Raw genomic sequence first — 56,826 nt, 5'->3', positions numbered from 1 at the left:
GTCCCAATGTGCGCAGCGCCAATTCGACCTTGATCGGGGCGGAGGCTTCGAACGGGGAGATCTTCACCACCGGCACGGCGATGCCGGCGACGGTGCGATGGACCGGTTCCAGCGGCATGCGATCGACCGTATCGAACAGGTCGGCGATCAGGGCGACCGGCGCGTCGGACAAGGCGGCCATGGCGACGATACCGATGCCGCGCACCTCCATCTTGCCCCGGATCGTGTCGGGCGCGGTGGCGACCAGCCGGCCGTCGATACGCTTGACCAGGGTATAATCGTCACTGACCAGGGCGGCGCCACGGTCGATCAGGCGCAGGGCAAGGTCGGACTTGCCGCTGCCGCTTGGCCCGCGCAGCATGACGACGCGGCCATCAATGGCCACGCTCGTTGCATGCAGCGTCTCTGATGAAAGTGCGCGCGCCATAACCCCTTGGCGATCCTTCTAACCTGAGTTGCAGGGGATAGCTATGCCTTTGGCGGGCGATCCTTCGTCCTATTCCGACACGATGCCCGGATCGCGCGCCACCGCCATGGGCAGGCGGACGACGAAGCGGGCGCCGTTCTGCGCATCTTCGCGGTCGCCGATTGCGATCTTGCCCTGATGCCCCTCCACGATCGACCGAGCGATGGCAAGGCCCAGGCCCGAATGTTTGCCGAACGTTTCCCCTTCCGGCCGGACGCTGTGGAAGCGGCGGAAGATATGTTCGCGCTCCGATGGCGGGACGCCGGGGCCTTCATCTTCGACACTGACCAGCACCTGATCGTCGGCGACGGTGGCGATGATCCGGACCAGCCCGCCTTCGGGCGAGAAGGAGATGGCGTTGTCGATGAGATTGTCGAGGACGCGGATCAGTCGGCCTTCTTCACCCAGCACCACCGCGACATCCTTGCGCGGGCGGGCGAAGGCGAGGCGGACGCTGCGCGGCACGCCGCGCGCCTCCCGCGCGATCACCATCTTTTCGATGAGCAGGCCAAGATCGATCGGCTCGAACCGGGTGCGGGAGAGTTCGGCATCGACGCGCGAGGCTTCGGCAATGTCGGTGACGAGGCGGTCGAGGCGGCGGACGTCGTCCTGCGCGATGGCCATCAACTGTTCGCGCAGGTCCGGGCGATCCACCCGGTCGAGCGCGTCGAGAGCGGAGCGGAGCGAGGCGATCGGGTTTTTGAGCTCATGGGATACGTCGGCGGCAAAGGCGTCGGTCGCGTCGATCCGCTGGCGCAGCGCCAGGCTCATGTCGGATAGGGCGCGGGCGAGCATGCCGATTTCGTCGCGCCGTTCGGGCAGGCGAGGCACCGTCACTTCCCGCGCGCGACCCAGACGCACGCGAACGGCGGCGCGGGCAAGGCCCTGAAGCGGGCGGACGATGGTGCGGGCGAGGAAGAGCGAGAGCAGGACCGAGGCCAGCACCGCGACGGCCAGCACCATGCCCAGCCGCAGCCGTTCGGCCCGGACGATGCGGGTGATGTCGCGGGCATTTTCGGTCGCGAGCAGGCTGGAGCCGTCGCGCACCGGCGCGGCGGCCGAGATCATGAAGGTGCGGTCGGGGGCGTAGCGGTTGAGCGCCTGCGGCCGGCCGGACTTGCGCGCCAGCAGCAGTTCGGGCCAGGCGTCGGCGCGATCGACCGTCGGCTCCTCGAAGTCGGGGGGACGGTCGGCGGACACGATCTTGTCCACCGCCTTGTCGAGGAAGCGGGCGACATGGCGCTGCCATTCCTCTTCGGACGGGGAACGAAGGCGATAGCGCGGCGCATCCATGGTGAAGCTGTCGGCGATCAGGCCGCCGCTCGGCGCATAGCGGCGCACCCGGTCGCCGGTCTGGCGCGAATAGGCCGCGATCAGCGCATTGTGCCGGTCGGCCGGGGCATTTTCCAGGCCGATGGCGAGCAGTTTCAATTCACGCGCCGACTGTTCCAGCCGATCGTCGACGATGCGGGTGCGATAGCTGTCGAGATAGAAGAAGCCGCCCGCCAGCAAGGCAAGGGCGAAGACGTTGACCGCCAGAATGCGCGGCGTGAGGCTCAGTCGCCCCGACCAGCGCACCGACAGCGGCACGCAGTCATTCTTCGGAGAATCGGTAGCCGGCGCCATAGAGGGTGTCGATTGCATTGAAGTCGGAATCCACCTCGCGGAATTTGCGCCGCAGTCGCTTGATATGGCTGTCGATCGTGCGGTCGTCGACATAGACGTCGTCCTGATAGGCGGCGTCCATCAACTGGTTGCGGTTCTTGACCACGCCGGGGCGCTGCGCAAGCGTTTCCAGGATCAGAAATTCGGTGACGGTCAGGGTCACGTCCTGCCCGTTCCATTTCACCCGATGGCGCGCGGGGTCCATTTCCAGCCGGCCACGGATGATCGGGTCGGCCACCGGCTGGTCCGGGGCGTCGGGCGTCTTGCTGACTTCGGCGCGGCGCAGGATGGCGCGGATGCGGGCGAGCAGCAGGCGTTGCGAGAAGGGTTTGGCGATATAATCGTCCGCGCCCATGGCCAGGCCCAGCGCCTCGTCCAGTTCATCCGCCTTGGACGTCAGGAAGATGACCGGCATCTGGCTCTTTTCGCGCAACCGGCGCAGCAATTCGATCCCGTCCATGCGGGGCATCTTGATATCGAAGACGGCAAGGTCGGCGGGATTGTCCAGCAATGCCTTCAGCGCGCCTTCGGGATCGGAATAGATGCGCGTCAGAAAGCCTTCGGTCTGAAGCGCGATCGACACCGATGTCAGGATATTCTTGTCGTCATCCACCAGGGCGATGGTTGCGGTCATGCAGGGTCCCGTGATCGTGAGAAAGGGGGATATGGAGCCAGCGTTAGACGAAGGTGCGCCATGTCGCAAGGAAGGGGCTGGGCGGACATGGTCGGTCGATCCTGCGGTACAAGCGTCGAAATTCGGGACATATGGGGTATTTCGGGGATTTGACGCTGTGTGCGCAAAGCCCTATGCCAATGCCTGTCAGCAGCAAGAGACGCCGCGTTTATACAAGTGGCGCTCAAGGGGCGGATCGATCGCATTCGCAAACAGCGAAGCGGTAGGGAAACCATATCAGGAGTAAAGGCGTGCAGGCCAAATCCTCAATCACCCTGGCCGACCAGGGCATCACCACCCATGCCACCGAGTTCTGGAACCTGGGCACGGCGCCGCTGGTCGAAGCGGCGGTCCGCAACGGCGAAGGTATCCTGTCCAAGGACGGTCCGCTGGTCGTGAAGACTGGCAAGCATACCGGCCGGTCGGCAAGCGACAAGTTCATCGTGCAGGATGCCGAGACGCAGGTCACGGTGTGGTGGCGCAAAACCAATGTGCCCATGACGCCGGAGCATTTCGCCGCGCTGAAGGAAGATTTTTTCAAGGCGCTGGGCGACAAGAGCACGCTGTACGTGGCCGACCTGTTCGGTGGGTCGCAGCCCGAACATCGCGTCAAGGTGCGCGTCATCAACGAGCGCGCCTGGCACAATCTGTTCATCCGCACGCTGCTGGTGCGGCCGAGCGCTGAAGAACTGACGGACTTCGCGCCCGAATATACCATCATCGACCTGCCGACCTTCAAGGCCGACCCGGCCCGCCATGGTTGCCGCAGCGAAACGGTGATCGCGGTCAACTTCACCGAGAAGCTGATCCTGATCGGCGGCACCAGCTATGCCGGCGAAATGAAGAAGTCGGTGTTCGGCATCCTCAATTATCTGCTGCCGGTGAAGGGCGTGATGCCGATGCACTGTTCGGCCAATATCGGCGCGAACGGCGACACGGCGGTCTTCTTCGGCCTGTCGGGCACGGGCAAGACGACGCTGTCGGCCGATGCCAGCCGCACGCTGATCGGCGACGACGAACATGGCTGGTCGGACACGGCGGTCTTCAATTTCGAGGGCGGCTGCTATGCCAAGATGATCAACCTGTCGGCCGAGGCCGAACCGGAGATCTTCGCCACGACCAAGCGGTTCGGCACGGTGCTGGAAAATGTCGTGATCGACGAGGAAACGCGCGAGATCGACCTGGACGACAACGCGCTGGCCGAAAATAGCCGCGGTTCCTATCCGATCGACTTCATTCCCAACACGTCGGAGAAGAATCTGGGGCCGGTCCCGAAGAATATCATCTTCCTGACGGCGGATGCTTATGGGGTTCTCCCGCCGATCGCGCGGCTGACGCCGGAACAGGCCATGTATCACTTCCTGTCCGGTTATACCGCGCGCGTCGCGGGGACCGAGATCGGCGTGACGGAGCCGACCGCGACCTTCTCCACCTGCTTTGGCGCGCCCTTCATGCCGCGCCATCCCAGCGTCTATGGCAATCTGCTGAAAGAGCGGATCAACAAGGGCGGCGTGACCTGCTGGCTGGTGAATACCGGCTGGGCCGGTGGCAAGGCGACGATGCCGGGCATCAAGCGCATGCCGATCAAGGTGACGCGCGCGCTGCTCAATGCGGCGCTGGACGGCAGCCTGAACGAGGCGGAGTTCCGTACCGATCCGAACTTCGGTTTCGACGTACCGGTGGCGGTCAATGGCGTGGAGCCGACCATCCTCGACCCGCGCGCCATGTGGGCCGACAAGGACGCTTATGATGCGACCGCCGCCACGCTGGTAAAGGCGTTCGTGGACAATTTCGCGCAGTTCGTGGACCATGTCGACGATGGCGTGCGTGGGGCTGCGCTGGTCGCCGCCTGATCCATCGCGACAAGGCAAGCAGGGGGCCGGGGGCGTGATCCCACGGCCCTTTTGCTTTGGATCGAGGGCGCAAGCTGCTATTATGCGGCCCGACCTTTTATGCGGGAGTTATGGGCATGTTCGACGATCTGATCGGTAAATTCGGTGGGCTGGAAGCGATCGCGGCGCAGATCGGCCTGACGCCGGAACAGATGCAGGGCCTGTTCAGCGAGATCAGCGCCAAGATCGGGTCGGGCGAGACGAGCGTGACGGCGCTGGCCGAAGTCGCGGCGGAACATGGCGTGTCGGCGGACAAGTTGCAGGAATTGCTGGGCACGTTCGGCGGGCCGGAAGCGATATTGGGCCAGCTGGGCGGATTTTTCGACAAGGATGGCGATGGCAATCCGATGAATGAGCTGGGTGGCATCGCTAAGGGCCTGTTCGGTTAAGTCATAGAGTTGGGCGCCCGGACGAAGGGCGCCCTATCGGGACCACAAGTTTTTTTGGCCTTGCCTTAATGGTGCGGGCGGGCCATTCGCGGATTTCGACTTTATTGCGAACGATCCGCAAAAGGCGTCGCCGGTGCGATGCCACATAGACTGCAAGGATGGACTGTTGACCGACGAGACGATCGAAAAGCCGGTTCTGGAACCCACCGGCGCGCTTTCCGTGGAAACCGTGCTGTCGGTGAAGCATTGGAACGAGCATCTTTTCAGCTTCCGCATCACGCGGCCCGCCAGTTTCCGCTTCCGGTCGGGCGAGTTCATCATGATCGGCCTGAAGGGCGATAATGGCAAGCCGCTGCTGCGCGCTTACTCGATCGCCAGCCCTGCCTGGGACGAGGAAATCGAATTCCTGTCGATCAAGGTGCAGGATGGTCCGCTGACCAGCAAGCTCCAGAAGATCGAGCCGGGCGACCAGATCTACCTCGGCCGCAAGCCGACTGGTACGCTGGTGACCGACGCGCTGTTGCCGGGCAAGCGGCTGTTCATGCTGTCGACCGGTACCGGTCTGGCGCCGTTCCTGAGCCTGCCGCGCGATCCGGACGTGTATGAGTTTTACGAGCAGGTCGTCGTGGTGCATTCGGTGCGCCGGGTCAGCGACCTCGCCTTCCGCGACGAGATGGAAGGCAAATGGTCTGAAGACCCGCTGGTGTCGGAACAGGCGCCGACCCAGTTCCATTATGTGCCGACCGTGACCCGCGAGCCGTTCGATGGCCACACTGCGCGCATCGACAAGCTGGTCGAGAGCGGCGCGCTGTTCGAGGGGATTCCGGGCGCGGCGAAGTTCGATCCCGAAACCGACCGGATCATGATGTGCGGCAGCATGGAGATGATCAAGCAGTTCGGCGCCTATTTCGAGGAGCAGGGCTTCACCGAAGGGTCGAATGCGGCGCCGGGGCAGTTCGTGATCGAGCGGGCTTTTGTTGGCTGAGGGCCGACGGTCTTGAGAATAGGGAAGGCCGGGGGAGTGATCCTCCGGCCTTTTTTTGTTTGGAACGACCTGTTCCCCGGCGCAGGCCGGGGTCCAGTTCAATGCTCTCAACTGGACCCCGGCCTGCGCCGGGGAACAGGATGTTACGCCCCCTTCCGGTCCGCGACATAGGCGTCGACATTTTTCGCCAGCACGGTCATCGGCACGCCGCCGCCCTTGACCACGGCGTCGTTGAACAGGCGGAAGTCGAATTTTTCGCCCAGCGCCTTTTGCGCCATGCCGCGCAGGCGGACGATTTCGCCGTGGCCGACCTTGTAGCCGCAGGCTTGCCCCGGCCAGGCGCAGTAGCGGTCCACTTCGCCCTGCACATCCTCGACGCTGGAGCCGTTGGTGGTGGCGAACCAGTGGATCGCCTTCTCGCGGGTCCAGCGCTTGGCGTGGAGGCCGGTGTCGACCACCAGACGGCAGCAGCGATAGGCGATGGATTGCAGATAGCCCAGCCGCCCGGCGATGTCGCCGTCATAGGCGCCCAGTTCGTCGCCCAGCTGCTCGGCATAGAGCGCCCAGCCCTCGCTATAGGCGTTGAAGGCGAGGAGCGAGCGGATGAGGGGCAGCTTGTAGGTATATTCGCCCTGCCAGATATGGCCCGGAATCCCCTCATGATAGCAGAGCGTGGGCAGCGAGTAGCGGGGCCAGATGCTGGTGTCGCGCAGGTTTATATAATAGTTGCCGGGCACGCTGCCGTCGATCGAGCCGGCGCCGGCATAGGCACCGGGCGCGCCGGCTTCGATCTCCACCGGCACGCGCTTCACGATGAGGTTGGCGGGGACCAAGGTGGCGAAGGCGCGGGGCAGGCGCGTGCGGATGTCGGCGAGGCGGCCGTCGATGAAGCTGAGGATCTGCTGACGGCCATTGTCGTCGTTGGGGAAGAGATAGCGCGGATCCTTGCCCATGGCGGTCATGCGTTCGCCGACCGTGCCTTTCGTCATGCCCAGTTGTTTGAGCAGGCCGTCCATTTCGGATTGCAGCGCGGCGAGTTGGGCAAGGCCGAGCTTGTGGACTTCGTCGGGCGACATGGTCGTGGTGGTGCCGGCTTTGAGCGCCCAGGCATAATAAGCGTCGCCGTCACGGAATTTCCAGACGCCCGCATCCATGGTTGCCTTGGCGCGCTGGCGCTGGAGTTCGGCGACCTGCGCGGCGAGGGCGGGGGTGACGGCGTCGCGGACGATCTGCGCGGCCTTGGCAGCATAGTCGCCGGGCATGTCCTTCGTGCGGCGGGCGATGGAGGCGACGGGGACTTGTTGGTCGATCGGTTGCGCCTGGACCGCTTTCATCTGGCCCAGCGTCTTGTCGAGCAGGAAGGCGGGGGCGATCACGCCGAGGCCGGCGTCATGCTTCAGGCGTTCGGTTTCGCCATTCAGGTTCGCGGCATAGAGTTGCAGGCGGGCCAGATAGGCGTCGGCGTCGGCGCTGCTTTTGATGCCATGGTTGCTGTCGAGGAAATCGGGGGTTTCGACGAAGCTGCCGGTATTCTGCGCCACGGCATAGGGGCTGTTGCGATAGGACCAGTTGCTGTTCATGATCGCCATGTCGCCAAAGGGGAAGGTGAAGCCTTCCGCCGCGGTTTCATGCGCGGTCAGCACCACTTCCACATCGATGCGGGTCGCGGGCGAGAGCGGGGCGAGGTCGATGGCGCGCAGCCGGGCGAGGCGATCCTGCACATGGGCGGCGATCTGCGCCTGACCCGCCGGCGTCTTGTTGCCGAGGCGGCTTTTGAGCGCGGCTCGGGCGCCGGTGTCGATGCCAAGGCCGCTCGCCGTTTCGGGGGCGTCGGCCAGCATCGCTTCGGCCATGTCCGCCAGCAAGGCCTGCGCGGCGGCATCCGCGCCGGTGGCGGCAGCGGTCGCGGCACGGGCAGGAAGGGCGCCGAGGGTGACGGCGGAGGCGCCGGCTGCGAGCAGCGCGCGGCGGGTGGTCAGCATGGGGGAAGTCTCCGGTGGATGTCGTCCCCTTAACTTCGCATATTTCCCGCAGATTTCGACATCTTATTTCATACGGACGACAGATTATGACAAGGGCGGGGTGCTGCGTGGGGCGCCTCCGCCGCCGCTGGCCTGCACCAGGATCGGGTGCAGCCGCGCCCATTGTTCGGGTGAAAAGGGGCCGCGTTCGGCAAGGTCGGCGAGCAGGCGGCGATGCGCGATCCGCTCGCGATGGAGCATGGTGGCGTGGCGGTTGCTGGCATGGGAGCGCAGTGCGGCGAAGAGCAGGCGGTGATTGGGTTCGCTGCGCGTGCCGACGACCTGGCCGCGCCGGACGATCGGCCGCTCCAGCCGTTCCTGCCCAAGGGCGACGGCGCGGGCGCGGCTTTCGTCCAGCCCCATTTCCAGCGCCCAGTCCCAGGCGGCGGCGAAACTCTCCGCGCCGGGCCGCGCCCGCAGATAATAGGCCGATCGCGGCGTACAGCCGACGCTGCGCGCCGCCTGCGCCACCACGCCATGGCGCGACAGCGCGGCGATGAAGGCGATTTGCGCATCATGCGTCCACCCGCGCGCGCGGCGGGCGAGGATGACGGGGGCGAAATGGAGGAGATCTGGCTGGGTCATGCCGGGGAGGGTGGCATGAGGGCCGGGGTGTAGGACAGGGGAATAGGAGGTGATCAGCCATCGGGATTAATTACACCCTTGCGTGAACGAAAGATGCTGACGCCGGGGCTGAACGCCGCCCACCATAGACTCCGGCTATGGAAGTAGAAAATTTTCATATTATTTTTCGATGCATGCGCTCGTTACAATGCCTTAAAAGATGAGGGGATATTGAATGGACGTATCGCGCCGTACGCTTGTGAAGATCGGACTTGCTGCAACGGCTACCGCGTCCACGCCAGCGATCGCCCTAAGCCGCGCGGGCGCGGCTTTCCCATCAGGATTCCATTGGGGCGCTGCGACTGCGGGGCATCAGATCGAAGGCAGCAACGTCAATAGCGACTTCTGGGTGTTGGAGAATACCAAGCCAACCATCTTCTCGGTGCCGTCCGGTGACGCATGCAACAGCCTGTTTTTGTGGGAGGCGGACCTTGATCTGGCGAAAGCGATCGGGCTGAACGCTTACCGGTTTTCGATCGAATGGTCCCGCATCGAACCGCAACCGGGTCAGTTTTCGATTGCGATGCTCGACCATTACAAGCGTGTGATCAACGGATGCCGCACGCGCGGGATGACGCCGATGGTCACGTTCAGCCATTGGACTGTGCCTGTGTGGTTCGCGGCGCGTGGCGGTTGGACGATGGCGGACTCGGCCGATCTGTTCGCCCGCTACTGTGATCGGGCCATGCGCCATTTGGGCGCGGAAATCGGCATCGCCTTCACACTGAACGAGCCGAACGGATTGTTGATTGCATTGCGTATGTTGCCACCGCAGGTGGTCGAAGCGCAGACTGCGATGCTTGACGCCGCCAGCAAGGATCATGGCGTGTCGCATTTTGTCGGCGGTCCCGCATTCGGGCAAATCGAGGAAATGTTGCCGAACATGCTGCACGCACACCGCTTAGGCAAAGCGGCGATCAAGGCAGTGCGATCGGACTTGCCCGTCGGCGCGACCCTTGCGGTTTCCGACGAACAAGCGGTTGGCCCGCGCAGCAAGCGCGATGCCATGCGGCAAGCTTTTTACGGCGCGTGGATCGACAATGTGAAGACCGATGATTTCGTCGGCGTGCAGAATTACAACCGTAATGTCTGGACGGAAACCGGCAAATTGCCTCCATCGCCCGGCGCGACACTGAGCAGCGAAGGCAATGAGATTGTGCCAGGCTCGCTCGCAGGAGCGGTCAGATATGTGCATGAAGCGACCAAACGACCGATACTTGTGACCGAACATGGTTATTACATCACCGACGACGCGATCCGCGCGAAGCAACTGCCGCTTGCCCTGGCCGAACTGAAGCGGGCGATGGACGAGGGAGTGCCGGTCCTGGGGTATGTTCACTGGTCCCTGATGGACAATTTCGAATGGACTTCTGGTTATGCACCCAAGCTGGGTCTGGCCTCAGTGGATCCGGTAACATTCCAGCGGACAGCCAAGCCGAGCGCCGCAATTTACGGCCGCATCGCTCGTCAAAACGCACTATGAAACGGGATGCGCTTTGGTATCGGGCTGATTGGGTTGGAAGGGTGCAAGCCTCCACTTCGCCCGCAAGGCTGCGGAGTGGCAGGGAGCAAAGGTCGGTTCTGATTTGAAGCGCATGTGCTGAGGTTCAACCTGGACGATTTTGCCAATTCCCAAGTTTGTGATTTTTGCACATCGAAGATGTCAGTTCGCGAGAGTCCGCTTTCTGAAGCGATAATTGACGCATTGGATGGCTGGAATTGGCGCATAGCTGACAGCCAACTATGTTTGCCTGCAAGGGATGCTCAGCATCATGGCGTGACAAATGTGGCTGCCTCACCCTCTGCAATGCCCAACCCGTCCCATCCACCGCCAATCCGTCTCCCTTCTGTAAGGAATAGTTGCCGCCGCCCTCCGCCCGCTTACCCTCATTGACTCCTCTTCACCGGCCCCCTCAACGGCAGGCGTATTACTGATACGCATTTGCATTAGCTGAGGGGGATATCATGGGGTCGATGCGGTTGCGCGCTGTGGGGCGGGCTTTTGGTGGGGCTGGGCTGATTGCGCTGGCGGTGATGGGGCAGGCGGCTATCGCGGCCCAGGCGCCCGATGCTGCGCCCGTGGAGGGCGACAATAGTAACGCGATCGTCGTGACGGCGGCGGGCTATGAGCAGAATATAGTCGAGGCGCCGGCCAGCATCACCGTGCTGGGGCGCGAGGAGTTGCAGGAGAAGCGCTTCGGCAGCCTGGCCGAGGCGTTGCAGGATGTGCAGGGCGTGGATGTCGGCGGCGAAGCGGGCAAGACCGGTGGCCTCAACATCTCCATTCGCGGCATGCCCAGCGACTATACGCTGGTCCTGATCGACGGCCGCCGCCAGAATGCGCCGGGCGGGGTGACGCCGAACGGCTTTGGCGAGACGTCCACCAGCTTCCTGCCGCCCTTTTCCGCCATCGACCGGATCGAGGTGGTGCGCGGGCCGATGTCCACGCTCTATGGGTCGGATGCGATGGGCGGCGTCGTCAACATCATCACGCGCAAGGTTGGGACACGCTGGGTCGGCACCGCGACCGCCGAAAGCACGATCCAGGGCGACGATCGCTTCGGCAATATCCAGTCGGTGAACGGCTTTGCGCAGGGGCCGATCATCCGCGACCTGCTGGGGCTGACGCTGCGGGGCAGTGTGTTCCATCGCGAGGGATCGAATATCGATATTCCGGGCGATCCGGCGCTGACGCTGGGGCGCAATCCGGTGCGGTCGGACGTTTATAATTATGGCGGGCGGTTGAGCCTGACGCCCCATGCCGATCATGACCTGTGGGTCGAATATGACCGCAACGAGCAGAGCTACGACAATAGCGAGGGGCAGCTGGGGACGCTGGGGTCGGGCGGCTATGCGCCGGAACAGCGGTTCAACCGGTCCAACTATGTGATCGCGCATAGCTGGCGGATGGGCTTTGGCCAGTTGGACACGACGCTGACCCGCAACGAGACGGAGACGATCGGGCGGTTGATCCCCAATGGCACGCCGGGGGCGACGCCGGGCGCGCCGCGTACGCTGGAGGCGCGCAACGACATATTGGATTCGCGCTTTGCCGGGAAGGTCGGGGCGCTGGCCTTCACCGTCGGCGGGCAATATTGGAAGGCGCGGATGGTCGAGGGCGTGGCGCCCGAACCGTTCAAATTCACCCAATGGGCAGGCTTTGCCGAAGCCACGCTGACCGTGGTGGACGGGTTCAACATCACCGGCGGTGCGCGCTACGACAATCACAGCACCTTCGGCGATAAATGGTCGCCGCGCGTCTATGGCGTGTGGAACATCAATGAGGCGCTGACGCTGAAGGGCGGGGTGAGCCGCGGGTTCAAGACGCCGCGCGTCGAGCAGATTGCCGAGGGGATCATCGGCTTTGGTAGCCAGGGGCGCGTGCCGCTGCTGGGATCGCCGGGGCTGACGCCGGAAACCAGCACCAGTTATGAAGCGGGCCTCTATTATGACGGGCAGGGTTTCTTCAGCGGCAATGTGACGCTGTTCAATAACGACTTTACCGACAAGATCGCCAGTGGGCCGGGGGTGCCCAATTGCCGCTTCTCGGCCGCGCCGAACCTGCCGGGTTGCGTTGATGTGGGCAATTTCCCCAATGTCGACGTCTTCAGCCAGTCGATCAATATCGACAAGGCGCGCACGCGCGGTGTCGAGGTCGCGACGCGCTTCGCCTTTACCCCGGCTTTGTCGCTGAGCGCCAATTACACCTATACCGAGACGGAGCAGCTGAGCGGGTCGGAGGAAGGATTGCCGTTGATCGGGATGCCCAAGCATATGCTGAACGGCAATCTGCGATGGAAACTGGGCGACAAGGCGAGTGTGTGGGCGCGGGCGGAAATCCGGTCCAGCCGCTATCGCGGGGCCAATGTGCAGCAAACCGCCGTGGGCGACTTCCGAAGCTATGAGGTGTTCCATCTGGGCGGATCATATCAGCTGACGCCGGCCTTCCGCCTGGCCGCGACGGTGTATAATGTGCTGGACACCGATTATGCGGTCTATGTGCCGTATCGGACGGCGGCGAATGCGACGGCTTATACGCCGGCCTATTCGATCAATCAGGAAGGGCGGCGGTTGTGGCTGTCGGCCACCGTGGATTTCTGACGTTCCGCTGGGCGGCGTGCATCCGTCGGCCGGTCCGATTGGGGGTTGGGGACGGGCCGTCTATTGGCTAACGGGGGGGTGAAGCCACCAGAGGCCATCCGGAGAGTATCATGTTGCTGCGCCACGCCCGTTCGCTGCTGTTCCTGCCCGCGTCCAATGCCCGCGCGATCGCCAAGGCGCGGACCTTGCCGTGCGACATGGTGATATTGGACCTGGAGGATGCGGTGCCGGCCGACGCCAAGGACAGCGCGCGCGACGGCGCGGTGGCGGCGCTGGCGGAGGGCTTTGGCGGCCGGATCGCGGCGGTGCGGATCAATATCGAAGGCACGCCCTGGCACGGGGTGGAGATGGTCGCGGCCAAGACGGCGGCGCTGGACTATATCGTGCTGCCCAAGGTGGAGCATCCCAAGCAGGTCAAGGATGTGTTCAGCGTGTGCCAGAAGCCGGTGATCGCGATGATCGAAAGCGCGCGGGGCGTGCTGGCGGCGAGCGAGATTGCGCGGTCGGAGGGCTGCGCCGCGCTGTTCATGGGGAATAACGACCTGCGCAAGGATCTGGGCATTCCGCCGTCGGCCGGGCGGGCGGGGCTGTCTTATGCGATGCAGGCGGTGGTGCTGGCGGCACGGGCGGCGGGGATTGCGGTGTTCGACGGGGTGTTCAACCGGCTGGATGATCAAGCGGGGCTGGAGGCGGAATGTGCCGAGGGCTATGCGCTGGGCTTCGATGGAAAGACGCTGATCCATCCGAGCCAGGTGACGGTGGCCAATCAGATGTTCGGTCCCGATGCGCAGGCATTGGCGGACGCGCGGCGGCTGGTCGCGGCGGCGAGCGGCGGGGCGGAGCGGTTCGAGGGCCGCATGATCGAGACGATGCATGTCGAGGAGGCCCAGGCGCTGATCGCGCGGGCGGAGGCTGTAGGGGCGTAAGGGGCGGTCGCTATTGGGGACGGGCGCGAGACTGGCCTACTGCCGTGAGGTTACCCCCCCACCCATGCGGCCTTAGCGTTTTTCATATTTCCAGTTGCGGCTTTTGCCTTGGGCGATCCATTCGACCGCCTGGGCGATGCGCTTGTCGCGGGTGGGAGCGGTCTTGGCTTCGATGATCCATTCGCAATAGTCGCGGATCTTGCCGGCTGGGAAGCTGGACCAGATCGTAGCGGCGGCCGGGTTGGCTGCGATCGCGGCGGTGAGCGCCGGGGGGACGGGGAGTGGTTCGCGTGGGCAGCGGTCGGTCTTGCGGGGCGGTTTGGCGCCGGCGTCGATCAGGGCTAGGGCTTTGGTCAGCAGGGTGCGCAGTTCGTCGTCGCAGGGGAGGTCGGCGAGGCTGGTGAGTTTGCCCAGATGGCCCATGCCTTCGCGCGGCTTTGCGGCGTCGCTATACCAGAGGTTGACCGCCGCATGGCTCTTGAAGGCGGCCATCGAGGCGAGATTCTTGGTCTTGTAGAGGAAATGGGGAAAGCCCCATTTGATCGCTTCGGTCACGTCGGGGTGCGCGGCGTGGACGAGCGCGCGGACATGGGTGAGGATCGGGCGGGCGAAGTCGGCCTGAGCGGCGATATAGGTGTCGACTCTGGCTTCGTCGGTCATGGTCCTTCCCCCCCCCTCATCCAACTTCGCCTAGCCAGCAAGCTGGCAAGGCTTCGTATCCTTCTCCCCCGAGGGGAGAAGGTTTATATTCTGTGCTTCGCCGTCAGCAGGTAATTGATCGCGGTGTTGGCGGACAGGGCGAAGCCGCGGGCGGGGTCGAAGCTGAGGCCGATGCTGTCGGTGACCTCCAACCCGGCCTGATCCAGCAGCGCGGTCAGTTCTTCGGGCGTGATGAATTTGTGCCAGTCATGCGTGCCTTTGGGGATGCCGCCGACGCTTTCGCCGATGGTGATCATGGCGAGGCGGGAGAGCGGTGTGCGGTTGGGGGTGGAGAGGATCATCAGGCCGTCGGGCGCGAGTTTGCCGGCCAGCGCGCGGACGAAGGCGGCGGGGTCGGCGACATGCTCGATCACTTCCATCGAGGTGACGAGGTCGAAGCCGGTATCGGCCATCTCCTCCACCGGGGTGGCGCGATAGTCGATGGTCAGCGCTTGCCCTGCGGCATGGCCCTGCGCCGCGGCGATATTTTCAGGGGCGGCGTCGAGGCCGATGACGGTGGCGCCGAGGCGGGCGAGCGGTTCGGTAAGCAGACCCGCGCCGCAGCCGACGTCGAGCGCGCGTTTGCCGGTGAGGGGACGGAAGGCCTGCGCGTCGCCGGGCCAATGGCGGTCGATCGCGTTGCGGATATAGCGCAGGCGCACCGGGTTCAGCTTGTGCAGCATCGCGCTGGACCCTGTGGGATCCCACCAGTCGGCGGCCATGGTGCCGAAATGGGCGGCTTCCTTCGGGTCGATGGTGGCGGTGGTCATGTCTGTCATTGTCACTGGCCTTGGCTGCTTTGGCACCTTCGCGATGACGAAGGCGGCGATATTTGCATCCTTGTTAGCAGCCGGTTCGACGCGGGCAAAGCCACCCATGCCGGTGACGCTTCTGGGATTGCTTGCCATATGCGCCTGCGCTGCTAATAGGAGCGCCGTTTAGCCCTTTTGGGATATTTTCTTTCATAATAACGGATAGGTTCGACAAGCAAATGGCGCGCATCGTGATGAAATTCGGCGGCACCTCCATGGCGGGGATGGAGCGAATTCGCAACGTGGCGGCGCGCGTCAAACATGTCGTCGAACAGGGGCATGAAGTCGCCGTCGTCGTGTCCGCCATGGCGGGCGAGACGGACCGGCTGGTCGGTTTCTGCAAGGAAGCGTCCGCCCTCTACGATCCGGCCGAATATGATGTGGTGGTTGCCGCCGGCGAGCAGATCACCAGCGGATTGCTGGCCATGACGCTGAAGGCGCTGGGCGTGGACGCGCGCAGCTGGCTGGGCTGGCAGTTGCCGATCCGCACGATCGAGGCGCATGCCAAGGCGCGGGTGAGCGACATCGACACGCTGGACCTGCTGGCGTCGATGCGGTCGGGCACCGTGGCGGTGATCCCCGGATTCCAGGGCATGATGGCCGATGGCCGGGTGTCGACGCTGGGCCGGGGCGGTTCGGACACGTCGGCGGTCGCGGTGGCCGCCGCGATCAAGGCCGATCGCTGCGACATCTATACCGACGTCGACGGCGTCTATACCACCGACCCGCGCATCGTGGCGCGCGCGCGCAAGCTGAACCTCGTCACCTATGAGGAAATGCTGGAACTGGCCTCGGTCGGTGCCAAGGTGTTGCAGACGCGCTCGGTCGGCCTCGCCATGAAGGAAGGCGTGGTCGTGCAGGTGCTTTCCTCCTTCGATGATCCCACCCAGACCGATCTGCCCGGTACGCTGATCGTCAGCGACGCGGAACTGGAAGCCAAGCTCAAGGAAGACAAGATGGAACGTCAGCTCATCACCGGCATCGCCCATGACAAGAATGAGGCGAAGATCATCGTGACGCGCGTGCCCGACAAGCCCGGTGCGGTCGCCAACATCTTCGTGCCGCTGGCCGACGCGGCGATCAACGTCGACATGATCATCCAGAATGACAGCAAGGACAATGAAGAGACGGACGTCACCTTCACCGTCCCGCGCGCCGACCTGGCCCGCAGCGTCGACATATTGGAAGCGAACAAGGACGTCATCGGCTTTTTCCGCATCATCACCGATACCGAAGTCGCCAAGATCAGCGTCGTGGGTGTGGGCATGCGCAGCCATGCCGGCGTCGCCGCCACCATGTTCAAGACGCTGGCCGAGCGCGGTATCAATATCGAGGCGATTTCGACGAGCGAAATCAAGGTTTCGGTACTGATCGACGAGGATGAGACGGAATTGGCGGTGCGTGTGTTGCACACCGCTTATGGTCTGGACGCGCCGATCGCGTAAATTTTCTATTCCCCTCCCTTCCAGGGAGGGGCTAGGGGTGGGTGCGAGCGAAGCGAGCCTGCCCTTTGGTCGATAGCTTGGGGCGCCGCTGTGCGGCGCACCCACCCCAACCCCTCCCTTGAAAGGGAGGGGCTTTTTTGGTTTTGAACGGATTATATATGACCCACGCCAAGCTCACGTCCCTCATGGCTCGCGGCACCGAATTTTTCGGTAGCCAGAGCGCGATCCTGTGTGGGGCGATGAGCTGGGTCAGTGAGCGCAATCTGGTGGCGGCGATTTCCAATGCCGGCGGGTTCGGCGTGATTGCGTGCGGCGCGATGACGCCAGAATTGCTGGATGCGGAGATCGTGGCGACCAAGGCGCTGACGGACAAGCCGTTCGGCGTGAACCTGATCACCATGCACCCGCTGCTGTTCGACCTGATCGAAGTGTGCGCGAAACATGATGTCAGCCATGTCGTGCTGGCCGGTGGTCTGCCGCCCAAGGGGAGCATCGAGGCGATCAAGCAGAAGGGGGCCAAGCTGATCTGCTTCGCGCCCGCGCTGGCGCTGGCCAAGAAGCTGGTGCGGTCGGGCGTCGACGCGCTGGTGGTGGAAGGCATGGAAGCGGGCGGCCATATCGGCCCGGTCGCGACCAGCGTGCTGGCGCAGGAAATCTTGCCGGAAATGGCTGAACAGGTGCCGGTGTTCGTCGCGGGCGGCATCGGCCGGGGCGAGGCGATCGCCGCCTATCTGGAAATGGGTGCGGCGGGCGTACAGCTGGGCACCCGCTTTGCCTGCGCGAGCGAGAGCATTGCGCACCCCAATTTCAAGAAGGCGTTTTTCCGCGCGTCGGCGCGCGATGCGATCGCCAGCGTGCAGATCGACCCGCGTTTGCCGGTCATCCCGGTGCGCGCGCTGAAGAATGCGGGCACCGAAGCCTTCACCGCCAAGCAGCGCGAAGTCGCCAACCTGCTGGACAGCGGCGCGGTGGACATGATGGAAGCGCAGTTGCAGATCGAACATTATTGGGCCGGCGCGCTGCGCAAGGCGGTGATCGACGGCGATGTCGAGGGCGGATCGTTGATGGCGGGCCAGTCGGTCGGCATGGTGACGAAGGAAGAGCCGGTCGCCGACATCATCGCCCAGCTGATGGCGCAGGCTGCCGAGGCGCTGGAACGGCGAGTCGCTTAAAGGGTTGCGGTGAGTCGCGGGTTAGGCATATTCCCCCTAACCCACGACCGGCATGGCCGGTGCCTATCGTCCTGCCGGAGAATTTGATGTTGTCTTCGCGCCTTATCGGCCGCCTTTCCCTTGTCTCGCTGGCCGTGCTGGCGGCCTGTTCGACCCCGCCGCCGCCGCCGCCACCCGCGCCGCCGCCGCCGGTGGTGCCGACCATCCGCCCGGTGCCGCCATCGAACGCGGCCGAGGGGATGAGCATTCCGGAAAAGGATGCGGACGGGAAATATCTGACCGCCAATCGCGGCGTCACGTCCAATACCGCGCTGTGGCATATCCGCATGGCGCTGAACGTCGCGGCGCTCAATTGCGACAAATATGGGCCGACTGCGCGCAACCAGTATAACCAGATATTGGCGCTGCATAAGGCGACGCTGAATAGCGCCAATGCGGCGGTCGATCGCAATTACAGCGTGGCCTATGGCAGTTCGGGCATGGCGTCGCGCGAGCGGTTGAACACGGTCGTCTATAATTTCTTCGCGCTGCCGCCGGTGATCAAGAATTTCTGCCCGGTCGCGGTGACGGTGGGGCAAAAGATCATCGCCATGCCGTCTTCGCAATTGCTGGTAGAGGCGCCTGCGCTGCTGGCCGAGCTGGAAAAGCCGTTCCAGGAATTTTACGCGGCCTATGCCGACTATCTGCGGCGGCTGGCCGAATGGCAGTCGCGGTTCGGCGCGACGGTGACGGTCGTGGTGTCGCCCACGCCGCTGCCGCCGCCGCCGGTGCCGCCGGGCGAAGCGCCGCCCAAGGGGTGGACGCCGACATATAAGAGTTCGATCGAGGCGACGGCGCCTGCATCTGCACCTGCGGCGGGGGCCGTGCCTTCGACGGGAGTAGTGCCTGCGCCGTCAGCCGCGCCATCTGCGCCGTCAGCGGTGACGCCGTCCGGGCCGCCGGCCCCGGCGCGGACGCTGCCCGACAACAGCACGCCCAAGCTGATCGTGCAGCCGGTGCCGACGGCGGGCGAGTAATAGCAAGACCCGTATATGACGTGTGCCCCGGCGCAGGTCGCGGGGTCCAGATCGGAGCGGGGAACTGGACCCCGGCCTGCGCCGGGGAACGTAGAGTCATAAGTTCATATTGGTTTAAAGTCTGATGACTTGAGACCGATACACTGAGTCATCGCGAGCGAAGCGTGGCGATCCAAGGGAGCGCTACATGGATTGCTTCGCTGCGCTCGCAATGACGAATGAGGGGCGTTCGCTTTAATCCCGCGCGTCGAAGGTGGTGCGGGCGTTTTCTACCGTTTCCAGATTGCGTTCGGCCCAGACCCAGACGCCGCAAAAGGCGGCGCTGAGGCTGTTGCCGAGCGGGGTCAGCGCATAGTCGACGCGGGGCGGCACGACGGCATGGACCGTGCGGGTCAAAAGCCCGTCGCGCTCCATCTGGCGCAACGTCTGGGTCAGCATCTTCTGGCTGATCCCTTCCACCAGCCGCCCGATTTCGGTGAAGCGCAGCGTGCCCTTCGCCTCCAGCTCCTCCAGCACCAGCAACGTCCATTTGTCGGCGATGCGGCCGATCAGGTCGTTGACGAGTCGTTCGATTCGCGGGTCGATGTCGGTCGGCGGTTCATGCGCCAGATACTGTTCGGCCTGCGCGATATCGGCGGCGGCGAAGCGGGTTTGGAGCGGATTTGCCATTTCTCACCTTCGGGTAACTACAGCACTTTGCGGTGCCTACTTTCCAAAAGAGAGCATAGGGCTAAATTGCGGGGCAAGCCAATCGAAAGGAGCTTTCCCATGCAATCCACAGGCAACACCATTCTCATCACCGGCGGCGGGTCGGGCATCGGCGCGGCGCTGGCGCATGAATTTCATGCGGCCGGCAATCAGGTCATCATAGCCGGGCGTCGGCAGGCGGCGCTGGACGCGGTCGTGGCCGATCATCCGGGCATGGCGGCGGTGACGCTGGACATGGAAGATCCTGCGGCGATTCTGGCCTTCGCCGGCAGGCTGGTCGCGGATTTCCCGGCGCTCAACGCCGTGCTGCTCAATGCCGGCATCATGGTGGCGGAGGAGAAGATCGACCTGGCGATCGCGGAGGCCACGGTGGCGACCAATCTGCTTGGTCCGATCCGGCTGGCCCATGCGCTGCTGCCGCATCTGGAGGCGCAGGCGGCGTCGACCATCCTGACCGTGTCGTCGGGCCTGGCCTTCGTCCCGTTGGTTGCGACCCCGACCTATAGCGCGACCAAGGCGGCGATCCATGGCTGGTCGCTGGCGATGCGGGAGCAGTTGAAGGCGACCAGTGTTGAAGTGGTGGAGATCGTGCCGCCCGGTGTTCAGACCGACCTGATGCCCGGCCATGCGGAGAATGACCAGATGATGCCGCTGGCGGACTTCATCGCCGAGACGATGGGCCTGCTGCGGCAGCAGCCGACGCCGGCGGAAATTCATGTCGAGCGGGTGAAGTTCCTGAGCGAGGCGACGAAGCGTGGGGAATTTGCCCAGGTGTTCGGGATGCTGAACGGGGCGCATTGAGCGAGCGCTGATCCTCCCCTGAAAGGGGAGGGGCGGTTGCGACTGAGGTTGCGCCATTACCCCTCCACCACCCCCTTCGGGCGCGGTCCCCCTCCCCTTTACAGGGGAGGATTTGGGTTGTGCATTGGGCGGCACGTCCCTATCTTTTCATAGCAAGCGAGGCCACGTCCTCCACCCAGCCATGGGTTTTCAAGTCCGGGACGGCCCGGCTCTCTTTTTTGGAAAGGAGAGCCGTCATGGCCTGGATCTATCTCTTTATCGCCGGTGTGTTGGAAATCGTCTGGGCCTTTGCGATGAAACAGTCGCATGGGTTCAGCCGGCTTGTGCCCAGCCTCATCACTTTGGGCGCGATGGTCGCGAGTTTCGGGCTGTTGTCGCTGGCGATGCGCAGCCTGCCGCTGGGCACCGCCTATATGATCTGGACCGGGATCGGGGCGCTGGGCGCGTTCGCGGTCGGGGTCGCCTTTCTGGGTGAGGGTCTGAGCGTCGCGCGGTTGATCGCGGCGGGGCTGATCCTGGCCGGACTGGTGCTGATGAAGCTGTCGGCGCAGGCTTAGGCGCCGTCGGACGGACCGTTCTTCTTTTCGCGTCATCTGATATAAGCGATGCGCATAATGGCATGCGCGTCGTTTCACCTTAGGGTTGCACGACGACGAGCGACGAAGAGGAGAGAGAATATGGCCTATATGGACGGATTCGTGATCCCGGTGCCCAAGGGCAATAAAGAACGCTATCGCGAGGTCGCGGCCTATGCCGCGCCGATCTTCATAGAACATGGCGCGCTGCGCATCGTCGAATGCTGGGGCAGCGACGTCAAGATCGGCAAGACCAACGATTTCCGCACCGCCGTGATCGCGGAGGAGGATGAGGAAGTCGTCTTTTCCTGGATCGAATGGCCCGACAAGGCGACCCGCGACGCGGGGGCCGAGAAAGTCATGAAGGATGAACGCATGCAGCCCAAGGAGGGCGAGGACATGCCGTTCAGCGGCGCGCGTTTGATTTATGGCGGGTTTGAGGTGTTGCTGGACGCGAAGGCCTAGGATTGATCGCCATTCCGCCCAGGCGGGCCTGCAAAGCGCGCTTTTCTGCGTTCCGGTGCTCACGTACTTTGAGTACGCTGCGCTCCGGTACTCGAAAATCACGCTTTTCGGCTCCACCTGAACGAAATGGCGACCAATCCTGCAATTCCAAATTTCAGGAGAAAGACGATGACCGATTTTGGCGGCAAATTCTTCTGGTATGAATTGATGACGAGCGACCCGCAGGCGGCGCTGGCTTTTTATGGCGATGTGCTGGGGTGGACGTCGCAGCCTTTCGGTGGCGAGCGGACGGACGATCCCTATCATGTGGTGTCGGGCAGCGCGGGTGCGGTCGGCGGGGTCATGGCGATCCCGGCCGAGGCCAAGGACTGCGGCATGGCGCCCTGGTGGGGCGGCTATATGGGATCGGCCGATGTCGATGCGGATGGGCAGCGGCTGAGCGCGGCGGGCGGCAAGGTGATGCGGCCGGCCGAGGACATAGCGGGCGTCGGACGCTTTGCGGTGATGGCCGATCCGGGTGGAGCGCTGTTCATGCTGCTGAAGGGATCGAGCGACGAGGGAATGGAGGCCGCTTCGCCGATGGCGCCGGGCCATGTCGGCTGGCATGAACTATATGCCGGCGATTTCGACAAGGATCTGGCCTTCTATACCGGGCAGTTCGGTTGGACGACCGGGGACGCCATGGATATGGGCGAAATGGGCAGCTACCAACTCGTGTCGCAGACCGGGGGCGGCGATTTTCAGGATATGACGGGCGGCATCATGCCATGTCCCAAGGAAATGCCGCGACCGGCGTGGCTGTTCTACTTCGTCGTCGAGGATATCGATGTGGCGGTGGAGAAGGTGAAGGCGGGCGGCGGCACGGTGCTGAACGGGCCGACGGAGGTGCCGGGCGGCGGATGGATCATCCAGGCGAGCGATCCGCAAGGCGCGATGTTTGCGGCTGTCGGCAGCAAGGGGGAGGCGTGATGGACAAGATCACCCCCTGCCTCTGGTTCGACGGTAATGGTCTGGATGCGGCGCAATTCTACGTGTCCGTCTTTGGCGGGTCGATCGATCATGTCAGCTACTATCCCGAACAAAATCCGTCGCCATCGCCGCTGGCGGGTGGGAGCGTGCTGCTGGTCGAGTTCACCCTGTTCGGGCAAAGCTATCAGGCGTTGAACGGTGGGCCGCAATATAGTTTCGACGAGGCGATATCGCTGTCCGTGGCGTGTGCGGATCAGGCGGAACTGGACCGGCATTTCGACGCGCTGACCGCCGATGGCGGCAAGGATGGGCCGTGCGGATGGGTGACGGACAAATATGGCCTGTCCTGGCAACTGGTGACGCGGCAGATCATGGACAATTACAAGACGGACGACACAGCCGGCATCGCCCGCATGATGGGGGTCATGATGTCGATGCGGAAGCTGGATACCGCCGCGATGCAGGCGGCCTTCGAAGGGAAAGCGATATGAGCAGCGCTGAGCATGAATTGTCCGTCACCTGCCATATCGCGGCGCCGAGGGAGATATGCTGGAAGGTCTGGGTGGACCTGAAGGAGGAATGGTTCTGCCCCAAGCCCTGGCGGGCCGAGGTGATCGAACAGGATCTGCGCCCCGGCGGGCGGAGCGCGGTGCAGATGTTCGGGCCAAATGGCGAAGAGACGGGGCCGATGGAGGGCGTGTTTCTGGAGGTGGTGCCGAACGAACTGGCGGTGACGACGGACGCCTATGCGTCGGGATGGATACCGCAGACGGCGTTCATCACCGGGCTATGGCGGTTCGAGGATGAGGGCGAGGGCACGCGCTTCACCGCGACCGCGCGCCATTGGGATGCAGAGGCCAAGGCACGGCATGAGGAAATGGGCTTTCATCCGGGTTGGGACCAGATGATGGAGCAATTCAAGGCGCTGTGCGAAACGTCTGCCGCCAGTGCTTGATACCAAGGCGCCATGCCAGTTCACCCAGGGAAGAGTTCCCCGGCGTAGGCCGGGGTCCAGTCCCACGGTCTGAACTGGACCCCGGCCTACGCCGGGGAACGGGGAGCCTTAAAGTGACATCGGCGATGTTTTACTTCGCCTTCGCTACTTCCACGGCGTAGATGGCGGGTTTGCCCTCTACATTGGCGCGGTAGACCAGCCATTGGCCGTCGGGGGTGAAATGCTGGTTGGGCTCGAGCGTGTAGTCCTGTTTCGACAGGTCGGCGAGGCGCTGGGTTTCCAGGTCGCCGGCTGCGATCAGTCGGTCGCCGTCCAGCGTGTCGGGCGCGCGGGGGTTGGTGTCTGCGCGGGGACGGAAGAGGCTGATATATTTGCCTTCGTCATTGCCGTCGCCCGAGAAGAGGCGGTTGTCGGGGGAGGAGCTGAAATGATAGCTGCCTTGGCCTGCGCCTAGCCGGTACCAGATGCGCTTGCCGCTCACCACGTCAAAGCTGGCGAGCCAGCGGACCCCCATCGGCTGGATCAAGTCGTACCAGATGGTGCGGCCGTCGGGCGCCCAATATTCATGGCCGGCGATTTCGCCCTGGAAGGTGCGTTGATGCACCTTCGTCTTCTGGCCGCCGTCGGTGCGGATGGTCCAGATGCGGTCGACCTTCTGCCACGGCCCCTCATGGCAATACATGAGCAGCGTCGGATCGGAGGGCGAGAAGAGGACGTGGTTCAGCCAGTCGCTGGACTGGGTCACCGTCTTTCGTTCGCCGGTGCGGATGTCGATGGTGAAGATTTCCATCGGCACGCCGGCGGCGAGGCGCCGGGCCATCCATTGTTCCTTGGCGACGGCGAAGGGCAGGGGCTTTCCGTCCGGGCCGTTGGCGGCATAGGTCGGGGAGCCAGTCTTGGGATCGCGATTGCCCTGCGCGGCGATGACGGCAGGGGGCGTGGCGAGTTCGCGATGGCCGGCGAGCAGCGTGTCGTCCGCATTGATCGACGCGATGCGGCCGCCGGGCAGGTCGGCAATGCGGCGGCGCTTGCCGGTGTCGAGATCGACCGACCAGATGGTGGAGGCGGCTTCGTTGCCGATCGGGCTGGTGCTGTAATAGGCGACGGCCGCGCGGTTGCCGACGAAGAGCAGGCGGTCGATCTTTTCTTTCAGGACGAGGCGGGTGGTCCAGTTGGCCGTGTCGGCGACGCGGATGCCCTCTGGCGTCAGGTAGATCATCCGCTTTCCGTCCGGAGTGAACGGGTTATAGTTGAAATAGAGGCCGTAATTGCCGGGCCGGTCATCGACGCGGACGATGCGGTGGCCGGTGGTGGGGTCGATCCACGAGGCGGGCTTGGGTGCGGGCGCGGCGGCAACCAGCAGCGGCAGGAGTCCAAATAGAGCCAGCCTTTTTCCGCGCATTATCGTCTCCACACATCCATTTTGTGGAACGTGGTAACGCATGGTGGAAATTTAGGCAATCGAAGGGATAGGATTTTGCTTGGCGCGGACAATGGCATCGCGCGCAGACATCGACGCATATCTGGCGTTCCCCGCGCAGGCTGGGGTCCAGCCCCTTGCGTGGCACTGGACCCCGGCCTGCGCCGGGGAACATAACGTCACGGTTCAAATCATGGCGCGGTGCTGGACGATACGAGACGGCAGCGGGTCAGGGGGCCTTGTTCCAATCCGCGACCTTGGCCTTCGTGTCGGCGAGCATCGCGTCAAGGGCGGCGCGGTCGTAGCTTTTGCCGCGCATGACGACCGTGGCGATGGCGCGGGTCGCCGCGATATCCTGCAACGGATTGCGGTCGAGCAGGACGAGGTCGGCGGCCTTGCCAGCCTCCACGCTGCCATAGCGGTCCAGCTGGCCGAACCAGGCCGGGCCGGCGCGGGTGGCGGCGGAGAGCGCCTGGGCGGGGGTGAGGCCTTCTTTCACGAACAGGGACAGTTCGTCATGCAGGCCGATGCCGGGATAGTTGAAGCTGTTCAAAAAGCCCGCGTCGGTGCCGGCGATGATCGTGACGCCCGCCTTTTGCAGCAGTGGCAATATGGCGGCCATGCGTTCGAAATGATCGTGGCGCGCGGTGATGGCGGCGGCGTCTGCCGCTGCGGCGCGCTGGATGCGCCAGTCATAGGTCTTGCGCAGTTTCGGGCCGATATAGGCGAGATAGGGATCGTTCGCGTGGGTGTCGCGGTCGAGATAGGTGATGATGCGGCTGCCGTTCAGCGTCGGGGTGACGAACACGCCCTTGGCGGCGAAATGGCTATAGGCGGCCATGGCGGTGGCGCTGTCGAAGCCGGTGTCGAGCCGGTGGCTGGCCTCCGCCCGGTCGATGCGGCCGGCGGCGAAATCAGCGGCGATCGCGGCTTCTTGCCTGACGCCGGCCTTGTAGGCGTAATCCAGATGCTCGATCGAACTGATGCCGGCGTCCACCGCCTGTCCGACCGTCAGCGCCATCGGGATATGGCCCGAACTGCGCAGGCCATGCGCCTTCGCCTGCGCAACGGCGTAAAGGAACAGGTCTGGCTTCAACGTGCTGTCGGTGATCTTCACGAAGTCGACATGGTCGCGCTGTTGCAGGCGGGTGATGGCGGCGTCCACATCGGCCTGGCTGCCGACCTCGATCGTGCCTTTCCAGACAGGCGCGATCCCCTCAATCTTGGCGCCGGAGGTGAGGAGGCGCGGGCCGAACAGGCTGCCGCTGGCGATGTCGTGGCGCCATTGGAGGACATTGTCGGGCAGGTCGCCCGAACAGTCGCGGATAGTGGTGATGCCATGGGCGACATAGAGGGGGAGGAGCGCCTTATTCTCTTCGATCAGGTCCGGGCCGCCGCCGAAATGGACGTGCATGTCCCAGAGCGCGGGGATGAGGAAGCGGCCCTTGCCCTCGATCGTGCCGGCGGCTTGCCAGTTTTTGGCGATGGCCTTGTCCGGGCCGACGGCGACGATATCCGGGCCCCGCAGGACCACGGCCTGATCGGCATTGGCGCGGCCATGCTCGACGTCGATGACGGAGACGTGGCGGATGATCATGTCGCCGCGTTGCGGGGCGGGTGCGGCCAGTGCGGGCGCGGGTGAAGCGATGAGGGCGATCAGGGGCAAAGTGGTGGCCAGCAAGGTCTTCATCGTCGGTCCGCGCTCCGGAAGGGGAAAGGCGATTTTAGCCGCCTGACCACCATGCGCAAATTAGATGTTGGAATGGATAGCATGCACATCGATAATGATGGCCATGTTCGATCCCCGCCTGCTGCGCAGCCTTGTCGCCATTGCCGATAGCGGCAATTTCACCCATGCGGCCGAGCGGCTGAACATGACCCAGTCGACTATCAGCCAGGAGATCGGCCGGCTGGAGGCGATGGCGGGGCACAGGCTGGTTGACCGGTCGGCGCGACCGGTGTGCCTGACCGCGATGGGTGAGCGGCTGATCGGTCATGCGCGGCGGATACTGTTGCTGAATGAGGATGCCGCGCTGCTGCTGCGCGATCCGGCGGGGACAGCGGCGATCTCCATCGGCCTGCCGGAGGATCTGGCGACGGGGGCGATGGCGCAGGCCTTTGCCGGGTTCGCGCGGGCGCACCGGCATATCAGGCTGGACGCGACGACCGGGCTGAGCCGCGACCTGGCGCAGCGATATCGGCAGGGGGAATTCGATATCGTGGTCGTGAAGGAGGCTGTGGCCGGGGCGGATTGTCGGGCGGCCTTTGCAGAGCCTTTGGGCTGGTTCGCGGCGGCCGAGGGTGTGGGCGTGGTGGATGAAGAGGCGTTGCCACTGGTCTGCTTTCCGGCAGGGGGGCTGTATCGCGATCAGATGTTCGCGCAGCTGGAGCGGGAGGGGCGGCGCTGGTTCGTGGCCTTTTCGGGGAGCAGTTTGCAGAGCGTGGTGGCGGCGGTCGCGGCCGGGGTGGGTGTGTCGTTGCTGCCGCTGGCGGCTGTGGGCGGGGCGAAGCTGGTGCGGCGAACCGATCTGGGCGGGGTCGCGCCGATGCGGGTGTCGCTTTACGCGCGGGAGGGCGATGGGCCGCTGGCGGAACTGGGGCGGGCGATGGTGGCGGTGCTGGACGCGCGGGCTGGGTGAGGGGGCGCTGTATTCGCGTGAGGTTGCTTCCCCTCACCCAGCTCCGACTAGGCAGCAAGCTGCCAAGTCTGCGCAGCCCTCTCCCCCATGGGGGAGAGGGTTAAGGCGTTCTCGGCAGGAATTGGACTTGTTCCCCCTCCCGTTTACGGGAGGGGGTTAGGGGGTGGGCGGGACATCGCGACAGCCCACCCCGCTGCGACTAACGCGCTGCGCGCGTAAGTCTCACTGCCCCTCCCGCAGGCGGGCGGGGATTATATTCTTCGCACCTTCATCCACCGCCACCAAAAAAGGCGCCCGGTTGCCCGGACGCCTTTTCCTTCGTGACGGTGGGAGCCGTTTACGCCTTGTAGACCTTGTCCACGGCGGCGCGGAATTTGGCCATGTCGTCGGCGCTGCCGACGGTCACGCGCGAGACGGTGGGCCAGATGGGCCAGTTGCGGCCGATCTGTACCTTTTCCGGCGTGGCGAGCAGGGCGGCCTGCATTTCCTTCGCCGGCTTCTTCCAGTTGACCATGAACATGTTCGCCTGGCTGCCGGGCTGCACTTCGATGCCCTTCTTGGCCAGCCATGCGATCGTTTCGTCGCGGTTGCCGATCATTTCGTTGCGGCGCGCCTTGATGAGGGCGGCTTCCTTGTAGACCGCATTGCCGCAGTGCATGGCGGTGATCGCCAGGCCGCCGGCCGAGGGGCCGAAGAGCGAGATGCGCTTTTGCACTTCGGGATCGGCGAAGGTGAGGCCGAGGCGTACGCCGGCCATGCCGAACAGCTTCGAGAAGGTCCGCATGACAATGATGTCCTTGCGGTTGCCGATCAGCGAAGCGGCGCTGGGTGCTTCGGAGAAGTGGATATAGGCTTCGTCCACCAGCAGCATCGCGTCGGCGGGCTTGTTGTCCAGCAGCCACTTGATGTCGGCCAGCGGCGTGATGGTGCCGGTCGGGTTGTTGGGCGTGCAGATATAATAGAGGCCCGCGTTCGGATTGGCGGCCAGCATCGCCTTTACGTCATGGCCCTTGCCGATCGCCTGGGGCGCCTTGGCAATGGGCGCCTTCATATAGTCGGCGGTGCGCCATGCGGATTCGAAGGTCGGGTCGGCGGTGACCAGGCCCTTGGTCGGCGAGCAATAGGCCGCAACGATGCTGACCAGCGGGCCGCCCGAACCGGGCCAGGGCATGACCTGCGCTTCGGGAATGCCTTCGACGGTGGCGACGGTGGTGATCAGGTCGCCCTTATAGTTGTCCGGGTCGTACCAGTTGCCGAACGAAGCGGCTTCGGCCGCGGCCTGAACGCCCGAGGGGAAGGGGCCGGTCCAGCATTCGTTGGAGCCGATGCGCACCGCGCCCTTGACGCCGCGGGCGGCCTGCTGCTGCGCCATGGCGCTGCCGCCCAGAAGCGAGCTGGCGGCGACGCCGGCGCCCAAAAGCGCGGCGACTTCACCCAGTTGGCGGCGCGAATAGCCGCGCTCTATCAGATCGTCCTGGGCATCCTTGTTCAGCATCATGGTCATGTCGTCCGTCCCCTTGTCCTGCAAACAATGTGGTCATGGGGAAAGACGAAAGGGCGACGCATTTCCGCAATGCGCCGCCCTTTCTTTTCTGTAATTTTTCTGGAGTGTCGCACCGCTCTGGCGACATGAATGAAAAGTGCGGTGTCTGACGGTAAGTAGCAGGATATGTTCCCCGGCGCAGGCCGGGGTCCAGTTCGGACCGTGGAACTGGACCCCGGCCTGCGCCGGGGAACAGTCAACTATCGCCCGAATACTATCCGATTACGCCTTCCACACCTTGTCGACGGCGGCGTTGAAGGCTTCCATTTCGGCCATCGAGCCGACCGACACGCGCGAGACATTGGGCCAGATCGGCCAGTTGCGGCCAATCTGCACATTGGCGGCAAGCAGGGCGGCCTGCATGTCCTTGGCGCTCTTCTTGCCCCAGTCGACCATGAACATGTTCGCCTGGCTGCCAGGGATGACCTTGATCCCCTTGGTCTTCAGGTGGCTGACCGATTTTTCGCGGGCGGCGTTCATTTCGGCGCGGCGCGCCTTGATGAGGTCGGCCTGCGCGACCGAGACGGTGCCGCAGGCGACGGCGGTCATCGGCAGCATGCCGGTCACCTGTCCGCCGTCATAGCGCATCATCTTTTCCATGAGCGTGGGCGAGGCGAAGGTGAGGCCGAGGCGCATGCCGGCCATGCCGAACAATTTGGAGAAGGTGCGCAGGATCAGCACGTCGTCGCGCGTGGCGGCGAGCTTTGCGGCGTTGGGACCATCGACCCAGTGGATATAGGCTTCGTCCACGACCAGGATCGAATCCTTGGGCTTGTTGTTGGCCAGCCATTCGATGTCGGCGACCGGTGTGACGGTGCCGGTCGGGTTGTTGGGCGAGCAGATATAATAGACGCCCGCATTGGGGTCCGCCGCCAGCATCGCCTTTACGTCATGGGCGTAATCCTTGGTCAGCGGCACTTTCTTGACCGGGGCGCCGAGCCAGGCGGCGGTGCGCCAGATGGCTTCATAGGTCGGGTCGGCGGTGACGATGCCGCGCGTGGGCGAGGCATAGGCGATCGCGACGCGGCTCAGCGGATCGGACGATCCGGGCCAGGCGACGACGCGGTCGGCCGGAATACCTTCGACCGAGGCGACGGCGTCGAACAGCTTTTGATGTTCATTGTCCGGTTCGTAGCGATTGCCTTCCTGCACCAGCTTGAAGGCGGCTTCGGCCGCGACGGGGAAGGGACCGGTCCAGCATTCGTTGGCGCCGATGCGCACGGCGCCAGCGACCGCCTTGGCCGCCTGCTGCGCGCCCGCGCCCGTGATGCGGATGGCGGCCGCGCCGGCGCCCAGCAGCGCCGCGACCTTTGCCATCTGACGGCGCGAATAGCCGCGTCCGATCAGTTCCTGTTCCATTGCCGGTTCGAGTTGCGTCGCCATGATCCCTCTTCTCCCTCCATGCCCGCGCGCGGGCTTTCAGCCTGCTGGACGAATGTACAGATTGTTCCCGCCATGCAAATCAGCTCTGCTTAACAATATTGCGGGTCCGATCATAGGAAACGCCTTGGAAAGCGGTGCGTCAATCTGATAGCGCAATGAAATGCCCAGCACCCCCGCCGCCGCCGCTCGCCAGATCCTCATCCGATTGCAGGAGGTCATGGCCGCGCGCAACAGCGCCCAGGCCAAGCTGAACAAGGTGGTTGAGATTATCGGCGAGTCGCTGTCGAGCGAGGTCTGTTCCATCTATCTGGTGCGTGAGGGCGTGCTGGAACTGTTCGCGACCCGCGGGCTGAAGCAGGAGGCGGTGCATGTCACCCGCATGGCGATGGGGGAGGGGCTGGTCGGCCTGATCGCCACCAATGTCGAGACGCTGAACCTGGACGAAGCGGCGTCGCACCCCGATTTTTCCTATCGCCCGGAAACCGGCGAGGAATTGTTCCACAGCTTTGCCGGCGTGCCGATCGTGCGGCGCGAGCGGGCCATCGGCGTGCTGTGCGTGCAGCATGCCGACCCGCGCAAATATGAAGAGGTCGAGATCGAGGCGCTCCAGACCGTCGCCATGGTGATGTCGGAGCTGATCGCGAACGCCGAACTGGCCGATGACGGCCCGGCCGACGCGCGGATTGCCGATACCGGCACCAGCATGTTGCACGGCCTGCAACTCGTCATGGGCATGGCACGGGGCCATATCGTGTTCCACCAGCCGCGCGTGCATATCGAACATACCGTCGCGGAGGATGTGGAGGCGGAGCGGCAGCGCGTCTTTTCTGCCTTTGCCAAGATGCGCGAGCAGATCGACCGGATGACCGGTGCGGCCGAATTCGGCATGGAGGGCGAGCATCAGGAGGTTTTGGAAACCTACAAGATGTTCGCTTATGACGAAGGGTGGACGCGGCGGATCAACGAGGCGATCGACAGCGGCCTGACCGCCGAAGCCGCGATCGAGCGGGTGCAGCAGCGCACGCGCATGCGGATGCGGCAGATCGACGATCCGTTGCTGTCCGACCGGATGCACGATCTGGAGGATCTGGCCAACCGGCTGCTGCGCATCGTGTCGGGACAGCTGGGCACGGCGGCGCAGATGGGGTTGCGGCAGGATGCGATCCTGATCGCGCGTAACCTGGGCCCGGCCGAACTGCTGGAATATGACCGGCGCCGGTTGAAGGGCGTCATATTGGAGGAGGGGTCGCTGACCGCCCATGTCACCATCGTCGCGCGCGCCATGGGCGTGCCGGTGCTGGGGCGCGTGCGCGACATCCGCCATCTGGTGACGGAGGGCGATCTGGTGCTGATGGATGTGGGCGCGAACGCGCTGCTGATCCGCCCGACCGCCGACATGGAAGAGGCGTTCGAGAACAAGTTGCATGTCACGCAGAAGCGCCGGGCCGAATTTACGGCGATGCGCGACCTGCCGTCGGTGACCGCCGATGGGCAGCGGGTCGAGTTGATGGTCAATGCCGGGCTGCGCGAGGATGCGCAGGCGCTGGACCTGGTGGGGGCGGACGGCATCGGCCTGTTCCGCACGGAATTCCAGTTTCTGGTGTCGGCCACCCTGCCGCAACGGGAAAAGCAGCAGCGGCTCTACAAGGATGTGCTGGACGCGGCAGGCGACCGGCCGGTCATTTTCCGCACCGTCGATATCGGCGGGGACAAGGCGTTGCCCTATATGCAGCGCGACGATGACGAGCATGAGGATAATCCGGCGATGGGCTGGCGCGCGCTGCGGCTGGCGCTGGACCGCGACGGGTTGATGAAGGCGCAGGCACGCGCGCTGCTGGAGGCGGCGGCGGGCAAGATGCTGCACATCATGTTCCCGATGGTGTCGGAACCGTGGGAATATGAGCAGGCCCGTGCGCTGGTGGAGCATCAGCGCGAATGGCTGGTGTCGCAGAAGAAGAAGCTGCCGATCGCGGTGAAATATGGGGCGATGCTGGAAGTGCCGGCGCTGGCCGAAGTGCTGGACCTGTTGCTACCCAAGCTGGATTTCCTGTCGATCGGGACCAACGACCTGACCCAGTTCCTGTTTGCCGCCGATCGGGCGCATCCGCGGCTTGCCGAGCGGTACGACTGGTTGAGCATCGCCATCCTGCGCTTTCTGGACCGGGTGGTGCGCACCTGTCAGGACCATAAGGTGCCGGTCGGCGTATGCGGCGAGATGGGCGGGCGCACGCTGGAGGCGATGGCGCTGATCGGCCTGGGCATCCGGCGCCTGTCGATCACGCCCGCGTCGGTGGGACCGGTCAAGGCGATGATCCGGGCGGTGGATGCCGAATCATTGCGCGCGCTGATGCGCGAGATGCTGGATGGCGGCGCGGTCGACATTCGCGCGCGGCTGACGCAATGGGCGGTCCAACGGAATATCGAACTCAGTTGATTAGGCGGGATGCGGCGTTGACAACGCCCGTCCCGCAATGAGACAAGGCCGGCCATTACAGGTCGCGGAGCAGCATGGCAGACGAAGCAGAAACCCAAGCCGGCGCCATCGGCGCGCCGGACGCGCAGCTTTCCACCCCGGGCGCGAAGTTGCGTGCCGCACGGGAGGCGCAGGGCCTTTCGATACAGGATGTTGCGACCCGCACGCGCATCGCCGTGCGCCAGCTGGAAGCGGTGGAGCGGGACGATTATGCCGCGCTGCCGGGCATCCCCTATGCCGTCGGTTTCGCACGCGCCTACGCCCGCGCCGTGGATCTGGACGAGGTGGAGATCGCTGCGGAGGTACGCCATGGCGTGCATAACAGCGACATCGGCGCCAACCGTTATGAGGCATTCGAACCGGTCGATCCGGCGCGTGTCCCGTCGCGGGCATTGGCCTGGACCGCTGCGCTGATCGTGGTCGTGCTGATCGCCGGCTTCACCATCTGGCGGACCCAGTTGCTGACGCCGCCCACGGCCGAGGAAATCGCGCAGGACAAGCAGGAAGCGATCGCCGCGCGTCCGGCCGGGGTCGCCCCGGCCGCACCTGTCGTGCAGACCGTGGTGTTCACCGCGGTGGACGATGTGTGGTTGCGCATCGTGGACGAAGCGGGCGAGCGGCTGAAGGACGGGACGCTCAAGAAGGGTGAGAGCTTCACCCTGCCGGCCGAGGCCAAGGGGCCGACCATATTGACCGGTCGCCCGCAGGCGCTGACCGTGACGGTGGGTGGCAAGACGATCCCGCCGCTGGGCGCGCCCGATCGCACCATTTCCGACGTGCCGGTGAGCGCGGCGGCGCTGTTGGCGCGGGCGGCGGAGACGCCGGCCGTGCCGGGCGCTGCGCCGGCCGCTACCGCGCCCGCGCGTACACCGGCTCCGCGTCCTGCCCAGCGTCCGACGGCGGCGGCCCCGTCCGCAGCCAATGGCCAGATTGCCGGACAGCCAGGCGGGTTGAGCGTGCCGTTGCCGGCAGCGCCTGCGCCGGCGGCGGGTGGCGCGGCCGGCACCCAGCCCTGAGGCATGTCGCGCTTTACCGCGCGGAATAACGGCTTATGGTCAAGCCAACAGATTTAGTCGGGGATCATCATGCGTAACGCCCTCTTTGCGACATCGGCCGTGCTGCTGGCGATGGCCGCGCCCGCCATCGTTCAGCCCGCCGCCGCGCAAAATGCGCCGGTGGAAATTCGGGTCGACCGGCTGGAAAAGGAAATGCGCGCGGTGCAGCGCAAGGTTTTCCAGGCCGGCACGCCTATCGAGGCGGAGATTACCCGTCCCACCACGCCCACGGTCGCGCCCGGATCGCCGGCATCGACCCCTATCGCAGACCTGACTGCGCGGGTGGGGGCGCTGGAATCGCAGCTGGCCTCCATCACCGGACAGGTGGAGGAAAATAGCTATAAGCTGCGCCAGCTGGAGGCGGCCTTCACCAAATATAAGGCGGAGAATGACGCGCGGCTGGCGGAGCCGGCGCCGGTGGCTCCCGCCGTATCGGTTCCGGTCACGCCGACGCCGACTGCTGCGGCGCCCAAGCCTTCCGCGCCCAAGCCCGCAGCGGCGGCGCCGGTCGCCAGCGAAGCGCGCAAGGCCGCCGTGGCGGCGGTGGAGCGGCCCGATACCGGCGATGCGGCGGGTGACGCCTATAATTATGGCTTCCGCCTGTGGGACGCGAAATTCTATCCCGAAGCGCAGGGGCAGTTGAAGGCGACGGTGGAAAAATATGGTTCCAGCCCGGTCGCGAGCAAGGCGCAGAATCTGCTGGGCCGCGCCTATCTGGACGATGGCAAGCCGGCACTGGCGTCGGTCGCCTTCTACGAAAATTACCAGAAGCGTCCGCGTGGCGACCGCGCGGCCGACAGCCTGACCTATCTGGGCGAAGCGCTGATCCAGCTGAAGAAGCCGGCCGATGCCTGCAAAGTCTATCAGGAACTGGAGCAGGTCTATGGCGAGAGCCTGTCCAACAGCCTGCGCGGGATGATGACGGCCGGGCGCGCCAAGGCGAAGTGCAGCTAAAGACGCAGACTGCGGCGTTGGAGGCGCGGCTGATCTCAGCGATGCGGGCGCTGGTCGGGGACGATCCGGCGGCGCGGTTCTGCGTGGCGGTATCGGGCGGGCCGGACAGCATGGCGCTGCTGTTTCTGGCCGCGCGCGCCTTTCCGGGGCGGATTGCGGCGGTCACGGTCGATCATCAATTGCGGGCGGCGTCGGCGGACGAGGCGGCGATGGTCGCGCGCTGGTGCGCCGAACGCGCCATTCCCCACGCCATATTGACGCCCGATGCGCCGGTACAGGGCAATGTTCAGGCGTGGGCACGGGCGACGCGATACCGGCTGATCGAACATTGGTGCGCGGGGCAGGGGATCGCGTGGATCATGACCGCCCATCATGCCGACGACCAGCTGGAAACGATGCTGATGCGGTTGAACCGGGGATCGGGTGTCGCCGGGCTGGCCGGGGTGCGGGGGCGATCCGGCCGGGTGATCCGACCGCTGCTGGGGATGCGCAAGGCCGATTTGCAGGCGTTGGCGGACGCGGAAGGGCTGCCCCATGTCCAGGATCCGTCCAATGCCGATCCGCGATTCGACCGGGCCGCGATGCGGACGGCGCTGGCGCAGGCGCCCTGGCTGGACGCGCAGGCGGCGGCCCGCAGTGCGGCGGCGCTGGGGGAGGCCGAAGCGGCGATCGCATGGAGCGTGGCGGAACTGGCGCAGGCGCATGTGCGCCGCGACGGGGTGGGGTGGCGGCTGGAACGGATCGACGTGCCGCGCGAATATCTGCGGCGGCTGGTGCTGCATATGGTGGCGCTGGCCGATGCGCCGGTGCCGCGAGGCGAGAGCCTGGATATGGCGTTGGCCGAGGCGGCGGCCGGGCGGCAGGCGAGCCTGGGCGACTGGCTGCTCAAGGGTGGCGCATCATGGACGTTGATGCCCGCGCCGCCACGGCGCTAACCTGTGGATCGATCGTTACGGAAAGGTTCCACGGGCTATCGCGCAAGCCCCACGCTTTGCCGATTAGGCGGGGCGAAATGACCTTTCCTTAACGCGCATCATGCTATCGGGCGGGCTTTCTAGCGGGGAATTTGGTGCATGGTGGAGTTTGCGGCGCTGACCTATGGCCTGTTGGCCAGTGTCATTCTTTCGGCGGCGAAGCGGAACCGGATGCTGGCGCGGCCGCATCCGCCGCTGCTGCTCTATGTCGGTTATCTGCTGTGTGGCCTGTCGGCCGGCCTGGCGCTGGCGCTGGGCTATGTTGCGCTAACGTTGCTGGGCGCCTGACCGTTGACGAGAAGGGCGTGAAATAGCGGGCGCGGTGGGTCTGAGCCTGCTTGCGCTTTTGCGGACGCGCCCTATCTTGGCCGGTGAAAGTGAGTGATGATGAACGACGAGAAAGACCCGCAGGGCAACCCCTGGATCAAGAGCGCCATGATTTGGGCGGGCGTGATCGTCGCCCTGCTGCTGTTCGTGTCGCTGTTCGACAGCCGCACGACATCGGCTGCGGGATCGGCCATCGCCTATTCGGAATTCCGTTCCAAGGTGCAGGAAGGTCAGGTCAAGGACGTCGCGATCGCGCCGGACCGGATCAGCGGCACCCTGTCGAGCGGCCAGAAATTTTCCACGGTTCCGGTCAATGATCCGGGCCTGACCGGCCTGCTCGACGACTATAATGTCAAATATTCGGGGCAGGCGCAGGACCAGCCGAGCTTCTGGCAGATATTGCTCTACCAGTCGTTGCCGTTCCTGCTGATCCTGGGCATCGCTTTCTTCGTGCTGCGCCAGATGCAGAAGGGCGGCGGCGCCGGTGGCGCGATGGGTTTTGGCAAGTCCAAGGCCAAGTTGCTGACCGAAAAGCATGGCAAGGTGACGTTCGATGACGTCGCCGGCATCGACGAAGCGCGCGAGGAATTGCAGGAAATCGTCGAATTCCTGAAAGACCCGAGCAAATTTGCGCGTCTGGGCGGCAAGATTCCCAAGGGCGCGCTGCTGGTCGGTTCGCCCGGTACCGGTAAGACGCTGCTGGCCCGCGCCATCGCGGGCGAGGCGGGCGTGCCCTTCTTCACCATTTCGGGGTCTGACTTTGTCGAAATGTTCGTGGGCGTGGGCGCAAGTCGCGTGCGCGACATGTTCGAGCAGGCCAAGAAGAACGCGCCCTGCATCGTCTTCATCGACGAAATCGACGCGGTCGGCCGTCATCGCGGCGCGGGTCTGGGCAACGGCAATGACGAGCGCGAACAGACGCTGAACCAGCTGCTGGTCGAGATGGACGGGTTCGAGGCCAATGAAGGCATCATCATCGTCGCGGCGACCAACCGCCCCGACGTGCTGGACCCCGCACTGCTGCGTCCGGGCCGTTTCGATCGTCAGGTCGTGGTGCCCCGTCCCGACATCGAGGGTCGCGAGAAGATCCTGGCCGTCCATATGAAGAAGGTGCCGCTGGCGCCCGACGTCAACCCGCGCACCATTGCGCGCGGCACGCCCGGCTTTTCCGGCGCGGACTTGGCCAATCTGGTCAACGAGGCCGCTTTGACGGCGGCGCGTCGCGGCAAGCGTCTGGTCGCCATGGACGAGTTCGAATCGGCCAAGGACAAGGTGATGATGGGCGCGGAACGCCGTTCCATGGTCATGACCGACGACGAGAAGAAGATGACCGCCTATCATGAGGCGGGCCATGCGATCGTGTCGGTGCATGAGCCGGCGTCCGACCCGATCCACAAGGCGACGATCATCCCGCGCGGCCGTGCGCTGGGCATGGTGATGCGCCTGCCGGAACGGGACAGCTACAGCTACCATCGCGACAAGATGCACGCGAACATGGCCGTCGCCATGGGTGGCCGCGTGGCCGAGGAAATCATCTTCGGTTACGACAAGGTGTCTTCGGGCGCGTCGGGCGATATCCAGTACGCCACCAAGCTGGCGCGCGACATGGTCACGCAATGGGGCATGTCGGACAAGCTGGGTCCGCTGCAATATGAAGAGCAGCAGGGCGAGACGTTCCTGGGCTATTCGCAGAGCCAGCGCGTCCACATGTCGGACGAGACGGCCAAGCTGATCGACGCGGAAATCCGCGCTCTGGTGGAGCAGGGCTATGCCCGTGCGCAGGACTTGCTCAAGGGGCATGAGGACCAGTTGCACCTGCTGGCCAACGCCATGCTGGAATATGAGACGCTGAGCGGCGAAGAGATCAAGGCGCTGCTGGAAAATGGCGAGATCACCCGCGACGACGGCACGACGATCAAGCCTTCGGTCATTCCGGCGGCAGGCTCGTCGATCCCGCGCATCCGCAAGCGCAAGGGGCCGTTCGGTGAGGCGTCGCCGGCTGGTATCTGAAGCCTGGGTTCAGGAATGTAATGAAAAAGGGCGTGGCCGATGGCTGCGCCCTTTTTCGTTGGGGGGGGGTGGCCGGACCGGCGCGGGGATAGCGCCACGTAAAAGCGTCATGCTGCCCATGTAGGTTGTCGTGAATATCAGGAAGGTGACGGCGTGAACGGGTTGGCGGATATGATGCTGGCGATGGCGATGTTTCTGGCTGGGCCGCTGGACGGAGGTGCGGAAGCTGTATCGGCGGCGTCCGTCCGGACGCTGGAGCAGGCGGCGCGTGCAGGGCAGATGGCGCTGGCGAAGGATGGACATGCCGTTCCTGTCCGGGGCATGGCAATGGCCGAATGCCTCGTCTTTTTCGAGACGGCTGCGCAGCCTGGAGTGGTCAGGGGCGTGTCGTTCGACTTTTCGACGGAGAGCGTCGTCAGGGATGTTGCGGCAGATCTGATCGAGATCAGGCAGTTGGCGGGTGGGTCGCAGCCTTTGCTGATCCGCCATGAGTCGCGTGGAACGGATCTGCGCGACGCCCTGCTGGACGTGAAAGATCATTGCCGGAACGGGACGTCGATCTTTTAGCGGTAGGCCGGCGGGCGACTGGCTCTTCGGGTTGTTCCGCCCGCGCGCGCATGAGGGGCGATGTCGCGCCGTGTCGACCGCGGGGGCCTGATGGCGTGTCGGGCGTGGCCGATGGTGGCGCCCATTTCGGATCCTGGCGCATGGGGTGCGAAGGCCCTATGCCCTTTGGGTCATGTCGGTCGGCCCGCGCGTTTTGGATCGTCGTCATTCCTGCTGCGTTCAGCAAAGGGCCGCTATCGCAGGCAGCCATTGGCCAGGAGATATAGCGTGCTCATTCGCCCTCCAGCGGACTTCAAGGATTGCGACGTCACCGATCATGGTCTGTACCTGCGCCGGCGGGAATTCATTCTCGGTTCTGCGGGTGTGGGCGCGGCATCGCTGATCGGCGGATCGGCGGCGCAGGCCGCGGCGCTTAAATATAGCCCTAACCGGATGGCGATCGACGAGGACAAGACGCCGCTGAAGGACGTCACCGGCTATAATAATTTCTACGAATTCGGGACCGACAAGGGCGACCCCGCGCTTTATGCCAAGATGATGAAGACGCGCCCCTGGACCGTGACCGTGGCGGGGCTTTGCGAGAAGACGGGGCAATATGGGATTGACGACCTGATCCGTCGTTTTCCGCTGGAAGAGCGCATCTATCGCATGCGCTGCGTCGAAGCATGGTCGATGGTGATCCCGTGGGTCGGCTTTCCTCTGGCCAAGCTGATCAAGGCGCTGGAGCCGACGTCTCAGGCGAAATATGTCGCGTTCCAGACCTTGCGCGACCCCCGGCAGATGCCCGGCCAGCGCAGCGACATATTGGATTGGCCCTATCAGGAGGCGCTGCGGCTGGACGAGGCGCTCAATCCCCTGACGTTGATGGCCGTCGGCCTGTACGGCCAGACCCTGCCCAATCAGAATGGCGCGCCGATCCGGTTGGTAACCCCATGGAAATATGGGTTCAAGGGCATCAAGTCGATCGTGCGCATCCAGTTCACCGCCAACCGCCCCAAGACGAGCTGGAATATATTGGCCCCGCGCGAATATGGATTTTACGGCAATGTGAACCCGGACGTGGATCATCCCCGCTGGTCGCAGGCCAAGGAGCGGCGGATCGGCGAATTTTTCCGGCGCAAGACTTTGCCGTTCAACGGCTATGGCGATCAGGTGGCCGGCCTGTATCGCGGCCTCGATGCCCGAACGCTTTATTGATGGCGCGCGCGACAGGGACCATGGCGCGCCGGATCGAGTCCGGCCTGATCTGGCTGTTATGCGTGATGCCGCTCCTGATCCTTGCGGGGCAGGGGCTGACGGATGGGCTGACGGCCAATCCGGTCGAATATGTGCTGCGCGCGCTGGGCGTGTGGGCGTTGCGATTTTTGTGCGTCACGCTGGCTATCGGCCTGATCGCGCGATTTGGCCTGTGGCGGCGGGCCATGGTCTATCGCCGTCGCATCGGCCTGTGGGCGTTCGCCTATGTCTGCCTGCATCTGACGACCTATATCCTCGTCGATCAGGCGCTCGACTGGCCCGGTATCGTCAAGGATATCGTCAAGCGCCCCTATATCACCATCGGCATGGCGGCCTTCATCCTGTTGATCCCGCTGGCGGTCACATCCGTCAACAAGGTGCGGCGGGCGATGCGGCCGCGTCACTGGCTTTGGCTGCACCGGTTGGTTTACCTGATCGCGGTGCTGGGCGTCGCCCATTATTATCTACTGGTAAAGGCCGACCATCGCGACCCCATCCTTTACGGGGTCGTCATCCTGGCCCTGTTGGGTGTCCGTTTGATCCCCCGGCGACGCGGCGCAATTAAATGAGTCATGGGGTCTGGCCGTTTGGCCCCGGAGTGGTTACATGGGCCGCCACAAATCCCCAGGGGTCAGCCAGCAGCCCCGCAGCAGAAAGTGGCTTTTTCCATGGACATCCGCCTCGGCCTCACCTTTGACGACGTGCTGTTGCAGCCCGCCGAATCCGATGTGCTGCCCAGCCAGGCGGATACGTCCACCTATGTCACCAAGGCGATCAAGCTGAACATCCCGATCCTGTCGTCCGCGATGGACACGGTGACGGAGGCCGACATGGCGATCGTGATGGCGCAGTTGGGCGGCATCGGCGTGCTGCACCGCAACCTGACGGTCGAGGAACAGGCCGATGCGGTGCGCGCGGTCAAGCGGTTCGAAAGCGGCATGGTGGTCAATCCCATCACCATCCTGCCCACCGCCACGCTGGCCGACGCGCAGATGCTGATGCAGCGGCACAAGATCAGCGGCATCCCGGTCGTGGAGCAGAGCGGCAAGCTGGTCGGCATTTTGACCCACCGCGACACGCGCTTTGCGGAAAACCCCGCGCAGCCGGTCAGCGAGCTGATGACGAAGGACAATCTGGCCACGGTCAAGGTCGGCGTGGGTCAGGAAGAGGCGCAGCGCCTGTTGCACCAGCGCCGGATCGAAAAGCTGCTGGTGGTGGACGATGCCTATCATTGCGTGGGCCTGATCACCGTCAAGGACATCGAAAAGGCCGTCACCTATCCTCAGGCGACCAAGGATGGCACCGGCCGCCTGCGCGTTGCCGCCGCCTCCACCGTGGGGGAAAAGGGGCTGGAGCGCAGCAAGGCGCTGATCGACGCGGAATGCGACCTGATCGTCATCGACACCGCCCACGGCCATAGCCGTCAGGTGGCGGTCGCGGTGGAAGCGGTGAAGAAGCTGTCCAACCATGTACAGGTGGTCGCCGGTAACGTCGCCACCGCCGAAGCGACCAAGGCGCTGATCGGCGCGGGCGCGGATTGCGTGAAGGTCGGCATCGGGCCGGGCTCCATCTGCACCACGCGCGTCGTCGCGGGCGTGGGCGTGCCGCAGCTGACCGCCGTGATGGATTCGGCCGAGGAAGCGCACAAGCATGGCGTGCCGGTGATCGCCGATGGTGGCCTGCGCACGTCGGGCGACGTGGCGAAGGCTCTGGCGGCGGGCGCAGGCTGCGTCATGGTCGGGTCGCTGCTGGCGGGCACGGCCGAAGCGCCGGGCGAAACCTTCCTGTATCAGGGCCGGGCGTATAAGAGCTATCGCGGCATGGGCAGCGTCGGCGCGATGGCGCGCGGCAGTGCCGACCGCTATTTCCAGGCGGATATCAAAGACCAGATGAAGCTGGTGCCCGAAGGGATCGAAGGCCAGGTGCCGTTCAAGGGTCCGGCCAAGGATGTCATCCATCAGCTGGTCGGCGGCGTGAAGGCCGCGATGGGCTATACCGGCAGCGCCACGATCAAGGATTTGCAGGAACGCGCGCGTTTCGTGCAGATTACGAACGCGGGGCTTTCGGAAAGCCATGTTCATGACGTGACGATCACGCGGGAAGCGCCCAATTATCCGACGCGCTGATCCGTCACTTATTCCCCTCCCTTCTAGGGAGGGGTTAGGGGTGGGTAGCCTCCGAAGGAGGCTCGCTTCGCTCGCACCCACCCCCGGCCCCTCCCTTGAAAGGGAGGGGGGAGGAATGGCATGACACCCTCTGCGCGCATACAGGCCGCTATCGATCTGCTCGACGCCATCATCGCGTCGGCGCGCGATGGCGGGCCGGCGGCCGATACGCTGATCGCACGCTATTTCAAGGAACGGCGCTATGCCGGGTCGCGGGATCGGCGGGCGGTGCGCGATCATGTCTATGACGCGATCCGCCGCGCAGCCGAGCGACCGGAGACGGGGCGCGAGGCGATGATCGGCGTGGCGGAGGCGCGGCCGGATGTCGCGGCCTTGTTCGACGGATCGACCCATGCGCCGCTGCCGATCGAGCCGGGCGAATTGGGCGCGCAGGCGGGCGCGGTGCCGGCCTGGTTGCAGCCTCTGCTGGCCGCGCCGGTGGAGCAGGATGCGCTGCTCGGCCGGGCGCCGGTGGATGTGCGCGTGAACCGGTTGAAGAGCGATCCCGCCGTCGTCGCGCCGATGCTGCCCGATGCCGTGGCGATCGCGGGACTGAGCGACGGGCTGCGGCTGCCCGAAGGCTATCCGATCGAGCAGCAGGCCGCCTGGGCCGACGGGTTGGTCGAGGTGCAGGACGCCGGGAGCCAGTGGATTTCGGCCGCCTGTGACGCGCAGCCGGGCATGACGGTCGTGGATATGTGCGCGGGCGCGGGTGGCAAGACGCTGGCGCTGGCCGCGGCGATGGCCGGTCAGGGCACATTGATCGCGGCGGATACGATCCGGTCGCGGCTGGCCCGGCTGGAGCCGCGCGCGGCGCGGGCGGGCGCGACCTTCATCGAAACGCTGCTGCTGGATCAGAGTCATGAGGCGCGGGGCCTTGAGAGCCTGCGCGGCAAGGCGGACGTGGTGCTGGTCGATGCGCCCTGTTCGGGCACGGGCACCTGGCGGCGCAACCCCGAAGCGCGATGGCGGTTGACTCAGGCGCGGCTGGATCGGCTGGTTGGCGAACAGGCGCGGATATTGGATTTCGCGGCACCCTTGCTGGCGCCGGGCGGGCTGCTGGTCTATGCGACCTGCGCGCTGACCGACCGGGAAGGACGGGGGCAGGTGGATGCCTTCCTGCGCCGGCATGATGGTTGGAGTGCCGAGCCGATCGACCTGCCCGTGGGGCGCGCGCATGGCGAGGGTCTGTTGCTGACGCCGGGGCATGACGGCAGCGACGGCTTCTTCTTTGCGCGGCTGCGCCGGGGGGCGTGAAACAGGCCATGGACAAGCGCCCGCAAAATAGCGACACTTGTTCCGAATTAACGCCTGAAACATGGCTGGAGATAGTAATGCGTTTTACCCCCGCCTCGATCGCGCTTGCCGTCGTTCTGACCACCGTGTCGAGCGTGGGGCTGAGCCAGAAGCCCGATAGCCAGATCAGCCCGCAGTCGGTGGAATGGCAGAAGGCGGGCGAAGCCGCGCACAAGGCCGGCAATCTGGAAGGTGCGACCGATGCGCTGGAAAGCGCGCTGGCGATCGACCCGCGCAACCGCGCCGCCTTCGTCGAACTGGCTGAGGTCGCGCGCGCGCAGGGGCTTCAGGGCAAGGCGATCCGGCTCTACAAGGAAGCGTTGCTGCTGGATCCGACCGATATCGTGGCGCTCGCCGGACAGGGCGAAGCGATGGTCGAAAAGGGCGCGATCGCCAAGGCGAAGGATGTGCTGGCGCAGGCGCAGGCCGTGTGCAAGGGCGACTGTGCGCCGGTCGGCAAGCTGGCCGCCGCGATCCAGAAGGGGCCGCCCGCTGTCGCGATGACGACGGCGAAGGACACTGATCCTGCGGCCAAGAAGGCGCCGACCGAGACGCAATAACGGCGCGCGGGCGTCGGGGGTCTTGAACGCTCTATAACTCCCGTTCGCTCTGAGCCTGTCGAAGCCTGTCCTGAGCGACTGCTGCAAGTCGTCAGTCGAAGGGGGCTGTTTTTTTTCGCTAGATCGCAAGGAAGAAGGGCGGGGCTTCGACAAGCTCAGCCCGAACGGTGTGGGTGTTTACCCCGGACATATGGGCTGCGCTTTGACTTCGCCGTCCGGGCGGGGCAAGGCCGGGGCGACCGGCGCATGATGCGGGTCGTTTTCTGGCGAGATTTTCCATGACCTTCACCGACTTCGACGTCGACCTGTTCCTGCGCGACTATTGGCAGAAGAAGCCGCTGCTGATCCGCAATCCTTGGGGCCGCTGGGTCAATCCGGTGGAGCCGGACGAACTGGCGGGGCTGGCGTGCGAAGAGGGCGTCGAATCGCGGCTGATCGGTCGGGCGGACGGGCGCTGGACGGTCGAGCATGGCCCGATGCCGGAGGATCGCTTCGGGCATATGGGCGCGGCGCCCTGGACGCTGCTGGTGCAGGCGGTGGACATGCATGTGCCCGATGTCGCGGCGCTGATCGCGCCCTTTCGCTTCGTGCCCAACTGGCGGATCGACGATGTGATGGTCAGCTATGCCACCGACGGCGGCGGCGTGGGCGCGCATTATGACCAATATGACGTGTTTCTGATCCAGGGGCTGGGGCGGCGGCGCTGGCGCGTGGGGAAGCATTGCGATGCGGATACACCCTTGTTGTTGCAGGAGGATCTGCGCCTGCTCGCCGAGTTCGAGCAGACGGACGAATGGGTGCTGGAGCCGGGCGATATCCTCTATGTGCCGCCGGGGATCGCGCATGATGGCGTGGCGGTCGGCGACGATTGCATGACCTATTCGGTCGGTTTTCGCGCGCCCGCGCGCAGCGAACTGGTCGAGCAATTTTGCGCCCATATCGTGGGCGATATGGTGGACGACGATCGCTATGCCGACCCGGACCTGATCGTGCAGGCCAATCCGGGCGAGATCGATGCGGTGGCGCTGGCGCGGTTGCAGGCGATGGTGGCGCAGGCGGTGAACGATCCGGCGGCCTTCGCCCGCTGGTTCGGGGCTTATAATAGCGAGCGCAAATATCCCGAGCTGGATTTCCGGCCGGAGGAGCCGATCGCCGCCGAAGATGTGCGCGAACTGGTGGAGGATGGCGTCGCGCTGTGCCGCAATCCGGCGAGCCGTTTCGCGTTCGTGGCGCAGGGGGAAGGCGGGCTGACCCTGTTCGTGGACGGGCAGGTCTATGATTGCGACGGGGCGGCGGCGGTGCTGGCCGGGCAATTATGCGAGGCCGACAGGCTGGTGATCGATCCTGCGCTGATCGAGGATGAGGCGGCGGTGGCGCTGATCGTGACGCTGTTCAACGAGGGGAGCGTCAGCTTCGACCCGGAGGACTGAGCGATCCGCACGCGGTTGAGCATTTGTGCGAAGAAGACGCGCTTTGCGTCGCAAGAGGCGGCGTTGGCGGTGGCGTTGCGCGCGGATGTGCCTTTGCGGCCTTATCGGTGCGACCGGTGCCGGCAATTTCATCTGACCAGCCGGACCAAGGGGAAGCGTGTGCCGCGGTTGGGTATGATGCGATGATTTCGCGTTCCCCGGCCTGCGCCGGGGAACATGAAAGGCAAGGGCAGCTAAGGGTTAGCCGACTTGCACTTCGCGCCATTGCCCCGGTTGCAGGCCGTCCAGCGTCCAGTCGCCGATGCGCCAGCGGACAAGGCGCAGAGTGGGATGGCCGACGGCGGCGGTCATGCGGCGGACCTGTCGGTTGCGGCCTTCGCGGATGGTGAGGCTGATCCAGCTGTCGGGGATGCTCTTGCGCACGCGGATCGGCGGGTTGCGGGGCCAGATGTCCGGCGTGTCGATGCGTTCGACATCGGCCGGGCGGGTGAGGCCGTCCTTGAGGTCCACGCCCCGGCGCAGGTCGGCGAGCGCTTCGTCGGTAACGTCGCCCTCGACCTGCGCCAGATAGGTTTTGGCGGTCTTGTACTTGGGATCGGCGATGCGCGATTGCAGGCGGCCGTCGTCGGTCAGCAGCAATAGGCCTTCGCTGTCGCGGTCGAGGCGCCCGGCGGGATAGACGCCGGGAATGGCGATGCAGTCGGACAGGGTCGCGCGCGCGGTGTCTGTGCCGCGATCGGTGAATTGCGAGAGCATGTCATAGGGTTTGTTGAACAGGATCAGGCGGGGCATGGGCTATCCAGACTATGCTTCGATACGAGCCTTCGACAAGCTCAGTCTCTACTCAGCAGGAACGGATTGGCTGAATAAAGGATGGTTTCCTAGCGGCTCAATATGCGGGCGACGTCGACAAATTCTTCGACGCTGACCGTTTCGGCGCGGCGTTGGGGGTCGATGCCGATCTGCTCCAGCGCGTCGAGCGCGCCGGGGAGGCCCTTGAGGCTCTGGCGCAGCATCTTGCGGCGCTGGCCGAAGGCGGCGGCGGTGAGGCGTTCGAGAAATTTGAGCTGTACGCCGTCGGGCGCTGGCTTTGGCGTGATGTGGACGACGGCCGACATGACCTTGGGCGGGGGCGTGAAGGCGCTGCGGTGGACCTTCATCGCGATCTTCGCGTCGCTGCGCCATTGGGACAGAACGGCGAGGCGGCCATAATGATCGGTGCCGGGCTTGGCGACGATGCGTTCGGCCACTTCCATCTGGAACATCAGCGTCAGGCTCTGCCACCAGGGGAGTGGGGACCATTCCGCCGAGAGCCAGCCGACCAGCAGGGGCGTGCCGACATTATAGGGCAGGTTGGCGATGATGTGCGCGCCTGCGCCCGTTTCGGTCAGGGCGTCGACCTGCATCGCGTCGCCGGAAATGACGCGCAGCTGGCCGGGGAAGGCTTCTTCCAGTTCGGCGAGCGCGGGGAGGCAGCGACGGTCGCGCTCGACCGCGACCAGCTTTGCGCCGGCGCGCAATATGGCGCGGGTCAGGCCGCCGGGGCCGGGGCCGACCTCGAACGCCGGGGCGTCCCTGAGCGGGCCGGGGATCGCGGCGATGCGGTCCAGCAACTGTTCGTCGAGCAGGAAATTCTGGCCGAGCGCCTTGCTGGCGGCAAGGCCATGGCGCGCGATCACGTCTCTGAGGGGCGGCAGGGCCGGGCGGGTGTCAGCCATAAGCGATGAGGGCGCGGGCGGCTTCGGCCGCCATCTTGAGTGCGGCGATCATCGCGCCGGGATTGGCGCTGTCGGTGCCGGCGATGCCGAAGGCGGTGCCATGGTCTGGCGAGGTGCGCACGATCGGCAGGCCCAGCGTGATGTTGACGCCATCGTCGAAATTCAGCGTCTTGATCGGGATCAGCGCCTGGTCATGATACATGCAGAGCGCCGCATCATAGGTTTCGCGGGCGCGGGCGTGGAACATGCCGTCGGCGGCGAGCGGCCCGAATATGTCCAGCCCTTCGGCACGCAGCGATTCGATCGCGGGGCGGATGACGTCGATCTCTTCCCGGCCCAGCGCGCCATTCTCACCGGCATGGGGGTTGAGGCCGGCGACGGCCAGACGCGGGCGGGCGATGCCGAAATTGCGTTGCAGCCCCTTCACCGTGGTCAGCGCACGGGCGCGGATCAGGTCGATGGTGAGGACGGAGGGCACGTCGGCCAGGGCGATATGGATGGTGATCGGCACGACCTTCAAGGACGGTCCGGCCAGCATCATCACCGCATTATGGGCCGACACGCCGCAGCGTTCCGCGACGAATTCGGTTTGGCCCGGATGGGTGAAGCCGACGCCGTACAGCTGTTCCTTGCCCACCGGGGCCGTCACGATACCGGCGGCGGACCCCTGCCGGGCCAGGCCGACCGATACTTCGAGCGCCTGGAAGGCGGTGCGGGCGCCGTCGATGCTGGGCGTGCCCGGCACGATGGCGCCCGCGTCCGCGACCTGAAGGCAGGGCAGCGCCTTGTCGAAGACCGACGCAGCCTCCACCGGGGAGCCGATCGGTGCGATCGGTCCCAGCCAGACGGCGCGCAGCGAGGCCGCGTCGCCCACCGCGAAGAAGGGCGGCAGGCCGCGCGCTTCGCGCATCACCCAGCTTTTCGCGACGATCTCCGGCCCGATCCCGGCGGGATCGCCCAGCGACACCGCGAAGGGTGCGAGAGGCAAGGCGTCAGTTATATTCGATCACCGCATCGCGACGAAGATCGCGCAGATAGATGCGGGCGCGCTTGTTGACGCGTTCCTCTTCCAACTGCGCCATGATCTGTTCGGCGTTGGGCGCATTGGCCGAGGCCGGTTCGTCACGGCCGCAAACCACCAGGACGCGGACGCCGTCGTTGATCGAGCCGAAGGGCGGCGTGGCTTCGCCGACCTGAAGGTTGACGAGAATGTCCTGCAACTGCGGCGGCAGGTCGCGCACCTTCACATTGTCGTTATCGACGACGTCGGCGCCGATCTTCTGCCCGACCTCATTCGCCTGACCGCAGCCCTTGATCTCCTTGATCGCGGCGGCGAAGCTGGCGGCCTTGGCGCTGGCCTGTTCCTTGGTCGTACCCTGCGGGAAGAGGACCGACAGCTGTTTCAGGCTGAGCAGCGAATCGCGCGGATCGGCGGTCAGCACCTTGCGCTTATCCATGACGTAGATCAGCGACACGCCGCCGGCGACCGGGACCGGCCCGGCAATCTGACCGACCTGCATTTCGGTCGCGGCCTGCGCCAGTTCTGGCGGCAGCTGCGCCGGGCGGACCCAGCCCAGATCGCCGCCGACCGCCGCCGTGGAGGCTTCGGAAAACTGGCGGGCATAGGCCTGGAAGCTGCCACCCTGCTGAATCTGCTGGATGATGTTGCGCGCGTTGGCGATGATCTGTTCCTGATTTTCCGGCGTCGCCGACAGGTAGATTTCACCGATGCGATATTCGTCGCTGCCCTTGGACGCGTTCAGGCGATCGACCACCGACTTCACTTCGTCTTCCGACACGTTGACGAAAGGCTGGATGTTGCGCCGTTGCAGGCGGCTCCAGGCCAGTTCGCCCTCGATCTGGCGCTTGATGCTGGCGGCAGAGCTGCCCTTTTCGCGCAGATAGGCGTCGAACTGGGCCGGCGACTGACGGAAATTCGCCGCGACGCGCTCATAGCTTTGCTGGATTTCGGCCGGGTCGATCTTGATATCGTTGGCGGCGGCTTCCTGAATCTGGAGCGTTTCGTCGATCAGATTGCGCAGCACCTGCACGCGCAGGCGCTCCTTTTCCTCCGCTTCCACCTTGCCGCCATTGGCGGTGATGATGAGGGCGAGGCGCTGGTCGATGTCGGTGCCGGTGATGATCCGGTTGTTGACGATCGCGGTCGCCTTGCGGACGTTCGGGTCGCTCTTGCCGAAGACGGTGACGTCCTTGGGCAGGTTCAACTGCTGGCTGGCGACATTGCCGTCATCATCGACCGTCTGGGCGACAGCCGGCTGAAGGCCGGCGCCAAGCAGCGCGGAGGACAGGAGCAAGGTGCGAAAGCCCGAGCGAACGCCATGAAACAGGCTGATGGGCGAGGAAACGACAGGCAGCATCGTCGGCAATAATCTCCAATACGAACCCGCACATGATGCGCTGGTCCGCCTTAACCGGCCCTGACGGGGATGCAGGAGCCTGTTCCTTATATACCAATATTGCGGAAAGCTAGACGTAGCTGGAAGCCATTGCCCTTTCGCGCGTCGCCATTGGTCTGGTAACTGCGGACCCAGGTGAAGCCCAAGGTCAGGCAATCATCCTCATAAGCGAAGCCCAGGCGGTGGCGGACAGGTTCGAACCCGTCGGCTTCGCTGATCGGATCTTCCCTGGTGTCGGTCAGGTCGATGACGGTCGAACCGAATACGGACCAGAAGCGCGCGAACTGGGCGCGGGCGCCGAGGCGGATTTCCTCGCGGTCCTGCAAATCCTCGAGTCCCGAAATGACGTTGCGGTTGAGCCGCAGATAGCCCGCCATGACATAGGTGTTCTTGCTGCCGATCGTCGTGTCGATCTCGTTCCGGCGGACCGACAGATTATCCTTGTCCAGCCGGTAGCGATGGGTGAGCGCAATGAAATCCTTGTAGCGCACGGTGGTGCGGCCGACGATGTCGGACGTGCGATCGGACAGGCCGGTACCGTCGGGCAGAATGCTTTCGCGGCTGTCGAGGCGATAGCTTTGACCCACGATGCTCTGAAGCGAGAAATTGGGCAGGTCGAGGCTATATTCCAGGCCATAGGTGATGCGCGAACTATCCTCGAACCGGTCGTAGCCGGCGAAGCGGTTGAGCGCGAAAAGATTGCTGTCTTCCAGATCGACGGCGCGAGCGTCTTCATTGGGGAGGGAGAGGTTGGCGATCTTGGGCGACGCGACGATCTGAACGCGCGGGGCGATACGCTGGACGCCGCCGAACGCTTCGCCCATGAAGGGCCAGCGCATGTCGATGGCCGCCGCGGCGATCCCGCGCGATTGCCAGCCCGGATCGCCGGCATAGCTGACCACGGAGGTCAGCGCATTGTCGCTGCTGTGATAGACGTCGCCGCGCAGATAGCCGGTGAAGGTCACTTCCTGACCCAGGCCGGTCAGTTTGCGCAGATTCCATTCGGCCCCGACGAAGGCGCGCTGCGTATCCTGCCCATGGGTGCGGGTGATGGCCAGTGTGTTCGCCTGTAGCTGCAGCACGCCGCCCAGCAGCGGGTCGGCGATCCGGCGACGATAATCGATGAGGGGGAGCGCAATCGGCGTCTGCCCCTGCGAATCGCCCTGCCGCAGCGTTTGGACCGCCCAGCCGCGAATCGACAGATAGCTTTTGTCGTCGATCCGCTGCGCACCGATGGTCGAGCGCAGGCGATCTTCGCGGCTGATATCGTAGCGGCGCAGGAAGGTGCGGTCGGTGGCGAGGCGGATCGAGCCGTCCAGGCTCCATTCGGGTGACAGCTGCATCTTGCCGCTGGCGTCGATATAGCCGCGAATATCCTTTTCGGCGTTGGTCGAAACCGCGTCGCTGCCGATGCCCAGGCGGCGGCCATAGGTGGCATAGCCGGTGACGGTGTAGGCGCCGCGATCATAGAGATGCCGGTAGTTGGCCTCCAGCATCGGCAGGACGCCGGTATAGACGTGCGGCGTGATGGTGACGTCCCGATTGGGCGCCAGTTTGAAATAATAGGGCAGCGCCGCTTCGAACCCATTATTGCGGTCGTAGCGCAGATTGGGGACCAAGAGGCCGCTGCCGCCGCCTTCGCCCACCGGATGCGACAGGCCGGGCAGCGGGATCAGCGGCAGGCCGAACAGTTCGATATTGGCGTTGGTATAGGTGACGCGCTCGCGGGTCGGGTCGTAGACGACCTTGATCGCGTTGATCTGCCAGGTGGGTTCCTTGGGGCAGCCGTCGCTATCCTCGACCGCGCAGCCGGTATAGGTGGCGCGATTGAGCGTGTAGACGCCGTTGACCCGTGTGCCCTTGACCGAGGCGAGGCGGCCGCCGGATTGCAGCACCAGCAGCATATTGTCGACCGCGCCGTCCTTGAGCGTGTCGGTAACGTCGAAGCGGTCGCCATAGGCGACATTGCCGTCGGCATCGATGATCGAGACGTTGCCCTGCGCCTCCACCTTGCCGCTGGTGCGGTCCCACAGAACCTTGTCCGCGCGCAGCCGATTGCCCTCCCGCAGCAATTGCACATTGCCGTTGGCGGTCACGACCTCGCTATTGCTGTCATATTGCAGCGCGTCGGCGGCAAAACCGATCTGGTCGTCATTTTCCGGCGTGGGTGCGTCGGGCGCGCTGATCGGCGCGGCAGGCTCGTTCAGCTGTTGGGCCAACAGGTCCGGCGCGGCGCCAAGCGCAGCGGTGCCCAGCAGGGCGGCACGGAAGGAAAGGGAGAACAGGGCGTTTTGCAAGCAGTGGTGCCTCAATAGACAGGCGCATCAGGCTGACCCGCCTATCGCACACAAGCCGTGTCGGCAATCGCCCGTCGTGCATTGGCCATGGGAAAATCGGTCGAACGGCTTTGCCAGACGGGGAAAGCCGCACTATCTGGCAGACAAGAGCGGTGCGCGCCGCATCAGACAAGAGGAAAAGAACCCCGATGGATATCCAGTTCAGCCCGACCCGTCCCGAAGCCGACACGCTGGCCTTCGTCGTGCCCAAGGGCGGATTCGACGCCCTGCCGCTGGCCGCTGCGCCCGTTCTGGCCGCCGGTGCCACCGCGTCGCGCTTCACCGGTGAGGTCGGCACGAGCTTCGAAAGCTTCGTCGAGGAAGGCGGCAAGACGCTGCGCGTGCTGTTGCTGGGCGTGGGCGCAGGCAGCGAGCAGGATTATGAAAAGGCCGGCGCGGCGCTGACCGCCAAGCTGAACAATAGCGGCGCGACTCATGCCGCCGTGGAATTTTTCGGCGGGGCGAGCGCCGAGCAGGCGGCGCATCTGGCGCTGGGCGTGCAGTTGCGCGGCTGGCGGATCGACACCTATCGCACGCGCCAGGCCGAGAAGGCCAAGCCCACGCTGAAGACCGTCACGCTGGTGGCGACCGGTGCGCAAGCGGCGTGGGACAAGCTGGCGGCGATCGCGTCGGGCGTGGCCTTCACCCGCGAACTGGTGTCGGAGCCGGCGAACATCCTCTATCCCGAAAGCTTCGTGGAACGCTGCCAGCATTTGAGTGAACTGGGCATCAAGATCACCGTGCTGGACAAGGCGGCGATGGAAGCGCTGGGCATGGGGTCGCTGCTGGGCGTGGCGCAGGGGTCGGTGCGCGAAGCCCGGCTGATCGCGATGGAATGGGACGGCACCGGCGGCACGTCGGACAAGCCCGTCGTCTTCGTCGGCAAGGGCGTGACGTTCGACACCGGCGGCATTTCCATCAAGCCGGCAGCCGGCATGGAAGACATGAAGTGGGACATGGGCGGCGCGGGCGCGGTCGCCGGCGCGATGAAGGCGCTGGCCGGACGCAAGGCGAAGGCGCATGTCGTGGGCATCTGCGGCCTGGTCGAGAATATGCCCGACGGCAATGCGCAGCGTCCCGGCGATATCGTGACGTCCCTGTCGGGTCAGACGATCGAGGTGCTGAACACCGACGCCGAAGGGCGGCTGGTGCTATGCGATGCGCTGACCTGGGCGCAGCGCACCTACAAGCCGGAGGTGATCGTCGATCTGGCCACGCTGACCGGCGCGATCATCGTGTCGCTGGGTACGGAATATGCGGGCATCTTCTCCAACGACGACGGTCTGGCGGGCGACCTGATCGCGGCGGGGCAGGCGGCGGGCGATCCGCTGTGGCGCTTCCCGCTGTCGCCGGCCTATGACAAGCTGATCGACAGCCCGATCGCCGACATGAAGAATATCGGCCCGCGTTTCGGCGGATCGATCACCGCTGCGCAGTTCCTGAAGCGCTTCATCGAGGATGGCGTGAAGTGGGCGCATCTCGACATTGCCGGCATGGTGTGGGCGGACAAGCCCGGCGCGACATGGGACAAGGGCGCGACCGGCTATGGCGTGCGCCTGATCGACCGGTTCGTGGCTGAGAAGTTCGAAGCGTAAACAAACCTTTCTTCCGTTCGGGCTGAGCCTGTCGAAGCCCCGTTCTTCTGAAGAAGTGCGGCCCTTCGACAAGCTCAGGGCGAACGGGTTTTGGATGGAGCCCATGCAGGTCGATTTCTACCAGTTGAGCCGCGATCCCGTGGACCAGGTGCTGCCCGCGATCGCGGCGCGTATCCTGGGCCTGGGCGCGCGGCTGCTGGTGGTGGCGCAGGAGGATGATCGGCTGGAGCGGATTTCTGCGGGGCTTTGGGCTGGGGCGCCCGAAAGCTTTCTGGCGCATGGCCGGGCGGGTGCAGGCGGCGAGGCGCATCAGCCGATCCTGCTGGGCGCGACCTGCGACGCGGGCAATGGCGCGCGGCATATCGCGCTGGCCGATGGTGTCTGGCGCGACGAGGCGCTGGGGTTCGAGCGTGCTTTCTATTTCTTCGACGCCGACACGATCGATGGCGCGCGGGCTAGCTGGCGGGTGCTGAGCAAGGCCGATGGCGTAGAGCCGCGCTTCTGGCGGCAGGATGGCCGCAAATGGGTTCAAGGGCCGTAGGCAGGCCCTCAGGCCGCCCAGCCGGGCCTGCGAAGCGCGCTATCCTGCGCTCCGGTGCTCACATACTTGAAGTACGCTGCGCTCCGGTGCTCGAACATCACGCTTCTCGGCTCCGCCCGAACGGCCTGACGACCTACCTACGCACATAAGCGAAGCCCCCTTGCGGCCCGGCGCGGGCGCGTCTAAAGGCCGCGCAACTTTATTCCCAACAATCTGGAGTTTCGAGGGCCATGGCCGTCACGCGCACCTTTTCGATCATCAAGCCCGACGCGACCCGTCGCAACCTGACCGGCGCGGTCGCCAAGATGCTGGAGGAAGCCGGTCTGCGCATCGTCGCTTCCAAGCGCATCCGCATGAGCCGCGAACAGGCCGAAGGCTTCTATGCCGTTCACAAGGAACGCCCCTTCTTCGCCGACCTGGTCGCCTTCATGATTTCCGGCCCGGTCGTCGTCCAGGTTCTGGAAGGTGAAGACGCCGTGAAGCGCAACCGCGACATCATGGGCGCCACCAACCCCGCCAACGCCGACGCCGGCACCATCCGCAAGGAACTGGCCGAATCGATCGAAGCCAATTCGGTCCATGGTTCGGACAGCGAAGAAAATGCCGCGATCGAAATCGCCTATTTCTTCAAGCCGGAAGAAATCGTCGGCTAATCACCGATCGTCCCGATGGACACAGAAAGGCCCGGCGCTCTTGTGGAGCGGCCGGGCTTTTTCTGTTTTTCTCCACATCCGTTCGGTTCGAGTAGTCTTCGAGCGTAGTCGAGAAGACGTATCGAGAATGTTAGCGCGGACTTCTCGACGGACGGTTCTCGACAGGCTCGAACCTGCTCGAAGCGAACGGTGGGTGGGATGGTTAATGTGGCTGGATTGGCGCGGGGGCTTCGATCTTGACCGGGTCGGGTGTGCGGGCCTTCACGAACAGCTGCCAGGAGGACAGGGCCAGCACACCCGCCAGCAGCGGTTGCAGCACCTTGTCCGGGGCGTGGGAGGAGAGGTAGCTGCCCACGATCACGCCGGGGATGGAGCCGATCAGCAGGTTCATCAGCAATATGCCGTTGACGTCGCCCATCAGCCAGTGGCCCGTGCCGGCGATCAGTGCCAGCGGCACGGCATGGGCGATGTCGGACCCGACGATGCGGGCGACCGGCAGGCGGGGATAAAGGATGAGCAGCACCGTCACGCCGATCGCCCCGGCACCGACGGAAGAGAGCGACACGGCCACGCCGATCAGCGCGCCCAGCGCCGTGGTGCCGTAGAGGATCGTGCCGGCCGAATGGGTGGTGCCAAGGTCGCCGCGATGGCGGAACAGCCATTTGCGGCCGATCACCGCCACCGACGTCAGCGCCAGCAGCGAGGCGAGCGAAATGAGGATGATATGTTCGGTCGACTTGCCGACATCGCCGATCCATCCCAGGACGACCAACGTGACGAGCGCGGCCGGTACGCTGCCCGCAGCCATGCGCCGGACGATCGGCCATTCGATCGTGTCGCGCTTGCCATGGACGGCGGACCCGACGATCTTGGTCAGGGCGGCGAAGAGCAGGTCAGTGCCCACGGCGGTCTTGGCACTGACGCCGAACATCAGCACCAGCAGCGGTGTCATCAGCGATCCGCCGCCGACGCCCGTGACGCCCACCAGCACGCCGACCAGCAGCCCGGCCACGGCATGGAAGAGGTCGATCGATCCCAACACGCTCATGGCGCCCGTCTTATCCTTATCATGTGCAACCCTGCGCCTTGCCTTCCAGCCGTTTCAGGGGCGTAACACAAGCGGGTTTCGGGTTTCAGGGCGTGAACTTCAGCTTTTGGTGAGGCGTGCCCAGCGCGCATCGGCGCTTGGCTGGGCGGCGTCGGCCTTGACGGTTGCGACCCGCGAAATGCCGCGCAGCGCCACGCTGTGCCCCGCGATCCAGCCGCCCTTGATGCCATAGCCGATATCGTAGAGCGCGACATTTTCATGCGCGTCGCCGCCCACCACGAACCGGGTGGTGATGACGATCGGCAGCCGTTCGTCGCCCACGCTGTCGTCGGGCAGCTTCGCCTTGGCCCGCGCTTTCTTGAGCGCGCTTTCGAACCAGCCGGCCTCGATCCGCGGGTCGCCGGTGGTGTCGACCGGCGCGATGCCGAGCGCGCGGGGGAAGATGATGGTCTGGCTCTGGATCAGCTGGTCGGGATCGGCGGTTTTGAGCGCGATCCGATCATCCTTCACCGATTCGGCGTTCAGGATCAGGATGGCGGCGCGGCTGGACGCCTTGCGGCTTTCGGCGGCGCGTTCGGCCGCCTTGTCCGCGCGCTCATCTTTCTTGTCCGCCCAATTGAGATAGAGGGTGAGGGCGGAAATGGAGACGGCCAGCACCGCCAGCACTTCGCCCAGCGTGATCCAGCGGCGGCGAATCGCGGCGGCTTCCGCTGCGCGCTCCTCCTTCGCGGCCTCCTTGGGCATTTCGGGCGTATCGCTCATGGGCGTTACACCGCCTGCGGGGGGATTTCGAACCGGTCGATCACCCAATCCTCCGCCTGGGCGCCGCCGATCCATTCCTGCATCCAGGGATGGGCGATCACGGCGCGCATATAGGCTTCGGCGAAGCGGGCGACGGGCAGCTGATAGGTGATGAGGCGGGTGACGACGGGCGCGAACATCACGTCCACGGCACCGAACGCCCCGAACAGGAAGTCGCCTTCGCCGCCGTGACGTGCGCGGGCCTGCGCCCAAAGCTGCATGAGGCGGGCAAGATCCTGCGCCACCGCGTCCGACGGGGGCGTGGCGGGGTAGATTTGCCGGATGTTCATGCTGTGCTCGCGGCGCAGGGCGGCGAAGCTGCTGTG

At 64.9% G+C, this 56,826-nt stretch carries 52 protein-coding genes (2 of these 52 running past the window's edge); 32 read left to right on the top strand and 20 right to left on the bottom strand.

Annotated elements, in window-relative coordinates; genetic code table 11:
• From F4U95_RS05450 to F4U95_RS05440, 3 genes are all read right to left on the bottom strand, one after another.
• On the bottom strand, nt 1–427 hold the 5' portion of the coding sequence (locus F4U95_RS05450) for an HPr kinase/phosphorylase (RefSeq protein WP_120249249.1). Its footprint begins 14 nt before the window's first position; the window shows 427 of its 441 coding nt (coding positions 1–427); it begins with the start codon at nt 425–427; its stop codon lies off the left edge, out of view.
• 69 nt (nt 428–496) lie between these two features.
• Nucleotides 497–2,092 (bottom strand): sensor histidine kinase, encoded by a 1,596-nt coding sequence (locus tag F4U95_RS05445; protein WP_150424885.1) that lies wholly within the window; start codon nt 2,090–2,092, stop codon nt 497–499.
• Nucleotides 2,061–2,765, bottom strand: a complete 705-nt coding sequence (locus F4U95_RS05440; protein ID WP_120249251.1) for a response regulator transcription factor — start codon at nt 2,763–2,765, stop codon at nt 2,061–2,063. Before F4U95_RS05440 ends, F4U95_RS05445 begins: the two co-directional genes overlap by 32 nt.
• A gap of 290 nt (nt 2,766–3,055) precedes the next feature.
• On the opposite strand from F4U95_RS05440, the gene F4U95_RS05435 reads away from it, so the two are divergent.
• The 3 genes from F4U95_RS05435 (at nt 3,056) to F4U95_RS05425 (ending at nt 6,070) form a co-directional block, all read left to right on the top strand.
• Entirely contained in the window at nt 3,056–4,657 is a 1,602-nt protein-coding gene (locus F4U95_RS05435) for a phosphoenolpyruvate carboxykinase (RefSeq protein WP_150424884.1), read from the top strand.
• A 110-nt stretch (nt 4,658–4,767) separates the two neighbouring features.
• Nucleotides 4,768–5,085 carry a hypothetical protein gene (locus F4U95_RS05430; protein WP_120249253.1) on the top strand — a complete coding sequence of 106 codons (318 nt, stop codon included), beginning with the start codon at nt 4,768–4,770 and terminating at the stop codon, nt 5,083–5,085.
• 166 nt (nt 5,086–5,251) lie between these two features.
• The gene (locus F4U95_RS05425; RefSeq protein ID WP_120249254.1) at nt 5,252–6,070 is read left to right on the top strand and encodes a ferredoxin--NADP reductase; all 819 of its coding nucleotides are present in this window, start codon (nt 5,252–5,254) and stop codon (nt 6,068–6,070) included.
• A 143-nt stretch (nt 6,071–6,213) separates the two neighbouring features.
• On the opposite strand, the gene F4U95_RS05420 is transcribed toward F4U95_RS05425, so the two are convergent.
• Together F4U95_RS05420 and F4U95_RS05415 are read right to left on the bottom strand one after the other, a co-directional pair.
• Nucleotides 6,214–8,052, bottom strand: coding sequence for a DUF885 domain-containing protein (locus F4U95_RS05420; RefSeq protein WP_150424883.1), 1,839 nt, complete (start codon nt 8,050–8,052; stop codon nt 6,214–6,216).
• A gap of 84 nt (nt 8,053–8,136) precedes the next feature.
• Nucleotides 8,137–8,676 carry a hypothetical protein gene (locus tag F4U95_RS05415; RefSeq protein ID WP_246171503.1) on the bottom strand — a complete coding sequence of 180 codons (540 nt, stop codon included), beginning with the start codon at nt 8,674–8,676 and terminating at the stop codon, nt 8,137–8,139.
• A gap of 214 nt (nt 8,677–8,890) precedes the next feature.
• On the opposite strand from F4U95_RS05415, the gene F4U95_RS05410 reads away from it, so the two are divergent.
• The 3 genes from F4U95_RS05410 (at nt 8,891) to F4U95_RS05400 (ending at nt 13,742) form a co-directional block, all read left to right on the top strand.
• Nucleotides 8,891–10,198 carry a family 1 glycosylhydrolase gene (locus F4U95_RS05410; RefSeq protein ID WP_150424882.1) on the top strand — a complete coding sequence of 436 codons (1,308 nt, stop codon included), beginning with the start codon at nt 8,891–8,893 and terminating at the stop codon, nt 10,196–10,198.
• Between the two features lie 551 nt (nt 10,199–10,749).
• Complete coding sequence (locus F4U95_RS05405) at nt 10,750–12,816, top strand: TonB-dependent receptor domain-containing protein (RefSeq protein WP_246171511.1); 2,067 nt, start codon at nt 10,750–10,752, stop codon at nt 12,814–12,816.
• Between the two features lie 110 nt (nt 12,817–12,926).
• Complete coding sequence (locus tag F4U95_RS05400; protein ID WP_150424880.1) at nt 12,927–13,742, top strand: HpcH/HpaI aldolase/citrate lyase family protein; 816 nt, start codon at nt 12,927–12,929, stop codon at nt 13,740–13,742.
• Nucleotides 13,743–13,814: 72 nt separating this feature from the next.
• Here F4U95_RS05400 and F4U95_RS05395 read toward each other — a convergent pair whose 3' ends face one another.
• Together F4U95_RS05395 and ubiG are read right to left on the bottom strand one after the other, a co-directional pair.
• Nucleotides 13,815–14,402, bottom strand: coding sequence for a YdeI/OmpD-associated family protein (locus F4U95_RS05395; protein WP_150424879.1), 588 nt, complete (start codon nt 14,400–14,402; stop codon nt 13,815–13,817).
• An 83-nt stretch (nt 14,403–14,485) separates the two neighbouring features.
• On the bottom strand, nt 14,486–15,220 hold the full coding sequence (gene ubiG / locus F4U95_RS05390) for a bifunctional 2-polyprenyl-6-hydroxyphenol methylase/3-demethylubiquinol 3-O-methyltransferase UbiG (protein ID WP_150425038.1): 735 nt from the start codon (nt 15,218–15,220) through the stop codon (nt 14,486–14,488).
• Nucleotides 15,221–15,432: 212 nt separating this feature from the next.
• Here ubiG and F4U95_RS05385 point away from each other — a divergent pair, with 212 nt between their 5' ends.
• The 3 genes from F4U95_RS05385 (at nt 15,433) to F4U95_RS05375 (ending at nt 18,886) form a co-directional block, all read left to right on the top strand.
• Complete coding sequence (locus F4U95_RS05385) at nt 15,433–16,698, top strand: aspartate kinase (RefSeq protein ID WP_120249262.1); 1,266 nt, start codon at nt 15,433–15,435, stop codon at nt 16,696–16,698.
• 158 nt (nt 16,699–16,856) lie between these two features.
• Nucleotides 16,857–17,870 (top strand): NAD(P)H-dependent flavin oxidoreductase, encoded by a 1,014-nt coding sequence (locus tag F4U95_RS05380; protein ID WP_150424878.1) that lies wholly within the window; start codon nt 16,857–16,859, stop codon nt 17,868–17,870.
• 86 nt (nt 17,871–17,956) lie between these two features.
• Complete coding sequence (locus F4U95_RS05375) at nt 17,957–18,886, top strand: hypothetical protein (RefSeq protein WP_150424877.1); 930 nt, start codon at nt 17,957–17,959, stop codon at nt 18,884–18,886.
• 234 nt (nt 18,887–19,120) lie between these two features.
• Here F4U95_RS05375 and F4U95_RS05370 read toward each other — a convergent pair whose 3' ends face one another.
• A complete protein-coding gene (locus F4U95_RS05370; RefSeq protein WP_150424876.1) occupies nt 19,121–19,555 on the bottom strand; it encodes a winged helix-turn-helix transcriptional regulator in 435 nt (144 codons plus the stop codon).
• A 99-nt stretch (nt 19,556–19,654) separates the two neighbouring features.
• Here F4U95_RS05370 and F4U95_RS05365 point away from each other — a divergent pair, with 99 nt between their 5' ends.
• The 6 genes from F4U95_RS05365 (at nt 19,655) to F4U95_RS05340 (ending at nt 23,359) form a co-directional block, all read left to right on the top strand.
• Complete coding sequence (locus tag F4U95_RS05365; protein WP_150424875.1) at nt 19,655–20,395, top strand: SDR family oxidoreductase; 741 nt, start codon at nt 19,655–19,657, stop codon at nt 20,393–20,395.
• A 236-nt stretch (nt 20,396–20,631) separates the two neighbouring features.
• On the top strand, nt 20,632–20,952 hold the full coding sequence (locus F4U95_RS05360) for a DMT family transporter (RefSeq protein ID WP_120249266.1): 321 nt from the start codon (nt 20,632–20,634) through the stop codon (nt 20,950–20,952).
• 120 nt (nt 20,953–21,072) lie between these two features.
• Nucleotides 21,073–21,435 (top strand): DUF1428 domain-containing protein, encoded by a 363-nt coding sequence (locus tag F4U95_RS05355; protein WP_150424874.1) that lies wholly within the window; start codon nt 21,073–21,075, stop codon nt 21,433–21,435.
• A gap of 168 nt (nt 21,436–21,603) precedes the next feature.
• The gene (locus tag F4U95_RS05350) at nt 21,604–22,404 is read left to right on the top strand and encodes a VOC family protein (protein WP_150424873.1); all 801 of its coding nucleotides are present in this window, start codon (nt 21,604–21,606) and stop codon (nt 22,402–22,404) included.
• The gene (locus F4U95_RS05345; protein WP_150424872.1) at nt 22,404–22,895 is read left to right on the top strand and encodes a VOC family protein; all 492 of its coding nucleotides are present in this window, start codon (nt 22,404–22,406) and stop codon (nt 22,893–22,895) included. Before F4U95_RS05350 ends, F4U95_RS05345 begins: the two co-directional genes overlap by 1 nt.
• Nucleotides 22,892–23,359, top strand: a complete 468-nt coding sequence (locus tag F4U95_RS05340; protein ID WP_120249269.1) for an SRPBCC domain-containing protein — start codon at nt 22,892–22,894, stop codon at nt 23,357–23,359. Before F4U95_RS05345 ends, F4U95_RS05340 begins: the two co-directional genes overlap by 4 nt.
• A gap of 130 nt (nt 23,360–23,489) precedes the next feature.
• Here the strand turns inward: F4U95_RS05340 and F4U95_RS05335 are convergent, their stop codons facing one another.
• Complete coding sequence (locus F4U95_RS05335; protein ID WP_150424871.1) at nt 23,490–24,761, bottom strand: oligogalacturonate lyase family protein; 1,272 nt, start codon at nt 24,759–24,761, stop codon at nt 23,490–23,492.
• Nucleotides 24,762–25,008: 247 nt separating this feature from the next.
• The gene (locus F4U95_RS05330) at nt 25,009–26,469 is read right to left on the bottom strand and encodes an amidohydrolase family protein (RefSeq protein WP_211363947.1); all 1,461 of its coding nucleotides are present in this window, start codon (nt 26,467–26,469) and stop codon (nt 25,009–25,011) included.
• 103 nt (nt 26,470–26,572) lie between these two features.
• On the opposite strand from F4U95_RS05330, the gene F4U95_RS05325 reads away from it, so the two are divergent.
• Nucleotides 26,573–27,418, top strand: coding sequence for a LysR family transcriptional regulator (locus F4U95_RS05325; RefSeq protein WP_150424870.1), 846 nt, complete (start codon nt 26,573–26,575; stop codon nt 27,416–27,418).
• 337 nt (nt 27,419–27,755) lie between these two features.
• Here the strand turns inward: F4U95_RS05325 and F4U95_RS05320 are convergent, their stop codons facing one another.
• Together F4U95_RS05320 and F4U95_RS05315 are read right to left on the bottom strand one after the other, a co-directional pair.
• A complete protein-coding gene (locus F4U95_RS05320; protein ID WP_120251923.1) occupies nt 27,756–28,922 on the bottom strand; it encodes a pyridoxal phosphate-dependent aminotransferase in 1,167 nt (388 codons plus the stop codon).
• Between the two features lie 261 nt (nt 28,923–29,183).
• On the bottom strand, nt 29,184–30,344 hold the full coding sequence (locus F4U95_RS05315) for a pyridoxal phosphate-dependent aminotransferase (protein WP_150424869.1): 1,161 nt from the start codon (nt 30,342–30,344) through the stop codon (nt 29,184–29,186).
• Between the two features lie 160 nt (nt 30,345–30,504).
• Between F4U95_RS05315 and ptsP the strand changes: the two genes are divergently transcribed.
• The 13 genes from ptsP (at nt 30,505) to F4U95_RS05250 (ending at nt 45,391) form a co-directional block, all read left to right on the top strand.
• On the top strand, nt 30,505–32,778 hold the full coding sequence (gene ptsP, locus F4U95_RS05310; RefSeq protein WP_150424868.1) for a phosphoenolpyruvate--protein phosphotransferase: 2,274 nt from the start codon (nt 30,505–30,507) through the stop codon (nt 32,776–32,778).
• A 74-nt stretch (nt 32,779–32,852) separates the two neighbouring features.
• The gene (locus F4U95_RS05305) at nt 32,853–33,833 is read left to right on the top strand and encodes a helix-turn-helix domain-containing protein (RefSeq protein WP_150424867.1); all 981 of its coding nucleotides are present in this window, start codon (nt 32,853–32,855) and stop codon (nt 33,831–33,833) included.
• 69 nt (nt 33,834–33,902) lie between these two features.
• Nucleotides 33,903–34,826 carry a tetratricopeptide repeat protein gene (locus tag F4U95_RS05300; protein WP_150424866.1) on the top strand — a complete coding sequence of 308 codons (924 nt, stop codon included), beginning with the start codon at nt 33,903–33,905 and terminating at the stop codon, nt 34,824–34,826.
• A gap of 41 nt (nt 34,827–34,867) precedes the next feature.
• Complete coding sequence (tilS, locus tag F4U95_RS05295) at nt 34,868–35,761, top strand: tRNA lysidine(34) synthetase TilS (protein WP_150425036.1); 894 nt, start codon at nt 34,868–34,870, stop codon at nt 35,759–35,761.
• A gap of 138 nt (nt 35,762–35,899) precedes the next feature.
• Nucleotides 35,900–36,088: a hypothetical protein gene (locus F4U95_RS05290; protein ID WP_120249277.1), complete on the top strand. Its 189-nt coding sequence runs from the start codon at nt 35,900–35,902 to the stop codon at nt 36,086–36,088.
• 99 nt (nt 36,089–36,187) lie between these two features.
• Complete coding sequence (ftsH, locus tag F4U95_RS05285; protein WP_150425035.1) at nt 36,188–38,137, top strand: ATP-dependent zinc metalloprotease FtsH; 1,950 nt, start codon at nt 36,188–36,190, stop codon at nt 38,135–38,137.
• A gap of 153 nt (nt 38,138–38,290) precedes the next feature.
• The gene (locus F4U95_RS05280; RefSeq protein ID WP_150424865.1) at nt 38,291–38,704 is read left to right on the top strand and encodes a hypothetical protein; all 414 of its coding nucleotides are present in this window, start codon (nt 38,291–38,293) and stop codon (nt 38,702–38,704) included.
• A gap of 267 nt (nt 38,705–38,971) precedes the next feature.
• On the top strand, nt 38,972–39,901 hold the full coding sequence (gene msrP / locus F4U95_RS05275; protein WP_150424864.1) for a protein-methionine-sulfoxide reductase catalytic subunit MsrP: 930 nt from the start codon (nt 38,972–38,974) through the stop codon (nt 39,899–39,901).
• Nucleotides 39,901–40,509 carry a protein-methionine-sulfoxide reductase heme-binding subunit MsrQ gene (locus F4U95_RS05270; protein WP_150424863.1) on the top strand — a complete coding sequence of 203 codons (609 nt, stop codon included), beginning with the start codon at nt 39,901–39,903 and terminating at the stop codon, nt 40,507–40,509. The genes msrP and F4U95_RS05270 overlap by 1 nt, the downstream gene beginning before the upstream one ends.
• A gap of 99 nt (nt 40,510–40,608) precedes the next feature.
• The gene (gene guaB, locus F4U95_RS05265) at nt 40,609–42,066 is read left to right on the top strand and encodes an IMP dehydrogenase (RefSeq protein ID WP_120249281.1); all 1,458 of its coding nucleotides are present in this window, start codon (nt 40,609–40,611) and stop codon (nt 42,064–42,066) included.
• Between the two features lie 120 nt (nt 42,067–42,186).
• Nucleotides 42,187–43,362 carry an RsmB/NOP family class I SAM-dependent RNA methyltransferase gene (locus tag F4U95_RS05260; protein WP_150424862.1) on the top strand — a complete coding sequence of 392 codons (1,176 nt, stop codon included), beginning with the start codon at nt 42,187–42,189 and terminating at the stop codon, nt 43,360–43,362.
• Nucleotides 43,363–43,439: 77 nt separating this feature from the next.
• Nucleotides 43,440–43,961 (top strand): tetratricopeptide repeat protein, encoded by a 522-nt coding sequence (locus F4U95_RS05255; protein ID WP_120249283.1) that lies wholly within the window; start codon nt 43,440–43,442, stop codon nt 43,959–43,961.
• Between the two features lie 278 nt (nt 43,962–44,239).
• Nucleotides 44,240–45,391 (top strand): ribosomal protein uL16 3-hydroxylase, encoded by a 1,152-nt coding sequence (locus F4U95_RS05250; RefSeq protein ID WP_150424861.1) that lies wholly within the window; start codon nt 44,240–44,242, stop codon nt 45,389–45,391.
• Between the two features lie 240 nt (nt 45,392–45,631).
• Here the strand turns inward: F4U95_RS05250 and F4U95_RS05240 are convergent, their stop codons facing one another.
• From F4U95_RS05240 to F4U95_RS05220, 5 genes are all read right to left on the bottom strand, one after another.
• Entirely contained in the window at nt 45,632–46,183 is a 552-nt protein-coding gene (locus F4U95_RS05240) for a pseudouridine synthase (RefSeq protein ID WP_150424860.1), read from the bottom strand.
• 89 nt (nt 46,184–46,272) lie between these two features.
• Nucleotides 46,273–47,109: a 16S rRNA (adenine(1518)-N(6)/adenine(1519)-N(6))-dimethyltransferase RsmA gene (rsmA, locus tag F4U95_RS05235; protein WP_150424859.1), complete on the bottom strand. Its 837-nt coding sequence runs from the start codon at nt 47,107–47,109 to the stop codon at nt 46,273–46,275.
• Nucleotides 47,102–48,097, bottom strand: coding sequence for a 4-hydroxythreonine-4-phosphate dehydrogenase PdxA (gene pdxA, locus F4U95_RS05230; protein WP_150424858.1), 996 nt, complete (start codon nt 48,095–48,097; stop codon nt 47,102–47,104). Before pdxA ends, rsmA begins: the two co-directional genes overlap by 8 nt.
• A gap of 4 nt (nt 48,098–48,101) precedes the next feature.
• Nucleotides 48,102–49,487 (bottom strand): peptidylprolyl isomerase, encoded by a 1,386-nt coding sequence (locus F4U95_RS05225; RefSeq protein ID WP_150424857.1) that lies wholly within the window; start codon nt 49,485–49,487, stop codon nt 48,102–48,104.
• Between the two features lie 86 nt (nt 49,488–49,573).
• Entirely contained in the window at nt 49,574–51,823 is a 2,250-nt protein-coding gene (locus F4U95_RS05220; RefSeq protein ID WP_150424856.1) for an LPS-assembly protein LptD, read from the bottom strand.
• Nucleotides 51,824–52,011: 188 nt separating this feature from the next.
• On the opposite strand from F4U95_RS05220, the gene F4U95_RS05215 reads away from it, so the two are divergent.
• The 3 genes from F4U95_RS05215 (at nt 52,012) to ndk (ending at nt 54,651) form a co-directional block, all read left to right on the top strand.
• A complete protein-coding gene (locus F4U95_RS05215; RefSeq protein ID WP_150424855.1) occupies nt 52,012–53,457 on the top strand; it encodes a leucyl aminopeptidase in 1,446 nt (481 codons plus the stop codon).
• Nucleotides 53,458–53,560: 103 nt separating this feature from the next.
• On the top strand, nt 53,561–53,998 hold the full coding sequence (locus F4U95_RS05210) for a DNA polymerase III subunit chi (RefSeq protein ID WP_150424854.1): 438 nt from the start codon (nt 53,561–53,563) through the stop codon (nt 53,996–53,998).
• Nucleotides 53,999–54,228: 230 nt separating this feature from the next.
• Nucleotides 54,229–54,651, top strand: a complete 423-nt coding sequence (ndk, locus tag F4U95_RS05205) for a nucleoside-diphosphate kinase (protein WP_093010670.1) — start codon at nt 54,229–54,231, stop codon at nt 54,649–54,651.
• Between the two features lie 202 nt (nt 54,652–54,853).
• Here ndk and F4U95_RS05200 read toward each other — a convergent pair whose 3' ends face one another.
• From F4U95_RS05200 to F4U95_RS05190, 3 genes are all read right to left on the bottom strand, one after another.
• Nucleotides 54,854–55,699 (bottom strand): sulfite exporter TauE/SafE family protein, encoded by an 846-nt coding sequence (locus F4U95_RS05200; RefSeq protein ID WP_150424853.1) that lies wholly within the window; start codon nt 55,697–55,699, stop codon nt 54,854–54,856.
• 99 nt (nt 55,700–55,798) lie between these two features.
• The gene (locus F4U95_RS05195; protein ID WP_150424852.1) at nt 55,799–56,461 is read right to left on the bottom strand and encodes a hypothetical protein; all 663 of its coding nucleotides are present in this window, start codon (nt 56,459–56,461) and stop codon (nt 55,799–55,801) included.
• A gap of 5 nt (nt 56,462–56,466) precedes the next feature.
• Nucleotides 56,467–56,826: the 3' portion of a glutathione S-transferase family protein gene (locus tag F4U95_RS05190; protein WP_172598740.1), read on the bottom strand. It continues 315 nt past the right edge of the window; the window shows 360 of its 675 coding nt (coding positions 316–675); its start codon lies beyond the right edge, outside the window; it ends in the stop codon at nt 56,467–56,469.

The sequence above is a fragment of the Sphingobium limneticum genome, assembly GCF_008710165.1.
Taxonomy (GTDB): Bacteria; Pseudomonadota; Alphaproteobacteria; order Sphingomonadales; family Sphingomonadaceae; genus Sphingobium; species Sphingobium limneticum.
Note: the sequence above shows the minus strand (reverse complement) of the source record. Positions and strands in the feature narration are given on the sequence as shown.

Coding starts and splice junctions, on each gene's coding strand:
- F4U95_RS05250 (WP_150424861.1), top strand. CDS start 44,240: ATGACCTTCACCGACTTCGACGTCGACCTGTTCCTGCGCGACTATTGG.
- rsmA (WP_150424859.1), bottom strand. CDS start 47,109: ATGGCTGACACCCGCCCGGCCCTGCCGCCCCTCAGAGACGTGATCGCG.
- F4U95_RS05380 (WP_150424878.1), top strand. CDS start 16,857: ATGACCCACGCCAAGCTCACGTCCCTCATGGCTCGCGGCACCGAATTT.
- F4U95_RS05335 (WP_150424871.1), bottom strand. CDS start 24,761: ATGCGCGGAAAAAGGCTGGCTCTATTTGGACTCCTGCCGCTGCTGGTT.
- F4U95_RS05430 (WP_120249253.1), top strand. CDS start 4,768: ATGGGCATGTTCGACGATCTGATCGGTAAATTCGGTGGGCTGGAAGCG.
- F4U95_RS05400 (WP_150424880.1), top strand. CDS start 12,927: ATGTTGCTGCGCCACGCCCGTTCGCTGCTGTTCCTGCCCGCGTCCAAT.
- F4U95_RS05200 (WP_150424853.1), bottom strand. CDS start 55,699: ATGAGCGTGTTGGGATCGATCGACCTCTTCCATGCCGTGGCCGGGCTG.
- F4U95_RS05300 (WP_150424866.1), top strand. CDS start 33,903: ATGCGTAACGCCCTCTTTGCGACATCGGCCGTGCTGCTGGCGATGGCC.
- F4U95_RS05420 (WP_150424883.1), bottom strand. CDS start 8,052: ATGCTGACCACCCGCCGCGCGCTGCTCGCAGCCGGCGCCTCCGCCGTC.
- F4U95_RS05330 (WP_211363947.1), bottom strand. CDS start 26,469: ATGAAGACCTTGCTGGCCACCACTTTGCCCCTGATCGCCCTCATCGCT.
- F4U95_RS05260 (WP_150424862.1), top strand. CDS start 42,187: ATGACACCCTCTGCGCGCATACAGGCCGCTATCGATCTGCTCGACGCC.
- tilS (WP_150425036.1), top strand. CDS start 34,868: ATGCGGGCGCTGGTCGGGGACGATCCGGCGGCGCGGTTCTGCGTGGCG.
- ftsH (WP_150425035.1), top strand. CDS start 36,188: ATGAACGACGAGAAAGACCCGCAGGGCAACCCCTGGATCAAGAGCGCC.
- F4U95_RS05320 (WP_120251923.1), bottom strand. CDS start 28,922: ATGACCATGATGCTGAACAAGGATGCCCAGGACGATCTGATAGAGCGC.
- F4U95_RS05240 (WP_150424860.1), bottom strand. CDS start 46,183: ATGCCCCGCCTGATCCTGTTCAACAAACCCTATGACATGCTCTCGCAA.
- F4U95_RS05195 (WP_150424852.1), bottom strand. CDS start 56,461: ATGAGCGATACGCCCGAAATGCCCAAGGAGGCCGCGAAGGAGGAGCGC.
- F4U95_RS05370 (WP_150424876.1), bottom strand. CDS start 19,555: ATGGCAAATCCGCTCCAAACCCGCTTCGCCGCCGCCGATATCGCGCAG.
- F4U95_RS05225 (WP_150424857.1), bottom strand. CDS start 49,487: ATGCTGCCTGTCGTTTCCTCGCCCATCAGCCTGTTTCATGGCGTTCGC.
- ubiG (WP_150425038.1), bottom strand. CDS start 15,220: ATGACAGACATGACCACCGCCACCATCGACCCGAAGGAAGCCGCCCAT.
- ndk (WP_093010670.1), top strand. CDS start 54,229: ATGGCCGTCACGCGCACCTTTTCGATCATCAAGCCCGACGCGACCCGT.
- F4U95_RS05350 (WP_150424873.1), top strand. CDS start 21,604: ATGACCGATTTTGGCGGCAAATTCTTCTGGTATGAATTGATGACGAGC.
- F4U95_RS05410 (WP_150424882.1), top strand. CDS start 8,891: ATGGACGTATCGCGCCGTACGCTTGTGAAGATCGGACTTGCTGCAACG.
- F4U95_RS05340 (WP_120249269.1), top strand. CDS start 22,892: ATGAGCAGCGCTGAGCATGAATTGTCCGTCACCTGCCATATCGCGGCG.
- F4U95_RS05360 (WP_120249266.1), top strand. CDS start 20,632: ATGGCCTGGATCTATCTCTTTATCGCCGGTGTGTTGGAAATCGTCTGG.
- F4U95_RS05405 (WP_246171511.1), top strand. CDS start 10,750: ATGGGGCAGGCGGCTATCGCGGCCCAGGCGCCCGATGCTGCGCCCGTG.
- F4U95_RS05440 (WP_120249251.1), bottom strand. CDS start 2,765: ATGACCGCAACCATCGCCCTGGTGGATGACGACAAGAATATCCTGACA.
- F4U95_RS05365 (WP_150424875.1), top strand. CDS start 19,655: ATGCAATCCACAGGCAACACCATTCTCATCACCGGCGGCGGGTCGGGC.
- ptsP (WP_150424868.1), top strand. CDS start 30,505: ATGCCCAGCACCCCCGCCGCCGCCGCTCGCCAGATCCTCATCCGATTG.
- F4U95_RS05445 (WP_150424885.1), bottom strand. CDS start 2,092: ATGGCGCCGGCTACCGATTCTCCGAAGAATGACTGCGTGCCGCTGTCG.
- F4U95_RS05315 (WP_150424869.1), bottom strand. CDS start 30,344: ATGGCGACGCAACTCGAACCGGCAATGGAACAGGAACTGATCGGACGC.
- F4U95_RS05415 (WP_246171503.1), bottom strand. CDS start 8,676: ATGACCCAGCCAGATCTCCTCCATTTCGCCCCCGTCATCCTCGCCCGC.
- F4U95_RS05210 (WP_150424854.1), top strand. CDS start 53,561: ATGCAGGTCGATTTCTACCAGTTGAGCCGCGATCCCGTGGACCAGGTG.
- F4U95_RS05355 (WP_150424874.1), top strand. CDS start 21,073: ATGGCCTATATGGACGGATTCGTGATCCCGGTGCCCAAGGGCAATAAA.
- F4U95_RS05270 (WP_150424863.1), top strand. CDS start 39,901: ATGGCGCGCGCGACAGGGACCATGGCGCGCCGGATCGAGTCCGGCCTG.
- F4U95_RS05385 (WP_120249262.1), top strand. CDS start 15,433: ATGGCGCGCATCGTGATGAAATTCGGCGGCACCTCCATGGCGGGGATG.
- F4U95_RS05325 (WP_150424870.1), top strand. CDS start 26,573: ATGTTCGATCCCCGCCTGCTGCGCAGCCTTGTCGCCATTGCCGATAGC.
- F4U95_RS05290 (WP_120249277.1), top strand. CDS start 35,900: ATGGTGGAGTTTGCGGCGCTGACCTATGGCCTGTTGGCCAGTGTCATT.
- F4U95_RS05215 (WP_150424855.1), top strand. CDS start 52,012: ATGGATATCCAGTTCAGCCCGACCCGTCCCGAAGCCGACACGCTGGCC.
- F4U95_RS05345 (WP_150424872.1), top strand. CDS start 22,404: ATGGACAAGATCACCCCCTGCCTCTGGTTCGACGGTAATGGTCTGGAT.
- guaB (WP_120249281.1), top strand. CDS start 40,609: ATGGACATCCGCCTCGGCCTCACCTTTGACGACGTGCTGTTGCAGCCC.
- F4U95_RS05395 (WP_150424879.1), bottom strand. CDS start 14,402: ATGACCGACGAAGCCAGAGTCGACACCTATATCGCCGCTCAGGCCGAC.
- F4U95_RS05305 (WP_150424867.1), top strand. CDS start 32,853: ATGGCAGACGAAGCAGAAACCCAAGCCGGCGCCATCGGCGCGCCGGAC.
- F4U95_RS05375 (WP_150424877.1), top strand. CDS start 17,957: ATGTTGTCTTCGCGCCTTATCGGCCGCCTTTCCCTTGTCTCGCTGGCC.
- F4U95_RS05255 (WP_120249283.1), top strand. CDS start 43,440: ATGCGTTTTACCCCCGCCTCGATCGCGCTTGCCGTCGTTCTGACCACC.